Source organism: Luteimonas sp. FCS-9 (genome assembly GCF_001014645.1).
Lineage (GTDB): Bacteria > Pseudomonadota > Gammaproteobacteria > Xanthomonadales > Xanthomonadaceae > Luteimonas.
Map to the genome: position 1 here is coordinate 1 of NZ_LASZ01000021.1, position 51,188 is coordinate 51,188.

Here is a 51,188-nt window from a genome sequence, read left to right on the forward strand (position 1 = left end):
CTCTGCAAGCTTAGTAAGACGTTTAAATAGATGCCCGCTATATCTCGTAGATGCCTTAGCACCAAACTGGTGAACCTCCCAGCCCGCTGGCATCAGCCCTTTAAAAATACTCTCGGCTATTCTTTCAAAATCTTCTGTGAGCTCGTGTCGCCTCGATTTTTCGATCAAACGCAAGCACGCGGACAGTAATAGCTGTACATAAAGACTCTGCGCTCCGCTCCCGGGATTCTTGAATCTAATTTCTTGTGCTCCAGGAGCTAACGCAAATGGGTAAGCGTCTCCGAAGACCTTAGCCCGAACCTCGAGGCGGCCAAAAAGCCCGGCCGCCCAGGCCTCCTTTCGATCCCCGTCCGGCAAGACTTCATCGTCGCCGTCGTCATCTTGTTCCTCTGCGTCTAGCTCAGCTTCTTCGTCGAGAGCTTCAGAATCATCTCCCAGGCTAGCATCTGGTCGAATATCTAACGCAGCAAGTTCATCAACGCACTCAATTAAATTTGATCTTGAGAATTTTCTGTCAGGATGGACTAAACATCTTATCTCGATATAATCGCACCACAAATAAGCGTCACTTGATTTTGGCGGATGGCTCAGTGACTGAAAAATCGGACGCTTCGGAGCTCGATCTTTTCTCTTTCCGGCTGCACTTTTCGCAAGGCGCTTTGAGGCTACGGGACGACTTCTAGTCATCTAACCCTCCATCATCCATGTCTTGGAGCATAGCCTGCAGCTGAGTTCTCACACTCCTTGCCTGCTTAGCAACCGCCAGTGCTACATCAACATGCTGCGGAGTCACTTCGGAGACATTGGGGATTATCCCCCAAACTGTTTCGAGCCTTGATTTAACAGCCAAGAGCGCCTCAGAAAGCGCCGTCGCCGGCCCTTTGCTCAAGGAAAACGCCTGATCGAGATTCCCGGATTTGAGAAGATCTTTAACGGCGGCAGGTGATGCTACAACTGCGGCCAGCTTTTTCAAGTTACGGGAATCTTTAACAATGCTCTTCCGGGACTCATCCTTGACAAAGTTCCACAAAAACATGTGCTTAAGATTGCGAACCTTCAATCCACTCTGAGCTGCATCCATTCTTCCTGAAAGGCCGAGGAATTCAACGATATTCACGTAGCTCAAAGACGTTGATAGGATCGAGAAGTCGACCTCCTCTGCATTTATAGATAGACCAAAAAAATTCTCAGCTTCGGCTCGTTCATACAACGCGAGCGCAGCCAGAACTTGACCTATGTAAGCCCCCTTACTACCTGTTTCCTTTGCAAGCGCGCGAAGACTATTCTCGTAAGAAAGATCTGCATAATACTCAAGGCGCAGCCTTTTAATATATCTAGCCTTCTGAAGTGCACTCCAAGCTTTGATGCCAGTGATGTGTCGAAACCCCAGATAGCGAAGAATCGCGGAACGGTCCGAGAACACAAGACATGGCACTTCTGTAGGGCTATGAGTGGCAGCCTGCACAGCATCTTCGATCGATATTCGCCCAGAGGGGGCGTCAATCTCTCCAGAAAGAAGTTTCAATGCAGCAAGTCGTCTATTTCCCTCCAGCACGACGTACCCATCCGAGCTATCGATAACGAGAAGCGGCTCGCCCTGAAAATAGCCCTGATTCCCAATCGACTCTATTAACTCAAGAAGACGCTCGTCACGCACAAACCGTTCGATCAGCCTATCGGTTTCGCCCGCTGCAATCTCCGGAGGGAATCTAGGATTCTCTGGATCGAACAATAGCTCATCTACGCCAATCCACCTCTGCACCGGCGGCTGGTCGTCAGACACCTTTACTTTCTTAGCACGAGACATCTCAGTCACCAGATTTTGGGAAGTGCACCTGCAACTGCCGCGAAAAGCGGCGGCGGGACAGCGTTGCCAATCACGGTATATCTCATGTCGAGCGTGCCAGGCTTGGTGTCTGGGAATTCGACATCACAAAAGCCTTGCAGCCTTGCCGCCTCCCGATACGAGAATCGCCTAGCCGGGGCATCATCAACAAACTTCCAGACATTATGCTCAAGCTTGATCATCGCCGGGCTTAAGGGATGAAGAGGCATGTGTCTAGGATTAGCAACAATCGTTTTTGAGAGATCGTCCCAGCCTCTCCGCCTGTCACGTGACATGTAATACCAGTGAAAGCTTCGGGCGTAAAATTCACCTTCGGGCCAATGCGGCATGTCGCCGATCGCTTCGCGGATCGTACAAAATGGACGCGGCGCATCAATGCCGTGGGTTGGGGAAGGAAATTTGTAAACGGCATCCAGATCCTTACGAATTCCAACTATAAATATCCGACGGCGCTCTTGCGCCACGCCAAAGTCGGCCGAGTTGAGAACCTCACAACTCACCCTATATCCAGCGCGCCGAAACGCGGCGAGCTGATTTTTAAGTAAATGGCGAAAATTCGCACGGACCATCCCCGCGACATTTTCCACAATGAAAGCTTTTGGCTTCACTGTACGAAGTGCACGAGCGAACTCAAGATAGAGCCTGTTAATTTTTCGACTGGGCTCGCGCACCCCACCCTGACTGAATCCTTGGCACGGATAACACCCAACTAGCAAATCGGCAGAGGGAAAAGATTTTATCTCTGCGACGTCACCCAATCGATAATCCGTATCGGCATGATTGGCTAGATACACATCTCTGGCGTAGGGAAGCACATCATTAGCCATCAGCACAGAAAATCCCGCCTGCGCTAAGCCAGCATCGGAGCCGCCACATCCTGTGAAAAGTGAGATAGCTGTCGGCATTCCGAACACGCTTATGAGTTGATTTCAGCCGACGCCCAGCAAGCCGAGCTTGCTCTAGCTATCAAGTGATAGCGCGGCGCTACTACCATACCTAATCTAGAGCATTGCAAGTCATAAAAGCTTCTGGCAGACATGTCTAGCATGCATACAAAGCCGCCGAGAGGAGGATCGGCGGCTAGAGAACCTTAAACCCCAATCGGATTCGCCTTCTCCGGATCGATCTTATACAGCTTGATCGCCCGCGCCACATCCTTGCCGGTCATCTTGCCGTCCTTCGCCAGCGCGTCGATCGCCGCCTGAGCGATGTAGTAGCGGTCCACCTCGAAGTGGCGGCGCAGGTTGGCGCGGGTGTCGGAGCGGCCGAAGCCGTCGGTGCCGAGCACGGTGTAGGTGTGGGGCACGAAGGCGCGGATCTGGTCGGCGAAGGCGCGCACGTAGTCCGTCGCGGCGACCACCGGGCCCGGGCGGGCCTCGAGCTGCTCGGTCACGTAGGGCTTGCGGCGGGTCTTGGCTTCGGGGTTGAAGCGGTTCCAGCGCTCGGCGTCGAAGCCGTCGCGGCGCAGCTCGGTGAAGCTGGGGCAGGACCAGATGTCGGCGGTGACGCCGAAGTCCTTGTCCAGCAGCTCGGCGGCGGCGATGACTTCGCGCAGGATGGTGCCCGAGCCGAGGAGTTGGACGTGGGGGAGGTTGGTGGACTTCTTTTTGCCACCAGCCGAAGCGCCCCCACCCGAAGCGGCGGGGCCGCTTCGACCTCCCCCGCTGGCGGGGGAGGTGGCTGACGTGTCGGCGGTGCTGGAGAGCAGGTACATGCCCTTGATGACGCCTTCGGCCGCGCCTTCGGGCAGGGCCGGGTGCGGGTAGTTCTCGTTCATCAGGGTGATGTAGAAGTACTCGTCCTGCTGTTCATCGAGCATGCGCTGCATGCCGTACTGCAGGATCACCGCGACCTCGCCGGCGAAGGTGGGGTCGTAGCTGCGGCAGTTCGGGATCGCGCCCGAGAGCAGGTGGCTGTGGCCGTCCTCGTGCTGCAGGCCTTCGCCGTTGAGCGTGGTGCGCCCGGCCGTTGCGCCCAGCAGGAAGCCGCGGGCGCGCATGTCGGCGGCCTGCCAGGCGGCGTCGCCGATGCGCTGGAAGCCGAACATCGAGTAGTAGATGTAGAACGGCAGCATCGGCAGGTCGTTGGTGCTGTAGCTGGTGGCCGCGGCCATCCAGCTGGCGAACGCGCCCGCCTCGGTGATGCCCTCCTCCAGCACCTGGCCGGCCGCGTCCTCGCGGTAGTACATCAGCTGGTCGCGGTCGACCGGCTTGTACTTCTGGCCCTGCGGGGCGTAGATGCCCAGCTGGCGGAACAGGCCTTCCATGCCGAAGGTGCGCGCCTCGTCGGCGACGATCGGCACCACGCGCGGGCCCACCTGCTTGTCGCGGAGGATGACCGAGAGCGACTGCACGAACGCCATCGTGGTGCTGATCTCGCGCTCGCCGGTGGCCTGCATCAGGCGCTCGAACACCTTGAGCTCGGGGGCCTTGAGGCTTTCGGTGCTCTTGCGGCGGCGCTGGGGCACGAAGCCGCCGAGCTTCTCGCGGCGCTCGAGCAGGTACTGCACCTCCTCCGAATCCTTGCCGGGGTGGTAGAACGGAATCTGCCCGTCCTTGAGCGCGGCGTCGGAGACCGGGATCTTGAAGCGGTCGCGGAACGTGCGCACGGCCTCGTCGTCGAGCTTCTTGGTGTTGTGGGTGGGGTTGAGCGCCTCGCCGGCGCTGCCCAGGCCATAGCCCTTGACGGTCTTGGCCAGGATCACCGTGGGCTGGCCCTTGGTGTCCATCGCGTTCTGGTAGGCGGCGAAGACCTTGTGCGGGTCGTGGCCGCCGCGGTTGAGGCGCCAGATGTCGTCGTCGCTGAGGTTGGCGACGAGGTTGGCAGTTTCGGGGTGCTTGCCGAAGAAGTGCTCGCGCGTGTACGCGCCGCCGAAGGCCTTGCAGTTCTGGTACTCGCCGTCGACGGTCTCCATCATCAGCTTCTTGAGCATGCCGTCCTTGTCCTTGGCCAGCAGCGGATCCCAGTAGCTGCCCCAGATCGTCTTGACGACGTTCCAGCCGGCGCCGCGGAACTGGCCTTCCAGCTCCTGGATGATCTTGCCGTTGCCGCGGACCGGGCCGTCGAGGCGCTGCAGGTTGCAGTTGATGACGAAGACCAGGTTGTCCAGGCCTTCGCGGCCGGCCACCGAGATCGCGCCCAGGCTCTCGGGCTCGTCGGTCTCGCCGTCGCCCAGGAAGCACCAGACCTTGCGGTCGGTACGCGGCATCAGGCCGCGGGCCTCGAGGTACTTCCAGTTGCGCGCCTGGTAGATGGCCGCGATCGGGCCCAGGCCCATCGAGACGGTCGGCAGTTGCCAGTAGTCGGGCATCAGCCAGGGGTGCGGGTAGGACGAGATGCCCTTGCCGTCGACTTCCATGCGGAAGTGGTCGATCTGCTCCTCGCTGATGCGGCCTTCGAGGAACGAGCGCGAATAGATGCCCGGCGAGCTGTGGCCCTGGGTGCAGATCAGGTCCCCGGGGTGGTCGGCGGAAGGGGCGCGGAAGAAGTGGTTGAAGCCCACGTCGTAGAGCGTGGCGCTGGAGGCGAAGCTGGCGATGTGGCCGCCCAGGTCGCCGGGCTTGCGGTTGGCGCGCACGACCATCGCCATCGCGTTCCAGCGGATGATCGAGCGGATGCGCCATTCCAGGTCGCTGTTGCCCGGCATCTTCGGCTCGAGGTGGGCCGGGATGGTGTTGACGTACTCGGTGGTCGGCGCGAACGGCAGGTGGGCGCCGGCGCGGCGGGTCAGCTCGACCATGTTCTCGAGCAGGTGGTGCGCGCGCTCCGGGCCGCCGACGTCGATGACTGCCTTGAGCGACTCGATCCACTCGCGGGTCTCGGTCGGATCGGGGTCGTTCTGCAGGACGTCGTTCAGCCAGTTCATCATGTGCTCCAGCGCGGCGCGCGCGGCCGCGTGCAAGGGGTCGTTGTCGAGCCGCCGATTCTAACAGGGGCGCCCCGCCGGGCGGGCTCCGCGGTGCCGGGGGCCGGGACGTGCCCGCGCCGCCGGTACCGGGCGCCGCGTTGCAGGCCGGCCGGCCCTCGGCGATGATCCCGTGTTCAGGGGAGAATGCGGCATCATTGCGCCCCCGCCCGCGCCCGAGCCTCCCGATGCCCCAGTCCGCCGCCCATCGTTCCAGCCGTTGGCAGCTGCCCGCACTCGGGGTGGCCATCGTGCTGATCGTGGTCGGCCCGTTCCTGATCATGCGCGCGGCGATCGGCCAGGCCGAGGACGCGACCACCGAGGTGGTGCACACGCGCGAGGTGCAGACGCTGGTGCAGGCGGTCTCGGCCGACGCGCGCAGCCTGGAGGCGGCGGCGATCACGCTGACCCGCGGGATCGATTCGCCGCTGCTGCGCGAGCGCATCCGCGAGGCGCGCGAGCGGATCATGCCCAACGTCGACGCGGTGCTGGAACTGACCCGCGACAACCCCGAACAGCAGGCCCGGCTGGGCGCGCTGCGCAACACGCTCGAGCAGCGCCTGACGCGGGTCGACCAGGTGATCGCCGCCGAAGAAGCGGCCAGCAACCAGCTGATCGACGAGATGATCGTGCTCTACCCGATCCAGCGGCTGGTGACCGACGTGGTGGCCGAGGAGGAGGCGCTGCTGGTGGAGCGCAAGGCCCGCGCGGCGCGCGCCAGCCGCAACGCCGACCTCGCCAGCTGGGCGGCGATGGTGGTGCAGCTGTTGCTGCTCGCCGCGGCCAGCTACATCGCGGTGCGCCAGCAGATCGGCCGCCTGGCCGCCGAGCGCCAGGCGGTGAGCGCGAGCAGCCGGGCGCTTGCGGTGCTCGACAGCGTGCGCGAGCCGATCGTGCTGGTCGACGGCCAGCAGCAGGTGGTGATGCACAACGCGGCGTTCGCCGAGCTCTACGGCGTCGAGGACGACGCGCGCGGCCGCAAGCTCGCCGAGATCGGCGAAGGCGCCTGGCGCGACCCCGAGACGCTGCGCCGGCTGCACGACGTGCTGGCCCGCAACCGCGAGCTGTGGGACCACCGGCTCAGCCAGCCGACGGCCGACGGCGTGGAGCGCACGATGCTGCTCAACGCCCAGCGCATGCCGCTGCCCGACCGCGACGACGCGGTGGCACTGATCACCGCGTCCGACGTGACCGCGCAGAGCATGAGCGAGCGGCAGATCCGCGAGCTCAACCAGCAGCTGGAAGGCAAGATCGAGCAGGTCTCGGACGTCAACCGCGAGCTGGAGGCCTTCAGCTACTCGGTCTCCCACGACCTGCGCGCGCCGCTGCGGCACATCGCCGGCTTCGCCGACAAGCTCGGCCGCCACCTGGGCGACGGCGTCGACGAGAAGAGCAGCCACTACCCCAACGTCATCGGCAGCTCGGCGCGGCGCATGTCCACGCTGATCGACGATCTGCTGGTCTACTCGCGCCTGGGCCGCAGCGCGATGCGCCTGCAGAGCGTGGACCTGCAGACGATGGTCGCCGACGCGCGGGCGATGCTCGACAGCAACGCCCAGGCCGAGAACCCGGACCATCGCATCGAATGGACGATCGCGCCGCTGCCGATCGTGGTCGGCGACGAGAACATGCTGCGGCAGGTGTGGCTGAACCTGCTGGGCAATGCGGTCAAGTACAGCAGCGGCAGTGAGCCGGCGACCGTCGAGGTCACGTGCCGGCGGATGGACAGCGGTGGCTACCATTTCACGGTCCGCGACAACGGCGCGGGCTTCGACATGCAGTACGCGGGCAAGCTGTTCGGCGTGTTCCAGCGCCTGCACTCGGCCAGCGAGTTCCCCGGCACCGGCGTCGGGCTGGCCAGCGTGCGCCGCGTGATCGGCCGCCACGGCGGCCGCATCTGGGCCGAGGCCGCGCCCGGCCAGGGCGCCACGTTCCACTTCACCCTTCCCGCCTCCTCGCAGGAGCCGGGCCTTCTGTCCTCACCAGGAAAACAGCAATGAGCGAAATCCGCACCATCCTTCTCGCCGAGGACAGCCCGCACGACGCCGAGATGGCGATCGACGCGCTGCGCGAAGCCAATCTCGCCAACCCGATCGTGCACGTCGAGGACGGCGTCGAGGCGGTCGATTACCTGTTCCGCCGCGGCAAGTTCGCCGACCGCCCCGAAGGCGACCCGGCGGTGCTGCTGCTCGACATCAAGATGCCGCGCATGGACGGGCTGGAAGTGCTCAAGCAGCTGCGCGACCACGAGACGCTCAAGCGCATGCCGGTGGTGATCCTGTCCTCGTCGCGCGAGGAAAGCGACCTGGCGCGCAGCTGGGACCTGGGCGTGAACGCGTACGTGGTCAAGCCGGTCGACGTCGACCAGTTCTTCGACGCGGTGCGCACGCTCGGCAAGTTCTGGGCCGTGCTCAACGAAGTGCCCGAGGAAGAGTGAGCGCGCATGGGGGGAGATGAGGGGAACGACGCGCAGGCCGGACGCCTGCGCGTGCTGATCGTCGACGATTCGCGCGACGATGCCGAGCTGGCCGAGCTGGCCCTGCGCGACGCGGGGCTGGCGGTCGAGACGCGGCGGGTCCACGGGGAGACGGGGCTGGCCGAAGCGCTGGAGGCGTTCGCCCCGCGCGTGGTGCTGTCGGACGTCAATCTGCCCGGGTTTTCGGGCGCCGAGGCGCTGGCGCTCACGCGCCGCCTGCGCCCGGACGTGCCGGTGGTGTTCATGACCGGCTCGGTCTACGGCCTGCCCGGCGAGGTGCTGCCCGAGGGCGATGCGCTGGTCTACAAGGACGAGCTGGAGAAGCTGCCGGCGACGTTGCGCGAGGTGCTCGACGCGCGGGCGCGCGGGGTGGGGTGAGGGGAAAGCCCGTGCCCCCACCCGGCGCGCGAGACGCGCCGACCTCCCCCGCGTGCGGGGGAGGTGATCTGGTACGGCCCGCGCTCCCACCCGGCACGCGGGGCGCGCCGACCTCCCCCGCGATGCGGGGGAGGTGATCTGGGACGGCCCATGCCCCCACCCGGCGCGCGAGGCGCGCCGACCTCCCCCGCGATGCGGGGGAGGTGATGCTCCTTCCCCCGCTTGCGCGGGGGAAGGTTGGGATGGGGGCGCTTTTTCAGCCGGCCTGCAGTTGGGCCTTGCGGATCTGGGCGTCGACGGCGGCGATGGCGGTCATGTTGACCACGCGGCGGGGGGTCGCCGAGGGGGTCAGGATGTGCGCAGGCTTGCTGACGCCCATCAGGATCGGGCCCAGGGCGACGCCGCCGGTCATCACGCGGATCATGTTGTAGGTGATGTTGGCCGCGTCGATGTTCGGGAACACGAACAGGTTCGCGCGGCCCGACAGCGTCGTGCCGGGGAAGATGCGCTTGCGCAGGGCTTCGTCCCAGGCACTGTCGGCCATCATCTCGCCGTCGCATTCGAGCTTGGGCGCACGGCGCGCGAGGATCTCGCGGACTTCGCGCATCTTGCGGGCGCTGGGGTCGTCGTGGCTGCCGAAGTTGGAGTGCGACAGCAGCGCGATGCGGGGCTCGATGCCGAACAGCTTGAGCCGGTAGGCGGCCTGGATCGTGCTCTCGGCGATCTGCTCGGCGGTCGGGTCGGGCTGGACGTGGGTGTCGACGAAGAACCACAGGCCCTGGTCGTTGACCACGCCGGTCATCGCCGAGGTGCTCTGCAGGCCGCGCTCGAGCGGGAACACGCTGCGCACGTAGCCCAGCTTCTTGTGGAAGCGGCCGACGATGCCGGTGATCATCGCGTCGGCCTCGCCGCGGTCGACCATGATCGCGGCGATCAGCGTCGGGCGCGAGCGCAGCAGATTCTTGGCCGAGTCCGGCGTGACGCCGCGGCGCGCGGTCATGGCGTGGTAGTGCTGCCAGTACTCGTTGAAGCGCGGGTCGTCGTTGATGTTGGTCAGCTCGAAATCGCGCCCGGCGACCAGGCGCAGGCCCAGGCGCTGGATGCGCATTTCGATGACCTCGGGGCGGCCGATCAGGATCGGGAACGCCAGGCCTTCGTCGACGATCGTCTGCACGCCGCGCAGCACGATCTCCTCCTCGCCCTCGGCGTAGACCACGCGCTGGCGGTCGCCGCGGGCGCGGTCGTAGACCGGCTTCATGACCAGGCCGGTGCGGTGGATGAACTGGCCGAGCTTCTCGCGGTAGGCGCCCATGTCCTCGATCGGGCGCAGCGCCACGCCCGAGGCCATCGCGGCCTGGGCCACGGCCGGGGCGACGATCGTCAGCAGGCGGGGGTCGAACGGGCGCGGGATGATGTACTCGGGGCCGAAGCTGGGGATCTCCTCGCCGTAGGCGGTGCCCAGGTCGCTGGCCTCTTCCTTGGCGAGCTGCGCAATCGCGTGCACGCAGGCGAGCTTCATCGCCTCGTTGATGCCGGTCGCGCCGACGTCGAGCGCGCCGCGGAAGATGTACGGGAAGCACACCGCGTTGTTGACCTGGTTGGGGTAGTCCGACCGGCCGGTGGCGATGATCGCGTCGGGACGGGCGCGCTTGGCGTCCTCGGGCATGATCTCCGGGTACGGGTTGGCCAGCGCCAGGATCACCGGGCGCGGGGCCATCGTGGCGACCATCTCGGGCTTGAGGATGCCGCCGGCCGACAGGCCGAGGAACACGTCGGCGCCGTCGACGATCTCGGCCAGCGTGCGCGCGGGCGTGTCGCGGGCGTAGCGGGCCTTGGCCTCGTCGAGGTTCTCGCGGCCGGTGTGGATCACGCCGTCGCGGTCGAAGGCGAGGATGTTCTCGGGCTTGAGGCCCAGCGCGACCAGCATGTCCAGGCAGGCGATGCCCGCCGCGCCGGCGCCGGTGGTCGCCAGCTTGACGTCCTCGATGCGCTTGCCGGCCACTTCCAGCGCGTTGACGATCGCGGCGCCGACGATGATCGCGGTGCCGTGCTGGTCGTCGTGGAACACCGGGATCTTCAGCCGCTCGCGCAGCTTGCGCTCGACGATGAAGCACTCCGGCGCCTTGATGTCCTCGAGGTTGATGCCGCCGAAGGTCGGCTCGAGGCTGGCGATGATCTCCACCAGCTTGTCGGGGTCGCGCTCGTCGACCTCGATGTCGAACACGTCGACGCCGGCGAACTTCTTGAACAGCACGCCCTTGCCTTCCATGACCGGCTTGCCGGCCAGCGCGCCGATGTCGCCCAGGCCCAGCACCGCGGTGCCGTTGCTGATCACCGCGACCAGGTTGCCGCGCGCGGTCAGCTCGCTGGCGGCGTTGGGATCCTTGACGATCTCCTCGCAGGCATAGGCCACGCCGGGCGAGTACGCCAGGGCGAGATCGCGCTGGGTCAGCATCGGCTTGGTCGCGCTGACGGTGATCTTGCCGGGCGGCGACAGGCGGTGGTAGTCGAGGGCGGCCTGGCGGAAATCGTCGTTGGACATCAGATTGGTCTTGGCGGAAGGAAGCGGGGGGAGGCTCGGGATTCTACCCCCGCGCCCGCATCGGGACCGGACGCGGGCGGATGGTGCGCGGTCAGTCGGCCGCCAGCACCGCGCGATCGCCGGGGCCGGCGGCAGGATCGGGGGCCGCGGCGAGCGGGCGCGGCGCGCCGTCGAGCGCGGCGGCGAGGGCGTCGCGGTCGAGCGCGTTCTCCCAGCGCGCGACGACGACCGTGGCCACGGCGTTGCCGATGAAGTTGGTCAGCGAGCGGCACTCGCTCATGAAGCGGTCGATGCCCAGGATCAGCGCCATGCCGGCCACCGGCACGGTCGGCACCACCGACAGCGTCGCGGCCAGCGTGATGAAGCCCGCGCCGGTCACGCCGGCCGCGCCCTTGGAGCTGAGCATCGCGACCAGCAGCAGCGTGACCTGCTGCCACAGGGTCAGCTCGGTGTTCGTGGCCTGGGCGATGAACAGCGCGGCCAGCGTCATGTACAGGTTGGTGCCGTCGAGGTTGAACGAATAGCCGGTCGGCACGACCAGGCCGACGACCGACTTCTGGCAGCCGGCCTTCTCCATCTTCTCCATCAGCGAGGGCAGCGCCGATTCCGACGACGAGGTGCCCAGCACCAGCAGCAGTTCGGCCTTGAGGTAGCGGATCAGCTTGAGCACCGAGAAGCCGCAGGCCCGCGCCACCGCGCCCAGGATCACCAGCACGAACAGCAGCGAGCTGACGTAGAACGTGCCCACCAGCCAGGCCAGGTTGACCAGCGATTCGAGGCCGTACTTGCCGATGGTGAAGGCGATCGCGCCGAACGCGCCGATCGGCGCGGCCTTCATCAGGATGTGCACCAGCTTGAACACCGGCGTGGTCAGCGCCTCGAGGAAGGCCAGCACCGGGCGGCCCTTCTCGCCGGTCAGCGCCAGCGCGATGCCGAACAGCACGGCGATGAACAGCACCTGCAGGATGTTGCCGTCGACGAACGCGCCGACCAGCGTGCCGGGAATGATGTCGAGCAGAAAGCCGGTCAGCGTGAGCTCGTGCGACTTCTGCACGTAACCCTCGACCGCGGCGGTGTCGAGCGAGGCCGGGTCGATGTTCATGCCCACGCCCGGCTGCACGACGTGCGCCACGACCATGCCGACCACCAGCGCCAGCGTCGAGAAGAACAGGAAGTAGGCCATCGACTTGGCGAACACCCGGCCGACCGTGCGCAGCTGAGTCATGCCGGCGATGCCGGTGACGATGGTCAGGAAGATCACCGGAGCGATGATCATCTTGACCAGCTTGATGAACGCGTCGCCCAGCGGCTTAAGCTGCTCGGCGAACGCGGGCGAGTAGTGCCCCAGCAGCGCGCCCAGCGCGATCGCGAACAGGACCTGGACGTAGAGCTGGCGGTACCAGGGCAGCCGCGGGGCGGCCGGGACGGTGGCGGGGATGGGGTGCATGGGGGCGGTCCGGATTGGCGCGTCCGTCGACATGCGGGCGCTCGGCGGCGTTGTACGCCCGTGCGCGGCGTCCGCCGATAGCGCATTGGTGTTATGCGCGGCAAGCCACCGACCCGCCTAATGCTTAGGCACTAGAATCCGTGCATCCGCGGGCCGCGGTGCCTAGACTGCCCCACCGCGCGACGGGCCCCCGCCCGCCGCGCCGACGTCGAACGAGGAATTCCCATGCGCCCCACCCTGCCGCTCCTGCTGGCGCTCAGCGCCTGCACGTCGTCCGCCTTCGCCCGCGACTTCGACGACTGGCCGACCACCTACACCTTCGCCGACGGCACCACCCTGTCGGCGACGGGCAACTTCGCCTGGGACACGGTGGACTTCAGCGGCGATCCGCGCCTGGTCGACGACGACGGCATGCGCCGCCGCGAGTTCGGCGCGACCGCGAAGAAAGCCGGCGTCTGGGACGCGATGGTCTATTTCGACTTCGAGTCCAAGGCCTGGCTGGACGTGTTCGTGCGCTTCGAGAGCAAGGCGTTCCTCGGCCGCGACCTGGGCAAGCTGCGCGTGGGCTACATCAAGGTGCCGGTCGGCCTGGAGGGCGTGACCAGCTCGCGCGCGGGCACGTTCATGGAACTGGCCGCGCCGATCCAGGCGATCTACCAGGGCCGGCGCACCGGCGTGGAATGGACCTACGAGCAGCCGGCCGCGCTGTTCCAGCTCGGCGGCTACGCCGGCCAGGACCTGCAGGGCGACAACCACGGCCAGACGCTGGCCGGGCGCGCGGTGTGGACGCCGCGCAAGGCGGCCGGCGACGTGCTGCACCTGGGCCTGGCGGCCTCGCGCGAGAACCCCGAGGCCTGGACCGACGGCCGCGGCGACCGCTTCGACCCGACCGCGCGTCTGCGCGCGCGGCCCGGCGCGGGGCTGACGCCGGTGCGCCTGGTGGATTCGGGCGACCTGGCGCCGGTCGACCACATCCGCCGCACCGGGCTGGAGGGCATCTGGATCCGCGGGCCGGTCTCGCTGCAGGGCGAACTGCTGCGCGCCGACATCGCCCGCGACGGCGGCCTGCCCGACTACAGCGCCGATGGCGGCTACCTGGCCGGCAGCTGGCTGCTGACCGGCGAGAGCCGGCCGTACTCGGCCGGCAACGTCGCCAACCCCAAGCCGGCCAACGGCTACGGCGCGGTCGAGCTGGCGGCGCGCTACAGCACGCTCGACCTCGACGACGGCCTGGTCGGCGGCGGCCGCCAGCACGACTGGACCTTCGGCGCCAACTGGTACCTGACCTCGCACTTCAAGCTGCAGGCCAACTACGTGCGCGCCAACGCCACCCGCGGCGGCGTGACGACCTCGCCCGAGGCGGTCGAGTTCCGCGCCCAGGTCCAGTTCTGATCTGAGCCACCGGCCCTCGCCTGCAGGCGGGCGTGGGCGAAACGGGGCGCGCGTCGCATCGGCGCGTCGCCCCCGCCGCTAGACTCGCCCGGATGCGATCTCCCCAACGCGCCCGCCGCCTGCTCTCGACCGCGATCGCGATCGGAGGGCTGGTGGCGATGGCGGTGCTCGGCTACCGGCTCGGCGGCGACGACGCGCTGCGGCACCAGACCGCCCAGGCGACCCAGCAGTTGCAGCTGCATGCGCAGACGCTCGACCAGCGCATCGAGCGCTACCGGGCGCTGCCGCAGGTGCTGGCGCTCGACCCGGACCTGCGCGCGAGCGTGGCCGCACCGGTGGACGCGGCGACCCAGCGCCGGCTCAACCAGCGGCTGGAGGAGGCCAACCGCACCGCGCAGGCCTCGACGCTGACGCTGATCGACACACGCGGCATCGCGATCGCGGCCAGCAACTGGCGCACCTTCGGCACCAACGTCGGCCAGCACTACGGCTTCCGGCCCTACGTGCAGCAGGCCCTGCGCGAGGGCAGCGGGCGCTTCTACGGCATCGGCGTGACCACCGGCGTGCCGGGCTACTACCTGTCGGAGGCGCTGCGCGACGATGCCGGCCGCCCGGTCGGCGTGATCGCGATCAAGCTCGAGCTCTCGCCGCAGGAGGAACGCTGGCCGCGCGACACCGACGTGGTCATGGCCAGCGACCGGCACGGCGTGGTGTTCCTCGCCAGCCGGCCCGAATGGCGCTACCGGCTGCTGGGGCCGCTGAGCGAAACCGCGCGTGCCGAGCTGCAGGCCACGCGGCAGTACGGCGAGCAGCGGCTGCGTCCCTACGCGGGCGAGACCGCGCCCGACGCGCTGGCGCGCATCGGCAACCCCGCGATGCCGGGACGCTGGCTGTGGCTGCGCGCGCCGGTGGCCGACACCGACTGGACGCTGCACCTGCTGCAGGACGCCTCGCCGGTCGAGGCGGCGGCCTGGCAGTGGGCCGGCATCGCCGGCGTGTCGTGGATCGCACTGGTGTTCGTGGTGCTGTTCTCGCAGCAGCGGTTGCGCCTGGGCGCGCTGCGCCGGCGCAGCCGCAGCGAACTCGAGACGCTGGTGCGCCAGCACGCCGAGGAGCTGCGCACCGCCAAGGACGGGCTGGTCGCCGCGGCGCAGGAGGCCGATACCGGGCTGAGCCGACGCCTGGCGCACCTGCCGCAGGGCGTGGTGATCATCGATGCGAACCTGCACATCGTGGCGTGGAACGCGCGCTACATCGAGCTGTTCCGCTTCCCGCCCGACCTGGTGCGCGTGGGCACGCCGATCGAGGACGTGTTCCGCTACAACGCGCGCCGCGGGCTGCTGGGGCCGGGGCCGGTCGAGGACGCGATCCAGCGCCGGCTCGACCACCTGCGCAGCGGCAAGCCGCACGCGCGCGAGAGCGAGAAGAGCGACGGCACGGTGCTGGAGATCCGCGGCAACCCGCTGCCCGACGGCGGTTTCGTGACCAGCTACGCCGACATCACCGCCTACAAGAACACCGCGCGCGAGCTGCGCACGCTGGCCGACGCGCTCGAGCAGCGCATCGCCGAGCGCACCGCCGACCTGGAGCAGGCGCGCCGCGAGGCCGAGGCCGCCAACCGGCACAAGGGCCGCTTCGCCGCGGCCGCGGTGCACGACCTGCTGCAACCGCTCAACGCGGCGCGGATGTTCGTCTCGGCGCTGCGCGCGCGGTTGCCCGGCGAGGAGGCGCGCGGGATCGTCGACAGCATTGAGAGTGCGCTGTCGGCCCAGGACGGCATCCTGACCAGCCTGCTCGACGTCTCGCGGCTCGAGTCGGGCACGCTGCAGGCCGACGTGCGCGACGTGCCGCTGGGGCCGGTGCTCGAGGCGCTGGCGCGCGAGGCCGGGGTGCTGGCGCAGGCGCGCGGGCTGCGCTTCGACGCGGTGCCCACGCGTGCGTGGGTGCGCAGCGACCCGGTGCTGTTGCGCCGCGTGGTGCAGAACTTCCTGTCCAACGCGGTGCGCTACACCGCGCAGGGCCGCATCCTGCTCGGCTGCCGCCGCGACGGCGCGTTGCTGCGCATCGAGGTGCACGACACCGGGCCGGGCATCCCGCCCAACCGCCAGCGCGAGATCTTCGAGGAGTTCCGCCGGCTCGACGACGGCGGCGGCAACGGCGACGACCGCGGCGTCGGGCTGGGACTGTCGATCGTCGAGCGTATCGCGCGGCTGCTCGGCCACCGCATCGGGCTGCGCTCGCGGCCGGGCGTGGGCAGCGTGTTCTCGGTCGCGGTGCCGCTGGCGGTGCCCGGCGACGCGGCGCCGGCGCCCGAGGCCGACGCCGTCGACACCGACGACGCGCCGCTGCGCGGACGCCGGGTGTGGTGCATCGACGACGATCCGCACGTGTGCGCGGCGACGCGCCTGCTGCTGCGGCGCTGGGACTGCGAGGTGGCGCTGGCCGACGGCCCGGAGGCGGCGCTGGCCGCGGCCGCGCCGGGCCAGGCGCCCGAGCTGGTGCTGCTGGACGTGCGCATGGGCGCGCACGACGGCCCGACGCTGTTCGCCACGCTGTGCGAACGCTGGCAGGCGGCGCCGCTGGTGCTCCTGGTCACCGCCGAGGCCGACCCGGACCTGCGTGCCCGCGCCCGCGACGCCGGCTGGGGCTTCCTGGCCAAGCCGGTGCGGCCGCCGGCGCTGCGCGCGGCGATGACCCAGCTGCTGCTGCGCGGCGGCTGAGGACGCGCGGCACATCGACAGGGAGAGGCCGCCGCCCGGGGGCGATGCAGCACTGCGGACACCGTCCGGATACGTCGTGCGTGGAGACGCCCGACGGATCGAAAGCGCTGCCGCTGGCGGGCGGCGACGCGACACCATCCGCCGTGTGGCGCAGGCGCCGCACGACACCGCTCGCTCCACGTGAACGTGGCGCAGGGTCAGTCGCGAACGGCGCGCTCGGTCACCACGCCATTCTCGTAGACCACAAGCGCGTTCGGCGCCGTCCCGCCGCCGGTTTCGAACTCGAAACGCAGATCGCGTTCCTTCGCGAAGAATCGATGGGTCGATTCGGGATAGAGCATCACGACGAACTCGCCCGCAGTCAGCCTGAGGTGATCGCCATCGACCGCGACCACAATCCTGCCGATGCGAGCGGCGTGGTATCGACCGGCGCAGGCAGCGAGTGCCGCGGCGGACAACCGGATCGGCTGCGGCGGCGTATACGGCACCGGACCATGCGCGTAACTCAGGATGCGATGCATCCGCCAGCGACCTTCGTGCAACTGCCAAAGCGTGGTGAATTCCGCTTGCCCGTCCAGCTGCTCCGGTGCGTCGCCGATGCGCACGTGGAAACGATGCCGCGCGGACAGAATCGCGTAGCCGTCGGCCAGCGGATGAAACGCAGTAGTGTGGTCGATGACCTCGCGCCGCAACCGCATGTCGGGCGTCGCGCACGGGCCTTCACGCAGGGAATCGACGACGTCGGCGCGCGAGGTCGTGCGCCCGGTTCTGTCGTGATAGAACTCGACGTCTTCGGTCAGAAGCGCGCTGATCGCCGCCATGTCGCAGGCGTTGTACGCGGTCCAGAACGCGTCGTCCGCGGCCCGCACCGCACGTTCGGCATCCGGTGTCCGTGCGGCTGCCGCGGCACTCGCGATCAGCAGGACACATATAGCGGCGCAACAGGCGAGGTCCATCGGGCAGGCTCGGATCGGGCATGGGCCTGAACGTAATAGCGCCGCGCGCGGAAAGCCTGCGCCGAAAGACACCCTGCCCAATGGCCTGACAGACGCGCGCCGGCTACACCTCGTCTTCGCGCTCCAGCGCCTTGACCAGCACCGCGGCCTGGGTGCGGCTGTGGCATTCGAGCTTCTTGAGGATCGCGGTGACGTGCACCTTGACGGTGTTCTCGGCCAGGCCGAGCTGGTGGGCGATCTGCTTGTTGAGCAGGCCGTCGGCCAGGCACAGCAACACTCGCACCTGCTGCGGCGTGAGCTGGGCCAGGCGGCTGGCCAGGTGCGCATCGGCCTCCGAGCGTTCGGCGGTCAGGGGCGGGAACCAGCTGCCGCCGTCGAGCACGGCCGCGACCGCCTGGGCGATCGACTCGGCCGGCGCCGACTTGGAGATGAAGCCGGCGGCGCCGAACTGCTGCACGCGGCGCACGGTGCGCGGGTGGTCGTTGGACGAGATCACCAGCACCGGCAGCTCGGGCCGCTCGCCGCGCAGCCAGACCAGCGTCGACAGGCCGCGGGCGCCGGGCATCGCGAGGTCGAGCAGCACCAGTTCGATGTCGGGATGGGCCTGCAGCGCGGCCTCCACGGCCGAGGCGCTCGCGGCCTCGACCACGCGCAGCGCGCCCAGGCCGTCGCGCAGCGCGTGCAGGACCGCAGCGCGCAGCAGCGGGTGGTCGTCGGCGACCAGGATCGTCGGGGGGGCCATGTCCATGGCGACAGTCTGGCACGGGGCGGCCATCACCGATTCGCAGGCACAATGGCCGATCGGGAAGACTGGATGCCGGAGTCGCCATCGACGTGCACAACGACGCGCACAATGCCCGGCCGTCCACTGCTGGCCGGCGCCGCGTCCGCACCGGCGCGCGACGACGCTGGGCTCTGGTCGCGCTCGCGGCGCTGCTCGGGCTGCTGGCGCAGGCACCGGCCGGCACGCAGGTGCCCGCCGACGCCGCGGCCGCGTCGAGCCTGGAGGTCTACGGCCTCGACGAGGGCCTGTCGCAGCTGACCGTCACGTCGATGAGCGGCGACGACCAGGGGTTCCTGTGGGTGGGCACGCAGGACGGGCTCAACCGCTTCGATGGCCACCGCTTCCGCACCTATCGCGCCTCGGGCGTGCCCGGCGAGCCGGGCCTGGCGAGCAGCGGCATCGACAGCCTGGCGTTCGAGGCCGCCGAGACGCGGATGTGGCTGGGCACCAACGACGCCGGGCTGGAGGTCGTGCACCTGCCGACCTGGACGCGGCGACGGCTGGGCGTCGACGACGGCCTGTCGCACACGCGGGTCACCGAGATCCTGCTCGACCCTGCCGGCGGCGCGTGGCTGGGCACCGAAGGCGGGCTGGACCATGTCGACGCGGCGGTCGCGCGCGTCCAGCGACTGGGCGCGACCGGCGAGATCGTCGGGCTGGTCTGGGCGGCGGGCCGGGCGCAGCCGGTCGCACTGGATGCCGACTGCGGGCTGTGGGCGATCGGCACCGACGGGCTCGAGGCGCTGCCCGCGCCGCCCGGCGCACGCCGGTGCCTGGCCCTGCAATCGGGTCGCGAGGGGCTGTGGGTCGCCTCGGACGCGGGCCTGCACCGGCTCGACATGCGCGGCACGCCGGTGCGCCACTGGCCGATGGCCGCGCTGGGCGGCGGCACGGCGCGGCCCACGGCGATGATCCGGCTCGACGACGGCCGGTTGCTGGTGGGCTTCGCCGACGGCGGCGTCGTGCAGCTCGCGCCGGGCAGCGACCGGCCGCAACGGCTGCGCTTCGACCAGCCGCCGCGCAGTGCGATCACCCGCTTCCACCAGGGCCAGTCGGGCGCGTGGTGGATCGGCACCTACACCTCGGGCCTGTACCGGGCACGGCCGCTGTCGTCGGTGATCCGCTACGACGGCGCCGGCCTGGGCGAGATGCGCGACTGGTCGAGCCCGAGCATCCGCGCGATCCGGCGCGACGGCGCGCGGATGCTGATCGGTTCCGACGGCGGCCTGCACCTGCGCGACGGACAGGGCCCGTGGCGGGCGGTACCGGCACTGGCGACCGCCTCGGTGCGCGCGCTCGAGCCCGACGGCACCGGCGGCTGGTGGGTCGGCACGCTGTCGGGGCTGCACCGGCTGCATCGCGACGGCGGCCTCGAACCGGTCGAGGGCCTGCGCGACCCGCGCATCGACGCGCTGCTGCGCGCCGGCGACACGCTGTGGGTGGGCACCCGCAGCGGGCTGGTCCGCCTCGAGCGCGGACGCGCGGTGGCCGACCCGCGGCTGGCGGCGATCGACGGCAGCGTGGTCACCAGCCTCTACCGCGACGTCGACGGCAGCCTGCTGGTGGGCACCAACACCCGCGGGCTGTGGCGGCTGCGCGGCGATGCGTTCGCGCAGCTGCAGCCCACCGGCGCCGGCCTGCATCACGCGGTGTGGGCGATCCACGCCGACGCCCACGCGGTGTGGGCGGGGACCTTCGGCGGCGGGCTGTTCCGGATCGACCGCGCGACCGGCGCCTCGACGGTGCTGACCGACCGCGACGGACTGACCAACAACGTCGTCTACCGCATCCTGCCCGACCCGGGCGGGCGCCTGTGGGTGAGCACGAACCTGGGCCTGAGCGTCTACGACCACGACAACGGCATCGTGCAGAACCTCGGCCGCCGCGACGGCCTGCGCAACCAGGAATACAACAGCGGCTCGGCGTTCCAGGACGGCGACGGCCTGCTGTACTTCGGCGGCACGCTGGGGCTGGACGTGATCGCACCGATGCAGCTGCCGCGGCGCAGCGCGCCGGCGCGGCCGGTGCTGACCGGCCTGCAGCTGCTGAGCCGGCGCAACGACGTCGAGGCGCGCCGCGCCGGCGAGACCGACATCGTCTATGCCGAGCGGATCGAGCTCGACGACGAGGACGACGTGTTCACGATCGGCATGACCGCGATCGACTTCCTCGCGCCGGCCGCCGCGCAGCTGCGCTACCGGGTCGAGGGCCTGCACGCGGGCTGGCTGTACCCGCACCAGGCGCGCACCGAGGTCTCGCTCAACCACCTGCCCGCGGGCCGCTACCGGCTGGAGGTGCAGGCGGCCGGCCGCGACGGGACGTTCGGGCCGTCGCGGGTGCTGGAGATGCGCATGCCGCCTCCGCCGTGGCGCCACCCGCTGGCCTACGCCGGCTATGCGCTGCTGGCGGCCTGCGCGCTGGCGCTGTTCGTCTGGCGCGCGCGGCGCGCGGTGCACCACGAGCGCGAGCGCGCCGAACTGCTCGACCGGACCGTCGCCGAGCGCACGGCGCAGCTCGAGCAGGCCAACCGGCAGCTGCAGCTGAGCAACGCCCAGCTCGACGCGGCGACCCGGCTCGACCCGCTGACCCACGTCGCCAACCGGCGCGAGCTACAGGACTGGCTCGCGCGCGAATCCCAGCGCGTCCCGGCGCGGCCAGACCTGGGGGCCACGCACGATGCGCTGTACTTCTTCATGCTCGACATCGATGCGTTCAAGCGCATCAACGACACCCGCGGCCACCAGGCCGGCGACGAGGTGCTGGTGCAGTTTGCGCACCGGCTGCGCGGGCTGTGCCGCGGCGACGACCTGCTGGTGCGCTGGGGCGGCGAGGAGTTCCTGCTGGTCGTGCGCCTGGACCGCACGGAGGCCGCGTCGCGGCTGGCCGAGCGCATCCGCGACGTCGTCGCCGCCGAGCCGGTCGTGCTGGTCCAGGGCCCGCCGCTGCATCTGACGTGCTCGATCGGCTTCGCGCCGTGGCCGTTCTCGCCCGACTGGCCGTCGCTCGGCGACTGGCAGCAGACCAGCGCGCTGGCCGACCGCTGCCTGTACGCCGCCAAGGCCGCCGGGCGCGACGCCTGGGTCGGCCTGGTGCCGACCGCCGCGCCGGACCCCCGCCAACTGCACGCGCTGTTCGCCGGCGCCGACCCCGCGGCACTGGGCGAAAGCGTGCGCTGCCTGCATTCGACGCCCGCGCCGCCGGCATTCGGGCTGTAGCGCCGCGGCGGCCTAGAGCTGGTCGAGCCGGATGCGGTTGGCGAACAGCGAGAACGCCAGCATGCCGGCCAGCCCACCGGCGCGCGCCAGCCACGGCGGCAGCCAGTGCGGCGGCAGCAGCGTGCCGTCGTCGAACAGCGGCGCGAAGCGGTGCGCGTCGTCGAGCGTCATCTTGCCCGCGAACAGCTGCCGGCACAGCGGCAGCCGGCGCTGCGCCAGCGCCTGGCGGAAGAACGTGTGCACGTCGATCAGTCCGCGCAGGTACACCGTGTCCTTGGTGAACGCGTGGCCGCCGCCCAGCGGCACGCCGCGGAACACCCGCTGCGCCGACGCGAAGCTCTCGGCCGGCGCCTGGCCGGCGGCATGGAAGTGGTCGAAGACCTGCAGGAAATCGGCGCCGTCCAGCGCAAGCGCGATCGCCTCGGTGCGCAGGCTGACGCGCTTCATGCGGCCGATGTCGAGGCTGCCGGTGATCTGCTCGGCGAACACCGCCAGTCCCTCCTGCGTGGCGGTGGTGCGCGGGGAGGCCATCGCCAGGCTCGGCAGCACCGGCTGCGCACGGCCGTTGAGCGCGGTGAGCGAATGCACGAACGCCTCGTGCTGCAGCAGTTGGTCGCGGTCGTGCGGCGAATAGCGCGCGTCGGCGCGCAGGCGCAGCCGGTAGGCACCGGCCGCGGCCTTGGCGATCAGTCCGGCATCGAGCTCGACGGCGACCACGCGCGCGCCGAAATACGCGTCCAGGTCGCCCTGCAGTTGCGCCTGCAGCGTGGCCGCGTCGATCGTCGGGTCGTCGGCTTCGCCGAGCAGCGCGGGATCGTAGGCATCGGCGATCTGGAGGAAATGCCGCGCCGCGTCGCACGTGGTCAGCGCCCCGCCCGGCAGCGGCGCGTCCGGGCGGCCGTACAGCGCGATCGCATGCGCGCCGGCCGCGCCGGTGCCCAGCGCCTCGAGCAGGCGCGCGGCGGTGTCCCAGGCCTGCGCCGATTCGACCAGGTAGGCGCCCAGCGGATGCTGCGCATCGGCCGCCGCCGCGACCGCGGCCAGCTCGCGGCGCGCGTCGGTGAAGTCGAGCGCGGGATACGCGACCGCCGGCATCTCCCGGCGCCCGGCCGCGAACGCGGCGAGGAACCGCTGCTGCGTCTTAGGCGCCCAGCTCGCAAGCCCGAGCAACCGGATCCCGCGCGCGGCCGCGACCATGCGCGCATCCAGCGCGGCGTGACGGGTGATCGCATCGGGCATCGGCGGCTCCTGACGGCGGCACGGACCACTGTAGCAACGCGCCGTCCTCGAAGCCCGGGTGCACATACGTTCGCGCGGCGGCGCGCGCCCTCTTCCCAGCCCTCCACCCGTGAATGGCGCAATGTCCGCACGCGGGGGAGAGAGCGCATCGCCGGCGCGTCGGCATCAGGTCGGCATATCCCGCCCCCAGGGGATCAAGACAGTTTCACTTCGCACCTACCATGGCACCCACCTCCCCCGCCTGCGGGGGAGGTCGACGCGCGCAGCGCGTCGGGTGGGGGCACGGGCTTTCCCCATAGCTCCCCTCGCGCCATCGCCCCCACCCCAACCCTCCCCCGCACGCGGGGGAGGGAGCGCGGCACTGCAGCGGTCGGGGGCGTCGCACCGCAGAGCGCGCGCCCTGCACTCAGCGTCGCCCGGGCCGTCGTCCCGCCGAGCGGGCATCGTCCTGGCGGGCAGCCAGGCGGTCGGCGCGGCGGGCCGTGGCGGCGTCGCGCTCGTCGCGCAGCTTGAGGTAGTTGGCCAGCCGCTGCGGGCTCAGCGTACCGGCCTCGACCGCGGCGCGCACGGCGCAGCCGGGCTCGCGTTCGTGCCGGCAGTCGCGGAAGCGGCAGTCGGCGGCCAGTGCCTCGATGTCGGCGAAACCGCCCTCCGACAGGTCCTCCTCGCCGGTCGGCTTGAGTTCGCGCATGCCGGGGGTGTCGATCAGGCAGGCGCCCGCAGGCAGCGGGATCAGTGCGCGGTGGGTGGTGGTGTGGCGGCCGCGGTCGTCGCTGTCGCGGACCGCGCCGGTGCGCATGCGCTCGCGGCCGAGCAATGTGTTGGTCAGCGTCGACTTGCCGGCCCCCGAGCTGCCGACCAGCACCGCGGTCGTGCCCGGTCCGAGCCAGGGATGCAGCGCGGCGACGCTGTCGGGCTCGCGGGCATTCACCGCGAGCACGGCCACGCCCAGCGCGGCGACCTCGGCCAGCGCGGCGCGCGCGGCCTCGGGATCGGCGGTGTCGCGGTCGGCCTTGGTCAGCACGACGACCGGCGTGCCGCCGCCCTGCACCAGCAACAGGTAGCGCTCGATGCGGCGCGGGTTGAAGTCGGCGTCGAGCCCGCAGACCACCAGCACAGTGTCGATGTTGGCGGCGATCAGCTGCTGGCGGTAGTGCTCGCCGGCGGCCGCGCGCTTGATCGCGCTGCGCCGGGGCAGCATCGCGACGATGCGGCGGCCGTCCTCGACCAGTACCCAGTCGCCGACCGCGGCGCGGTGTTCGGGCGCCATCGTGCCCTTGCGGTAGCCGCTGCGGCGCAGCCAATCGGGCAGCGACTCGACCGCCTGTGCCTCGCCCGGCGCGCCGGCGACGAGGTAACCGGAGCGGTGCTGCTCGACCACGCGCATCGGCCGCGCCTGCGGATGGGCGGCCATCGCCTCGGCCCAGGGGCCGGACGGCGCGCCGTCGAACGGCCAGCCGATCGCGCGCAGCGCGGCGTCGGGGGGCGTCAAGCAGGGAGATGCGCGGTCGTCATGGCTGCGATTCTACGGGTGTAGGCGCGCGCTCGTGCGCGATGGCCTGACTGGGAATGCCCCATCGCGCGCGAGCGCGCTCCTACAGGGGATGCGCCACGGGCACGCGGCTTTTCGGCTAGCATCGCGCGACACCCCCAGCGCAGAGCGCCGTCCGATGTCCGCCCCCCTCAAAACCCGCGAACGCCTGTCCGAAGTGCGCTACGAGATCCGCGGCGAACTGGCCCGGCGGGCGCGCGAGCTGGAGGCGCAGGGGCGCACGCTGATCAAGCTCAACATCGGCAACCCCGGCGCATTCGGGTTCCGCGCGCCCGAGCACCTGCAGCGCGCGATCGCCGAGCGCATCCACGACACCGATCCCTACACCCACCAGCAGGGCCTGCCGCTCGCGCGCGAGGCGATCGCCGCGCACCATGTCGCGCGCGGCGGGCACGGCATCTCGCCCGAGCGCGTGTTCGTGGGCAACGGCGTCAGCGAGCTGATCGACATCGCGCTGCGCGCGCTGCTCAACCCCGGCGACGAGGTGCTGGTGCCCTCGCCCGACTACCCGCTGTGGTCGGCCGCGACGATCCTCAACGACGGCCGGCCGGTGTTCTACCAGTGCAAGGCCGAGCACGGCTTCCTGCCCGATCCCGACGCGCCCGAGGCGCTGGTCTCGCCGCGCACGCGCGCGATCGTGCTGATCAACCCGAACAACCCGACCGGCGCGGTGTACCCGCGCGCGCTGCTCGAGCGCATCGTCGCCATCGCGCAGCGCCACGGCCTGCTGCTGCTGTGCGACGAGATCTACGACGGCATCACCTACGACGGCGCGGCGTTCGAGCCGATCGCACCGATCGCGGGCGACGTGCCCTGCGTGTCGTTCGGCGGCCTGTCGAAGGTGCACCGCGCCTGCGGCTGGCGCGTGGGCTGGGCGGTGCTGTCGGGCGACGAGACGCGCAGCCGCGACTTCCGCAACGCGATGGACCTGCTGGGCGCGCTGCGCCTGTGCGCGAACGTGCCGGGCCAGTTCGCGATCGAGGCGGCGCTGACCGGCATCGACACGATCGGCGCGCTGTGCGCGCCCGGCGGCCGGCTGTACGAGGCGCGCCGCGCGGTGGTCGAGGCCTGCACGGCGAGCCGCTACCTGCAGCTGGTCGAGCCGGCCGGGGCGCTGTACGCGTTCCCGGGCATCGCCGCCGAGTACGCGCAGGGCTTCGACGACCACGCGTTCGCGCTGGAGCTGATGGACGCCGAGGGCGTGCTGGTGGTGCCGGGCAACAGCTTCAACGTGCCCTACCGCAACCATTTCCGCGTGACGCTGCTGCCCGAGCCGGCGCAGCTGCGCGAGGTGTTCGCGCGCATCGAGCGCGTGCTCGAACGCCAGATTGCCGACGCGCGCAAGGTCGTGCCGCTGGTGCCGCGCGCGGCCAATGGCTGAGCGGGCGGTGCCGCTGCGCTATCTCGCGCTCGGCGACAGCTACACGATCGGCGAGGGCATCGCGCCCGAGTCGCGCTGGCCGGTCGTGCTGGCCGACGCGCTGCGCGCGGCCGGCGCGGCGATCGATGCCCCGCGCATCGTCGCCACCACGGGCTGGACCACCGACGAGCTCGACGCCGGCATCGATGCCGCGGCGCCCGAGGGGCCGTTCGACCTGGTCAGCCTGCTGATCGGCGTCAACGACCAGTACCGCGGCCGCGCCGTCGACGATTACGTCCCGCGCTTCGAGGCGCTGCTGCGCCGCGCGCTCGGCTTCGCCGGCGACCGTGCCGAACGCGTGTTCGTGCTCGCGATCCCAGACTGGGGCGTCACGCCGTTCGGCGCGCACTCGGGCCGCGACGTCGCCGCGATCGCGCGCACGCTCGACGCGTACAACGCCGCCGCGGCCGCCGTCTGCGCGCGGCACGGCGTGGCGTTCGTCGACATCGCGCCGGTCAGCCGCGCACACGGGCACGCGCCTGCGATGCTTGCCGACGACGGCCTGCATCCCTCGGCCGCGCTGCACGCGCTCTGGGCCCGGCTGGCGCTGCCGGTCGTACGCGGCTTATTGTCGCGGGCATGACCGCGACCGCCTCCGACGCCGCCCCGCTCTCCACCGCCCCGTTCCCGCGCGAGGACGCCCGCGGCATCGCCCGCGCATTCCTGCCGCGGCACCCGCTGGGCAACCGCTACGACTACTACTACACGCTGACCAAGCTGCGCACCGACCCGCTGTACCCAGGCGTGCTGCAGGCGCTGCGGCCGACGGCCGCGCCGGTGCTCGACCTGGGCTGCGGCCTGGGGCTGCTGGCGCACGCGCTGCACGCCGACGGCCAGGCGCTGACCTACGCCGGCGTCGACATCGACGCGGCCAAGATCCGCCGCGGCCGCGAGGTCGCCGCGCGCGCGGGACTGGCCGACGTGCGGCTGGACGTGCTCGACCTCGCCGCCGGCCTGCCCGCCCACCGCGGCAGCGTGGCGATCCTCGACGTGCTGCAGTACCTGACGCACGAACGCCAGCGCGCGCTGCTCGACGAGGCGATCGCGATGCTCGTGCCCGGCGCGCGGCTGGTGATCCGCAGCGGCCTGGCCGACGACTCGACGCGCAGCCGCACCTCGCGCATCACCGACCGGCTCGCCAACCTCGCCGGCTGGATGCAGGAGCGCGCGCGCAGCTACCCGACCGCCGACGGCCTGCGCGCGCAGCTCGAGGGCGCGGGCCTGCAGACGACGCTGCGGCCGCTCTACGGCGACACGCCGTTCAACAACTGGCTGATCGTGGGCAGCCGCGCATGAGCCCGCGCGACGGGTTCGCCGGCGCGCCGATGCTGGCGCTCGACGACCCGGCATGGACGCGCCTGACCTGCGCCCACGGCATCGCCCGCGGCGTGCCGGCGCTGCTCGCGCAGCTCGACGGCGCGACCGAGGAACACGCCCACAGTCCGCCCTGGCAGGGCCTGTGGGCCGCGCTGTGCGACGCGGGGCGCGTGCACCCGGCCTCGTTCGCGGCGGTGCCGCACATCGTCGCCGCGCTGGCCGAGGCGCCCGAGCGCGCGTGCCCCAGCCACTTCGTGCTGCCGGCGAGCGTCGAACTAGCACGCGCGGCGTGCGATGCCGAGATCCCGGAGGCGCTGATCGACGGCTACGTCGCCGCACTCGCGCGACTGCCGCTGCTCGCCGGCCTGGTCGCCGCGCCCGACTGGGACGAGACCCTGTGCGCCGCCGCGCTGGCCGCGACCGCCGCGGCGACCGGCCAGCATGCGCTGGCCGAGCTGCTGCTCGAGGCCGACGACGTGCAGGGCGCGCTGGCCTGGCTGCGCGGCGGCTGAGGCCTTCGGCCGCGGCGGCGGCCCACATCGGCTTCAGCGACCCTTGGCTATAGTCGTCGGCCGTCTCCCGCCGTCCGCCTGCCGATGCCGTCCAGCGCCTCTCGCACCGCCCGCCCGATGCCGCGCACGCTGCGCGGCGCGCTGCTGTCCCTGCTCGCGTTCGCCGCGTCCGGCGTACACGCACAGGCCGACGACGGCTTCCTCGCCGCGATGCAGGCCGCCGAGCGCGGCCAGCCAGTGCCGCCGGCGATGGCCGCGCATCCGGCGGCCGCGTGGCTCGAGCTCGCCGCGCTGCGCCGCAGCCTCGACACGCTGCCGCTGCCCCAGGGCCAGGATTTCCTCGCCCGGCATGCCGGCGAACCGGTGGCCGAGGTGTTCCGCGAAGGCTGGCTGCGCGCGCTGGCCAAGCGCCAGGAATGGGCCGGCGTGCGCGCCGCGTGGTCGACGTCGATCACGAACGTCGCGTTGCGCTGCATCGAGCTCGACGCGCGTGCGCGCACCGACCCGACCGACGCACAGTGGACGCGCGACGTGCAGGCGATCTGGCGCAGCAGCGGCGCATCGCTGCCCGACGAATGCGACGCGCCGCTGCAGACGCTGGCTGCGCGCGGCGGCCTGGACGATGCGCTGCGCTGGGAACGCTTCGACCTCGCGGTCGCCGCGCAGGATGCGACGATGGCGCGCGCGATCGCGCGCGGGCTCTCGGCGGCCGAGCAGGCACTGGCCACCGACTACGCCGCCTACCTGCAGGCGCCGCACGCGCGCGCGACCGGCTGGCCGAAGACCGCGCGCAGCCGCCTGGTCGCCTCGCACGGCCTGGCGCGCCTGGCCAAGGACGACCCGCTCGGCGCCGAGGCCCAGTTGCCGGCGGTCGCGACCGCGCTGGGCTTCACCGAGGACGACAACGGCCGCGTGCTCTACCAGGCCGCGCTGTGGACCGTGGCCTCATATCTGCCGGACTCGGCGCGACTGCTGGCGCGGGTGCCGGCCTCGGCCTACGACGAGCGCCTGCACGAGTGGCGCGCGCGCGAGGCGATGGCGCGCCGCGACTGGCCGGCGGCGCTGGCGGCGATCCGCGCGATGGGCGCGGCGCAGCGCGCGCAGTCGCGCTGGACCTACTTCGAGGCGCGGCTCGCGGCGCTGACCGGCGATGCCGCGACCGCCGAGCGGCTGTACCGCGACGCGGCGACGAAATCCGACTTCCACGGCTTCCTCGCCGCCGACCGCCTCGACCAGCCCTACGCGCTGTGCCCCTGGGAGTTCGCGCCGTCGAACGAGGCCCGGACCCGCGTGGCGACCGACCCGGGCATCGTGCGGGCGATGGCGCTGTACCGGATCGAGCGGCCGGGCTGGGCGACGCGCGAATGGACCGCCGCGCTCGCGCGCTTCGACGACGAGCAGCGGCGCATCGCGGTGCTCGTCGCGCAGGAGAACGGCTGGTACGACCGCGCGGTGTTCGGGCTCGGCCGGCAGCCCGACGAGACGCGGCTCTACGCGCTGCGCTTCCCGCTGACCCAGCAGGCGCTGATCGAACGCGAGGCCAAGCGGCACGGCCTCGACCCGGCCTGGGTCGCGGCCGAGATCCGCGCCGAGAGCACGTTCAATCCGCGCGCGCGCTCGCCCGCCGACGCCCGCGGGCTGATGCAGGTGCTGCCCTCGACCGGCGCGGCGGTCGCGCGCCGGCTGGGCCGCGCCTGGGGCGGCGCCGAGAGCCTCTACGACCCCGAGACCAATGTCGCGCTGGGTACCGCGTACCTGCGCGAGAAGAAGGACATGTACGGCAAGCCGTACGTCGCGATCGCGGCCTACAACGCCGGCCCCACGCCGACCTCGCGCTGGCTGTCGCAGCGTCCGGACATGGACCCGGATTTCTGGATCGAGACGATCAGCTACCGCGAGACGCGCGAGTACGTCGCGCGCGTGCTCGCCTTCAGCGTGCTCTACGACTGGCGCATGTACGGCCGCGCCGCGAAGCTCGACACGCGCCTGCGCGGCGGCGGCGACGCCCGGCGCACGCCGTTCGCCTGCCCGGCGCCGTGAGCGCGATGGAGATCTACCTGGTCGGCGGCGCGGTGCGCGATGCGCTGCTCGGCCAGCCGGCGGGCGACCGCGACTTCGTCGTCGTCGGCCAGACCCAGGCCGCGATGGAGGCCGCGGGCTTCCGCGCGATCGGCCGCGACTTTCCGGTGTTCCTGCATCCGCGCACCGGCGAGGAACACGCGCTGGCGCGCACCGAACGCAAGAGCGGGCGCGGCCATCGCGGCTTCGTCGTCGACGCCGATCCGTCGGTGACGCTCGAGCAGGACCTCGAGCGCCGCGACTTCACGATCAACGCGATCGCGCAGGCGCCCGACGGCACGCTGGTCGATCCCTACGGCGGCGCGCGCGACATCGAGGCGCGCGTGCTGCGCCACGTCGGCCCCGCGTTCGCCGAGGACCCCCTGCGCGTGCTGCGCGCCGCGCGCTTCATGGCCCGCTTCGCGCCGCTGGGCTTCACGGTCGCCGACGAGACGATGGCGCTGATGCGCGCGATGGTCGACGCCGGCGAACTCGCCGCGCTCACCCCCGAGCGCGTGTGGCAGGAACTGCGCCGCGCACTGGCGTCGGCGCGGCCGTCGGCGTTCGTGCGCACGCTGCGCGACTGCGGCGCGCTCGCGGTCGTGCTGCCCGAGGTCGACGCGCTCTACGGCGTGCCGCAGCGCGCCGAGTACCACCCCGAGGTCGACACCGGCGCGCACGTCGAGCTGGTCGTCGACATGGCCGCGCGGCTGGCGCCCGGCGACGACGCGATCGGCTTCGCCGCGCTGACCCACGACCTGGGCAAGGCGCTGACGCCCGCGCACCGGCTGCCGCGCCATATCGGCCACGAGCACGCGGGCATGCGCCCGCTCGAGGCGCTGTGCGCCCGGCTCAAGGTGCCGGCCGCGCATCGCGAGCTGGCGATCGTCGCGTGCCGGGAACACCTCAACGTGCACCGCATCGCCGAGCTGCGCGATGCCACGCTCTACGACCTCATCGCCCGCTGCGACGGTTTCCGCCGGCCCGAGCGCATCGCCCAGCTCTCGCTGGTGTGCGAGGCCGACAAGCGCGGTCGGCTGGGCAGCGCCGACGCCGACTATCCGCAAGGCGCGCAGCTGCGCCGCGCGCACGACGCCGCCTGCGCGATCAACGCCCGCGACCTCGCGGCGGACGGCCTCGCCGGCCCGGCGATCGGCGAGGCCCTGCGCCGCGCCCGGATCGCGGCGATCGCCGCGGCACGCTCGAACCAAGATCGGCCGGAAACGCGACAACCGCGACTGGCTTGAGGTAGCTTCGACCGGCATGGTCCGTCGTGCCGCGGGTGTTGAGCACTTAGGGCATCACGAGGCCTGGAACGCGCCTGCGCGTTCGAACGCGTTTCCCCCGACCACGGCCGGCAGCGCCGGCGAAGGAGAACACGTTTGTCCGCTCCAAGCCCATTGCCGCCGATGCTGCGAGGCCTCCGGCTCTCCTGGCTGTTCGCCGGCGCGGTCGGCGCATCGGAACCGGCGCCGGGCCACGCCTGCGCGGCGGTGGTCGAAGCGGCGGCTCGGCTGGCCTGCTACGACACCGCGTTTCCCGTGACGCCCGCCGTCCGCCAGGCGGCCGCGGCGCGCCCCCTGCGCGAGTTCGGCCTGCGCACGACGGATCGGAACGGGTTCGTCGACGCGACGATCGACCGGGTCGAGGCCACAATCACGGCGATCGAACACGGTAGCCGCCGGGAACGCGTCCTCGTGCTGGACAACGGGCAGGCATGGCGCCGATCCAACGATGCGGACCGGGGACACGTCGCGGTGGGCGACCGGGTCGAGATCCGTCGCGGCCCGCTGGGCAACCACATCCTGCGTACCCCGGCCCGCGTGCCCGTTCCCGTCGCCCGGGTCCGCTGACCCTCGCGCCCGGACCAGACCATGCGATGACGACATCTCCACGATTCGCGGCGCTGACGTACGAACAGGCCGCCCGGTTCCGTGAGGCGCTGCAGGCGCTGTCGGCACGACGTCTCGACGAGGCGCTGGCCATCGCACATCGTCTGGCGCGCGACGCCCCTGACGCGCCCGACGCCCATCAGGTGCTGGCGATGTGCCTGGCCGAATCGCAGCGGCCGTCCGAGGCCGAAGCGGCGTTCGCCCGGGCACTCGCTCTGGCGCCGACCAGCGTCCCGGTCCTGCGCAATGTCGCCACGTATCTACGGCGCAGCGACCGCAGCGCAGAAGCCGTCGCGTATCTGCGCCGCGCCGTCGCTTGCGCGCCCAGCGACTTCCAGGCCTGGCTGCAGCTGGGAACGGCCGAGATGTCGCTGGATCGGCACGAGGCCGCCATCGCCGCCCTGACGCACGCGACGCGGCTGCAGCCTGGCTCCGCACCCGCCTGGCACGCCCTTGGCAATGCATGCCGGGCCCAGTGGCGTCATGACGAGGCAGCGGCCGCATATCGCGCAGCGATCGATGCCCAACCCGACTACGCACCGGCATGGCGCTCGCTCGGTGCGGTCCTGCGGCTTTCCGGACGCGCGGACGAAGCGGTCGCCTGCTTCCAGCACGCAGCGCGCGAACCCGGCACCGGACCGTCCCTAATCGATGCGCTGAGTGGCGCGCTGCTCGACGCCGGGCGAACAGACGATGCACTACGCAACGCGCGCGACCTGGTGCGCACGCACCCGACCTATGTTCCCGGCCAGTCGACCTTCGCCCATCTGCTCTGGGAGTACGGCGCACGACTGGCATCCGTGCCCGACCCGATCGCGGCCTTTTCAGATGCAGCCGGTGCGCGACGCGACGACCGGGACATGCAGATCGCCTACCTGCGGTTCCTCCTCCAGGCCGGCCAAGGCGAGGCCGCGATCGACTGGATCGGGCGCCTGGGCGGACCACTCGCCCACGACCCCGCGATCGACTGGCTGCATGCCGATGCATCGGCGCTGCTCGGGCGACACGACGACGCGCAGGCGCACTACGAGCGCGCGTATGCCGGCATCGGGGACCGCGTCCCCGCCTTCCTCAACGCCTATGCCAGGCACCGGCTGCGCACCGGCCAATGGCGTGGCGCCGTTGACCTGGCGCAGCGCGCGATCGCCGCGGCCCCGTACGACCAGGACGCCTGGAGCAACCTGGGCACCGCCTGGCGCCTGCTGGGCGATGCGCGGGAAGCGTGGCTGTTCGACTATGAGCGGATGGTCGGCTGCCTGGACATCGACCCGCCCGACGGCCATACGGACATCGGCGTATTCCTGGCCGAACTGGCTGCGGAACTCGAGCCACTGCACCAGGCGAGCCACGCACCCGTCAATCAGAGCCTGCGCGAGGGAACGCAGACCCCCGGCAACCTGTTCGGCCGGCGGTTGCCCGCCATCGCGGCGCTGCAGCGTCGGCTGCTGACGGCGATCGAGCAATGGCTTTCGACGTTGCCGGAGGATCCGACGCATCCGTTCCTGTCGCGCAGGCGTCGCAGCATTGCGTTCGAGGGCTCGTGGTCGGTCCGTCTGCGACAAGGCGGGCAACACCGCAACCACATCCATTCGCGCGGCTGGATGAGTTCGGCGTTCTACGTTCAAGTGCCGCCTGCGCCGGAACGCGCGCACGGTGAAGACGGCGAGTCGCCGGGCTGCCTGCGATTGGGCCAGCCACTGGAAACACTCGGGCTCGATCTGCCGCCGCGCAGGGTCGTGCGTCCCGAGCCAGGCCGGCTCGTCGTATTTCCGTCGTGCATGTGGCACGGCACCGCGCCCTTCGATGGCGAGACGCCGCGTATGACGATCGCCTTCGACATGCTGCCTCGGCAGTGAATGTCGAGATCCGGCAAGCGGCGCGGCAAGACCGGCGGGGCGCACGCCCCGCCGGCCTCCCGACCGCACCTGCGATCGATCAGAAGCGGATGTTCACGCTGCCGAAGACGTAGCGCCCGGCCTGGTCGTAGCCACCGAGCGCATTGGCGTTGAGCGCCAGCGAACTGCCGACCAGCGGCGGCTCCTTGTCGGCGATGTTGTTCACGCCCAGATTGAACGTGGTGTAGTCGCCGACCTGAATCGAGCCGGACAGGTCGAGGTAGTTGTAGGACCCGATTCCACCGGTGCGCGCAACGATCGCATCGGCCGTGCCCGTCGCACCATTGGCCAGCACGTAGTCCAGGCCGCCGATGTGCCGCCAGCGCAGGCCGACCGTGTAGCGGTCGAAGACGTAGCGTGCATTGGCGATGTGGCGCCAGTCGGGTGCAGCGGCTGCGTTCCGGCACTGCGGGTTGATCACGCCGGTGCAATCGTAGGTGGCGGCATCATTGACGCCCGGCAGTGGCGAGATCTCGCGATCGAGCGCATAGCTGCCGTTGATCGAGGTCAGCAGGCGCCCGGGACCGAGATCGAAGCTGTAGGCGGCCGACAGGTCGATGCCGCTGAAGCTGCGCTCGCCGAAGTTGTCGGTCAGGTTCTCCACGTAGGCGTCGTCGGTCAGCCACAGCGTGCCCGTGACCGGGTTGCGGTTGACCTTGTCGCAGAGGAACGGGTCGCCAGACAGGCCACACTGCTCCAGGATGGTGACCGCCCCGATCGACGAGATCGTGTCCTCGATCTCGATCTTCCAGTAGTCGAGCGAGACCTCCAGGCCGCGGACGGGGGTCAGCGAGAAGCCCACCGTCCAGGTCTCGGCGGTCTCGGGCTCCAGCGCAAGATTGCCACCGGTGAGCTGGTTGTACTGGTCGGCAGGGTTGGCGCTGATATTGCCGTACAGCGCGTCCGGCACGCCGGTATTGGCACACTGGGCGGCCGAGAAGCGCGGCGAGACGCCCGCACAGGGGTCGCTGCCGCCCCACAGCGCGAGTGCGGATTCCGAGTACAGGTCGAAGATGCCCGGCTCGCGGATCGCACGGTTGAATCCACCGCGGAGATGGAAGCGATTGTCCGCGAAGCTGGAGGTGAAACCGGCCTTCCAGGTGTTCGCGCCGCCGGACTGGTCGTAGTCGGAATAGCGGAAGCCCAGGTCGAGCGACAGGTCGTCGAGCACGCCGACATTGGAGACCAGCGGCACCGCGCCTTCCAGGAACAGTTCGGCGACCTTGATTTCCCCTTCGATCGGCAACGTCGGACCGCCGACACCGGTGAAGTTGCCCAGCGCGGTATTGGTGTCCACGCGACGCTCGTAGGTCTCCCGGCGCCATTCGTAGCCCGCGACCAGACCGATGGTCTGCCCGTTGGCCCAGGGCAGGCCCACGCCCAGGTCGCCGCTGACGAATCCATTGACCACGTGGGAGTCGGTGTTGATATGCCGCACGCCGACGCCGCCGAGTACGCTCGCCGCCTCCACGCTCACCCCGCCCGGCTGCCAGACGTTGTACGGCAGACAGCCTGCGAACGACCCATCCGGACAGCCCAGCAGCGCGTCGGCCACCCAGGTGGTCACGAAGTCGTTGTGCGTCGACACGCTGAGCTGGTTGTGCCCGTAGGTGTACGACAGGTCGTAGGACCAAGCTTCGTTGAGCGCCCCCCGGCTGCCGACCGCGAACCGGTAGGTCGTGGTCTCGCTGAAATTCTGCCGGGGCCCACCCTCAACGTTGCGCTTGTTGACGAGGATCGACATCGGTTCGCTCGATACCGGCAGGCCCAGATCCGAACACAGGCTTCCCACCAATGGGTCGTCGCAACGCAGGTCGACGGCGGTATTGAAGGTCGCCGACTCGGCGATCTGCACCTCGCTTTTCCGGTTGACGAACAACGTCTCGATGTACGGAACGAAGTGCTCGTTGACCTCGTACTTGACCGCGCTGCCGAAGTTGAACCGCTTGTCGGGCCGCTGGTAGTAGTTGACCGGTCCGTGGTTGTAGGCCGGGGCGAAGCCTCGGCCCCAGCTCCCATCCGCATTCAGATGTGCGGACGTCGATCCCGTGACCTCAGGATGGATGATCGTGAAGCTCGGTTCGATCGACGCGGAAGACCCGGCACACGACCGGCCGTCGGCAGACAGCGCACACGACGAGTAGTCGAATGCACCCTGCATGATCGGATCGTTCTCGCGCCACCCCGCCCAGGCGACCGCATGACCGCCGCTGCCGAACGCGCCGCCGACGGCGACATCGATGTTCCTGGACCTGCCCAGCGAGCCGCTACTGCCGCTCGGGTAATCGAATCCCCGGGCGTCATGGAGCTCGCGCATGTAATGGTTTTCGTTGTCGTGCTGGAAGTGGGAGTACCCCAGGTCGACGCTGACGCCCTCGAACTCGTCGTCGAGCACAAAGTTGACGACGCCTGCGACCGCATCGGCGCCGTACACCGCCGATGCACCCCCCGTCAGGATGTCCACACGCTTGATGATCGAGGTCGGCACCAGGCTCACGTCCCGGCTTTCGCTGCCGCCTGGCGGCAGCCGCCTGCCATTGATCAGCGCCAGTGTCCGCTCCGGACCCAGCCCGCGGAGCGACACGGTTGCGTAGCCGGTGGAGCCGTTGTTCTGGAAGTTGTCGAAGCTCATCGACAGCTGCGGATAGCTGTTGACCAGGTCTTCCACCTTGGTCGCGCCCGAGTAGGTGAACGCCTCGGCGCCGATCTCGGTCACCGGGCTGGCCGAGGTGATCGACTGGCTCTGGATTCGGGTGCCGGTGACGCTGATACGGTCAAGCTCCGTGGCGCCGGTCTGCGCCTCGCCGCTCTGCGCCAGTGCGACGCCGGAACAGGTCATGGTCGCCGCACCGCTCAACAACGCAAGGCGGATGGCGTTTCTCAGCTGGGTGGTTCTCGGTGTCATTGGCTCTCTCTCCGGGGAATGGACCTGGGTGGGGGACCCGCGAGGGCTTGCGTCGCGTTTACCTGCGATCCACAAACCTGAACCGATAGTATCCAGATGACAAAATTCGTCAAACCATCTATTGACAACAGTCAAATGTAAAGACTGCATCGCGTCACAAAAATGACATCTGCGACGGTGGCGTCCACTGCAGCCCGCGCGTTGGTACGACGCATGTCCGCATCGACGAATCCGCCACCTGTAGGTGCGCGCTGTCCTGCGGCCTGTTGCTGCCCCCGCATCCCGACGCCAGCGGTCTGCGCTACGGGGCGACGCTCGAGCGGATACGTCCGGTCGACTGCACGGCGTACGTCGATGCCGCCGAAGCGATGCTTGAGGCCCGGCTGGCGGCGGAGCGGAACGGCGGATTGAGCGCTGCGACAGGCGGCAGGCGGTAGCGAGAGCGACGCCGGGGCGAACCAGGGCATCGTGCAGGTCGTGGCGAGCCGTGCCCCCACCCGGCGCACGATGCGCGCCGACCTCCCCCGCGGGCGGGGGAGGTGAGAGCCGACGGGCTATGCGGTGGCTTCGAGCCGCTGTTGCAGCGCCATCGCGGCGGCGGGATTGCGGGCCTTCGCCGCGGAGATGAAGAACACGAACGTCTCGCGCGGCACGACCGGGGCGGCGTCGCGGTCGCCGGCGTAGGGCAGGTCCGACGGCGCGCCGCCTTTCGCCCACTGGCGGGCGCGCTGCGCCCAGGCGTCGAGCTGCAGGCCGGGGTAGCCCTGCGGGTGCTCCTCGCGGCTGGACATCAGCCGGGCGTAGACGAAGTCGCCGGTCAGGTCCGCGAACGACGGGTAATCGGCCGAGTCGGTGAACACCGTGGCGACGTCGTGCGTACGCGCCAGCGCCAGCCACGCCGCGCTCTGGAACGAGGGATGGCGGACTTCGACGGCATGGCGCAGCGGCAGGCCGTCGACCTCGCGCGGCAGCAGCGCGAGGAAGGCCTCGACGTCGTCGGCGTCGAAGCGGCGGTTCGGCGCGAACTGCCACAGCAGCGGGCCGAGCCGGTCGCCGAGCTCGGCGATGCCGCCGCCGACGAAGGCCTCGATCCGCGGGCCGGTGCCGGCCAGCGAACGCGCGCCGACGATGTGCCGCGGCGCCTTGAGCGTGAACACGAAGCCGTCGGGCGTCTCGGCGCGCCAGGCGGCGTAGGTTGCCGGCTTCTGCGCGCCGTAGAACGTGCCGTTGACCTCGATCGCGGTCAGCCGCCGGCTCGCGTATTCCAGCTCGCGCTTCTGCACCAGACCCTTGGGATAGAAGTTGTCGCGCCACGGCGCGAAGGTCCAGCCGCCGATGCCGGTGCGGATGCCGTCCACCGGCTGCGGCGGGGCGTCGAACAGGTCGATCATGGGAACCTCAGTCGGGGTGCTGCGCAAAGCGCAGCCGGTTGTGGTCGGGATCGACCAGCAGCATCTCGCGCGTGCCCCAGTCGGTATCGTGTGGCGGCTGCAGGATCGGCACGCCGGCCGCGGCGAACGCCCGCGCACAAGCATCGACGTCGGCCACCTTGAAGTAGACCGCGCCGCCGACCGCGCAGTCGCCGGCATGCCCGGTCAGGAACAGGGTCTGGCCGTCGCGCGTGAGCTGCGCGAACAGCGGCAGTCCGGCCTCGAAACGGTGCTCCCAGTCGACGATGAAGCCGAGGGCAGCATAGAACGCGAGGCTGCGCGCGGCATCGGTCATGCGCAGCTGCGGGATCACGGTCTGGGTCATCGTGCGTCGTCCAGGGCGGCGACGGCCGCGAGCCGCGGCCGCACGTGGCGGTCGAGGATGGCGGCCAGCGGCGCGAGCGCCGGTTCGCGCGCGAGCACCTGGTCGAGATAGCCGACGAAGCGCGGCGCATCGGCCAGGTACCGGGGCTTGCCGTCGCGGTGGTGCAGCCGCGCGAACAGGCCGAGGATCTTGAGGTGGCGCTGCATGCCGGCCAGGTCGGCATGGCGGGCGAAGACGGCGGGGTCGGGATCGACCGGCACGCCGGCTGCGCGCGCGCGGGCGTGGTAGCGCGCGAGCCAGGTGTCGACGCGCGCGGGCGGCCAGCTGCGGAACGCGTCGCGGAACAGGCTGACCGGGTCGTAGGCCAGCGGCCCGCGCACCGCGCCCTGGAAGTCGATCACCGCGACACCCGCGCCGTCGGGCATCAGGTTGCGCAGCATGTAGTCGCGGTGCACGAAGCCCTGCGGCTGCGCCAGCACGGCCTCGACCAGCGTCCGCTGCACGGCCTGCAGGCCGGCGCGCGCGTCGGCATCGAGCGCGACGCCGAGGTGGCGGCCGAGGAACCAGTCCTCGAACAGGTCGAGTTCGCGCTGCAGCATCGGCGCGTCGTACGCCGGCAGGTCGTCCGGGCAGGCGATCGCCTGCAGCCGCAGCAACTGGTCGAACGCCGCGTCGAACGTCGCGTCCGCGCTCGCGTCGTCGACGACGTCCAGGCAGGTGCGATGGCCGAGGTCCTCCAGCAGCAGGAAGCCGGCGTCGGTGTCCTCGGCCAGCACATCGGGGACGCGAACGCCGGCCTCTCGCAGCAGCGCGCGGATGCGCAGCCACGGCCGCGCCTCCTCGAGATCGGGCGGCGAATCCATGACGATGCGCGCCGGTCCTGCGCCCTGCGTGCGCCAGTAGCTGCGGAAGCCCGCATCCATCGACGCGCGCTCGAGCTGCAAGGCGGTCTCGCCGGTCGCCGCGCGCGCCCAGGCCAGGCGCGCGGCGGCGCGTTCGGCGTCGCCGGCAGCCCGGAGGGCGGAGGAAGATGCGGTCATCGTACGGAATCCAGGAACGGCAGCGCGCAGGGTACAAGCTGCGCGCGGATCGCCAAAGCGGAGGCGCCGGCCCCCATCGATCGCCGCGCACTCCCGTGCTGCGCGCCCGTAGGCGCGCGCTTGCGCGCGATGGGGCCTTCCTGCGAACGCCCTCGCGGCCGAGGCCGCTCCTACAGGTGAGGCGGCCGTCCTCCGGCTTTCTTCCGTAGGCGCGCGCTCGCGCGCGATGGGGCTTTCACGTGAACGTCTTCGCGGCCGAGGCCGCGCCTACGGGTGAGGCGGCCATCCCCCGGCTTTCTTCCGTAGGCGCGCGCTCGCGCGCGATGGGGCTTTCCCGTGAACGTCTTCGCGGCCGAGGCCGCTCCTACGGGCGAGGCGGCCGTCCTCCGGCTTTTTTTCCGTAGGAGCGCGCTCGCGCGCGATGGGGCTTTCCCGTGAACGTCTTCGCGGCCGAGGCCGCTCCTACGGTTCGAGCGACCATCCGCTGGCTTTCACCGGCGAGCTCCATGACACGGCAGCTCACACCGTCAGGCCCCACCCGCATCGGCGACGCCGCCGATCCAGGTCCCGCGCATCGACAGCGCGTCGTCGACCAGCGCGAAGTCCGCGCGCAGGCCGGGCGCGATGCGTCCCAGCCGGTCGTCGAGGCCGAGGAACGCCGCCGGATAGGTCGCCGCCATCCGCGCCGCCTCGTCCAGCGGCACGCCGAGCGTGCGCACCGTGTTGCGCACCGCCGCCATCATGTCGAGCGCGGAGCCGGCGAGCGCGCCGGCGGCGTTGCGCACGACGCCGTCGACCGCGGTGATCGTCTCGCCGTAGAGCTCGTAGTCGGGCCGGTCGGCGCCGACCGGCGGCATCGCGTCGGTGACCAGGAACACCTTGCCGCGCGGCTTGGCGGCCAGCGCGACGCGCAGGCTGGCCGGATGCACGTGCGCGCCGTCGACGATGATCCCGCACCACGCGTCGCGATCCTCGAGCGCGGCGCCCACCGCGCCCGGCTCGCGTCCCTGCAGCGGCGACATCGCGTTGTAGAGGTGGGTGAAGCCGCGGATGCCCGCGTCCAGGCCGGCGCGCGCCTGCGCCCAGGTCGCCGCGGTATGCCCGGCGGCGACGATCGCGCCGGCGGCGACCAGCGCGCGGACGGTATCGGCCGGCACGCGCTCGGGCGCCAGCGTCAACAGCGTGACGCCGCCGCGCAGCGACGTGGCGAGCGCGATCTCGTCGGCGCCGGGCACGCGGAACTTGCCGGCGTCGTGGGTGCCGCGGCGCTCGGGCGCGAGGTACGGGCCCTCGAGGTGGATGCCGATCACGCCGGGCACGTCGGCGGCGATCGCCGCGTCCACGGCCGCGATCGCTGCGCGCATCACCTCGACGTCGTCGCTGATCAGCGTCGGCAGCAGCGCGGTCGTGCCGAAGCGCCGATGCGCGGCGGCGATCCTGGCGATCGCCTCGACCGTCGGCGCATTGTTGAACAGCACGCCGCCGCCGCCGTTGACCTGCGCGTCGACGAAGCCCGGCAGCAGGCAGTGGCCGCCGAGGTCGTGGCGGTCGGCATCGCGCAGGCGCGGGTCGTCGTGCGCGAGCAGCGCGGCGATGCGCGCGCCCTCGACCAGCACCGCGACATCATCGCGGAAGCCGGCGTCGGTCAGCACGCGGCCGTTGACGAGGGCGAGGGCCATCAGACGGTCTCCGTGACCTTGTTGAGGTGCGGCGGCACGTCGGGATCGAAGCCGCGCCGCAGCGAGAGCGCGTTCGCCGCGCGGTAGAAGCTCTGCACCGCGAGCAGCGGCGCGCAGGCCGGATCGGGCGCGGCGGCGACCGGCAGGTCGCCCCCCGGCGCAGCCAGCCACACGTCCGCGCCGCGCAGGCGGAACTCGTCGGCGACCGCGCGCGTGCCGGCATCGGTGCCGTCGGGCTGGGCCAGCAGCAGCACCGGGAAGCGCGGGCCGACGAGCGCCATCGGCCCGTGGCGGACCTCGGCGGCGCTGTAGGCCTCGGCGTGCAGGCCGCAGGTCTCCTTGAACTTCAGTGCCGCCTCCTGCGCCGCGCCCAGGCCGGTCCCGCGTCCGAGCACGAACAGGTTGTGCGCCGCCGCCAGCCCGTCGACCAGCGGCGTCCAGTCGCAGGCCCAGGCCGCGCGCATCGCCTCGGGCAGCGCCGGCAGCGCTGCGGCCAGCGCGGTGTCGCCGCCGGCGGCCCGCTGCCAGTGCGCGGTCAGCTGCAGCAGCGCCGACAGCGAAGCCAGATAGCTCTTGGTCGCCGCGACGCTGCGCTCGGGCCCGGCATGCAGCGGCAGCACCGTGTCGGCGATCTGCGCCAACGGGGCGTCCTCGACGTTGACCAGCGCGACCACGTGCGCGCCGGCCGCGCGCGCGGCCTCGGCGTTGCGCAGCAGGTCGGGGCTGCGGCCCGATTGCGAGATCGCGATGAACAGCGCGCCGTGCATGCGCTGCGGCGTGGCATAGACCGAGCCGACCGACGGCGACGCCGATGCGGTGACGATGCCCAGCCGGGTCTCCAGCAGATACTTGGCGTAGGTCGCCGCGTGGTCGGAGCTGCCGCGCGCGCAGGTCACCACGAACTGCGGCGGGCGGGCGAGCAGCGCGTCGACCAGCGCATCGACCGCGTCGGCGTTGCGCGCCAGCTGCGCGGCGACGACGTCCGCAGCCTGCGCGGCCTCGCGGAACATCCAGGTGGTGGCCGCGTCGCGCGGCGCCTCAGTCACGTGGGGCATCCTCGGGTCCCGTTGGCAGCGTCGGCCGCGGGCGCATCGGCGCGGTCGAACCGCGCACGACCAGCTGCGGCACGAAGCCCTGGTTGTGGGTGGCCTGGGCGGCGACGGCATCGGCGTCCTCGCGCAGGCTGGCGATCAGCATCCGCGCGGCCTGCCGCGCGATGTCCTCGGTGGCCTGCTTGGCCGTGGTCAGCGGCGGCCACGACTGGCGCGAGAACGGGCTGTCCTCGAAGCCGGCGATCGACAGATCGAAGGGCACGTTCATGCCCGCCGACTTGGCCGCGGCCAGCACGCCGGCGGCGATCTCGTCGTTGGAGCCGAAGATCGCGGTGGGCGGGTCGCGCAGCGCCAGCAGGCGGCGCGCGCCGCGGAAACCGTCGTCGAAGGTGTAGTCGCCCGGGATCACCAGGTGCTTGTCGAGGGCGATGCCGTAGTCGCGCAGCGCGGCCTCGTAGCCGGCATGGCGCTCGCCGCTGGAATGGTGCTGCGGCCCGCCCCACAGAAAGCCGATGCGCTGGTGGCCGAGCTGGATCAGGTGCTCGGTGATCTCGTAGGCGGCGTCGCGGTCGTCGACGAACACGCAGGGGTGGCCGTCGCGCGGATCCTCGGTCGCGGCGATGATGCGCACCAGGCGGATGCCGCGCGCGGTCAGCGCGTCGATCAGTTCCCGGCGCTCGGACATCGGCGCGGTCAGCACCAGGCCGGCCAGCCGCGAGCGCCGCACGAACTCCACCAGCTCGTCCACCAGCAGCGGCGAGCTCGCGTCGCAGGGATGGATCTGCAGGCCGAAGCCGGTCTCGCGGCACGCGGCGAGCACGCCGTTCTGCACGCCGATGATGTGGTACGGGTTGGGGTTGTCGTAGATCAGCCCGATCACGAACGAGGTCGCGCTGCGCAGGTTTCGCGCCGACGGATCGGGCTCGTAGTCGAGCTCGGCGATCGCGTGGTGCACGCGCGCGCGGGTGGCCTGCAGCACCGACGGCTCGTTGTTGATCACCCGCGAGACGGTCTTGAGCGAGACCTTCGCCCGCGCGGCGACGTCCTTGATGGTGGGTTTGCGCACGCCCGGCTCCGGAGTTTCGACGGCCGCCATCATCGCCCGGCGCGGCTCATCGCGGCGCGCGGCCGGCGCGGTGGCCGCGCAGCCCGTAGTACAGGATGTACAGGTAGCACGGCAGCGTCAGCGCCAGGAACACCAGCTGGAAGTCGACGTGCTGCTTGAGCACCGCGAACAGCTGCGGCACGATCGCGCCGCCGGCGATGCCCATGATCAGCAGCGCCGAGCCGGTCTCGGTCAGCCGGCCCAGGCCCTTGATCGCCAGCGGGAAGATCGCCGGCCACATCATCGCGTTGGCGAAGCCCAGCGCGGCGACGAAGCCCACCGCGACGTAGCCGTGGCTCAGGAACGCGCCGGCCGAGAACACGATGCCCAGCACCGCCGAGATGCCCAGGTAGCGCTCCTGGCTGACGAAGCGCGGGATCGCCACCAGCCCGACGACGTAGCCGAGCAGCATCGCGCCGAGCGTGAACGAGGTGAAGAACTTGGTGCGGTCCAGCGGCAGGTAGAAGCCGTTGCCGTAGGTACCGATCGCATCGCCGGCCAGCACCTCCACGCCCACGTACAGGAACAGGCACAGCACGCCCAGCCACAGGTGCGGCAGCTGGAACAGCCCGCGTACGCGCGCCCCCTCGCCCGGCTCGGCGGCCGCGTTGGCCTCGGCCGGCCGCAGCTCGGGCAGCGGCGAGAACAGCACGCCGAGCGCGACGAGCATCAGCACGCCGGCCATGACGAGGTACGGCGTGTGGATCTTGGCCGCGAACTCGCCCAGCAGCTGCGCGCGGCCGGCCGCGTCGGCCGCGGCGGCCTGCGCGCTCAGATCGCCCATGCCGTGCAGCACCACCGTGCCCAGCACCACCGGCGCCAGGATGCCGGCGACCTTGTTGCAGATGCCCATCAGCGCGATGCGCCGCGCCGCGCTCTCGATCGGCCCGAGGATGCTCACGTACGGGTTGACCGCCGTCTGCAGCAGCGCCAGTCCGCTGCCCATCACGAACAGGCCCGACAGCGCGCCGGCGTACCAGCGCTGGGTCGAGAATTCGCCGAACAGCATCGCGCCGCCGGCCATCACGAACAGGCTCAGCGCCAGCCCCTTCTTCATGCCGGTGCGGCGCAGCACCCAGGCCGCGGGCAGCGCGAGGAAGAAGTACGACAGGTAGAACACCATCAGCACCAGGAACGCGTTGACCTCGTCGAGCTCGAAGGCCAGTTGCACGAACGCGATCAGTGGGCCGTTGACCCAGGTGAAGAAGCCGATGATGAAGAACAGCAGGCCCATGATCGCGATCGAGGTCGCGTGGGTCGGGCGGACGTGCGGTGTCGCGATTGCGGCCATCGGGAGATCGCTCCGGCGGAACGGGCTGCAGGACCCGGCGCGGCGGTGGCCGCGACCGGACATCGAGTACCAACGTTGTCATCAAACCACACCGGACGCGTGCCGGCGACCGCATCATGCCCCAGATTCCGCGCACGATGCCTGCTGCATTGCGGCATCGTCGGTGCCTGCCGGCGCGGGCCGACAGCCCAAAACCCCTTGATTAATCCCGATTCGAGCGTTCACCCGCTGCGACAGCGGCGATTGTTGCACCGATGTGACGGATGCCGCGCCGCTCAGGACGATTTCGCCCTTAGGCGTTGACATCGTTGTCATTGCGTGTCGACACTCGGCCGCAACTGGCGGTGGCTGTCATCGTATGGCGCCCTTCCCCTCCGGAGCTTCCGTGGCCGCATCCCCCACCCCGCAGTCGACCGCCCACCGCCACGCCGCGCGCGACGCGTTCATCGCCGCCGACGTCGGCGGCACCCACGTGCGCATCGGCCTGGTCGAGCCCACCGGCGATGCCGCGCACCCGGTGCGCGTGCTCGAGTACCGCAAGTACGCCTGCGCCGACCATCCCGGGCTGGCGGAGATCGTCGAGGACTTCCTGGCCGGCCTGCCCGGGCGCCGGGTCGACGCCGGCGCGATCGCCAGCGCCGGCTACGCGCTGGGCGACGGCACCGTGATCACCGCCAACCTGCCCTGGCCGATCTCGCTCGAGCGCATCCGCGCGCGGCTGGGCTTCCGCGATTTCCGGCTGGTCAACGATTTCGAGGCCGTCGCGCACGCCGCCGCGCAGGTCGACGCCAGCGAGGTGCTGCGCCTCACCGGCCCCGACGCCGCCGCGCCCGGCCCGATGCTGATCGTCGGCCCGGGCACGGGCCTGGGCGCCGCGGTGCGCATCCCCACGGCGCACGGCCCGGTCGTGCTGGCGACCGAGGCCGGGCAGGCCGCGCTGACGACCGGCAACGCCTCGGAGATGGCGCTGCTGCGCGAGCTGCAGCGCGACCGCACGCACGTGCCGATCGAGCATGCGCTCTCGGGCCCGGGCCTGCTGCACCTCTACCGCGCGGTCTGCGCGCTGCACGGCCACGCGCCGGTGCACGCCGCGCCGGGCGAGGTCACGGCGGCGGCGATCGCCGGCGGCGACGCGCCGGCGCGCGCGGCGCTCGACGCGTTCTGCGGGCTGCTCGGCAGCACGATCGGCGACATGGCGCTGCTCTACGGCGCGCACGGCGGCATCTACCTGGCGGGCGGGATCCTGCCGCAGATCCGCCACTACCTGATGGGCAGCGACTTCGTCGCGCGGTTCCTCGACAAGGGACCGATGCGCGAGGCGCTCGAACGCATTCCCGTGAACCTGGTCGAGCACGGGCAGCTGGGCGTCGTCGGCGCTGCCAGCTGGTATCTCGACCGGCTCGACTGACGCGTCGCCGGGGGCACGACGGTCGGGGAAGGACCTGCGTGCGGACGCGCCCTGGGAAGGCGCGGCCGCCGCGGTCCGGCAGTGGGGTACGCCGGCACAGGCACGCCCGCGGCGGCACGGATCCGCCGCGGCGCCACTCACATCAGCGATGGGGACCACCATGAACACCCGTAAATCAGTGCTTTCGGCCGCGATCACGCTGGGGCTGTGCGTCGCCGCGCAGGCCCAGGCCCAACAGGCGGCCCCCACGTCCGAGGCGGCCACCGATCTCGACCGGGTCGTGGTGACCGGCATCCGCGGCAGCCTGGAGAAGTCGCTCGACACCAAGCGCGAGGCACAGTCCCACGTCGAGGCGGTGTCGGCCGAGGACATCGGCAAGCTGCCGGCCAAGAACGTCGCCGACGCGCTGCAGCGCCTGCCCGGCGTCAACATCAGTTCCTCGAGCGCCAGCGAGGGCGGCTTCGACGAGGCCGACCGCGTGAGCCTGCGCGGCACCAACCCCAGCCTGACCCAGACGCTGGTCAACGGCCATACCATCGGCACCGGCGACTGGTTCGTGCTCAGCCAGACCGCGAACGTCGGACGCAGCGTCAGCTACTCGCTGCTGCCGGCCGAGATCGTGGACCAGGTCGTGGTCTACAAGACCTCCCAGGCCAAGCTGGTCGAGGGCGGCACCGCCGGCTCGGTGAACATCATTACCCGCAGCCCGCTGCAGTTTCCCCAGCCGTTCACCGCCGAGGTCTCGGTGGGCGCGGTGCACGCCGACCTGCCGGGCGAGACCGACCCGCAGATCAGCGCGCTGTTCAACTGGAAGAACGAGGCCGGCAACGTCGGCGTGATGGTCCAGGGCTTCCACCAGAAGCGGCACCTGCGCCGCGACGGCCAGGAGGTCGTGGGCGGCTACGGGGTCATCGACGCCGATTCGGCGGTCGCCGCGTCCAACCCGGACCTGGCAGGCGTGCTCTACCCCAACCTGCTCGGCGCGGTGCTGTTCGAGCAGGAACGCGAGCGCAAGGGCGGTGTGGTCGACATCGAGGTCAAGGCGTCCGACACTCTTACCCTCGGCCTGAACGCGTTCTATTCCAAGCTCGAGGCCGACAACTTCAACCGCAACTTCATGATGTGGGGCAGTCAGTTCGTCAACGGCCAGGCGCCGGAGCCGGGCTATGTGGTGCGCAACGGCGTGCTGACCGAGGCGACGTACGCGCCCGTGACCGGCGACGCGATCACGCCCTACGGCGTCTACGACATGATCTCGCGCCCCGGTGCGGGCTCCGAATCGAAGTACATCGCCCTCGACGCCGACTGGCAGGCCAGCGATGCGCTCGGCATCAAGGTCCAGGCCGGCACCACCCGCGGCCGCGGCCGGAGCCCGACCCAGGACGTGATCGAGACCGGCGTGGCCGGCAACGCCGGCGCCAGCTGGCGCATGCACGGCCTGGGCGATCCGATCGACTGGTCGCTGGGCGGCGACAACACAAGCGGCACGCACCTGCCGCAGTTCGGCTGGATCTTCGGCGGCCAGGCGATCGACGTGCGCGACGACGAGGACTGGTTCGCCGCCGACGCCGAGCTGTACCTGGGCGGCGTGCTGTCGTCGCTGGACTTCGGCGTGCGCCATGCCGAGCACGAGCGCCGCAACGACCGGCAGATCGGCCAGGGCCCGAACTGGGCCAGCGACTGGCAGGACTTCGACGCCTACCCGGCGCCGGGCGGACGCTTTCCCGGCGACTTCGGCCACGGCATCGGCGGCAGCGTACCCGGTGGCGTCTGGTACTACACGCCCGCGCAGCTGGCCGAGCTCAACGCGCGCTTCGCCAACCGCGACCCGGTGGGCCGCTTCGACTTCTCGGGCGTCTACGGCGTGAAGGAGCAGGTGCAGGCCGCGTACGTGCAGGCCAACTTCCAGGGCGACCGCTGGAGCGGCAACCTGGGCCTGCGCTACGTCCGGACCGACACCGACGTGAACTACAACCAGTCGGTGTCCTCGCCCGACGACGTCCCCGGCGCGATCACCGGTTCCGACTTCGGCGCCTACCTGCCGGTGCGCGACCAGAACGACTACAGCAAGCTGCTGCCGAGCCTGAACCTGAAGCTCGACATCACCGACGATGTGGTCGCGCGCTTCGCGGCCTCGCGCACGATGACCCGTCCGGACTTCTCGGCGCTGTCGGGCACGCTGGCGCTCGACGACCTGACCCACACCGGCAGCGGCGGCAATCCGTACCTGTCGCCGATCGTCTCGACGAACCTCGACCTGTCGCTGGAGTGGTACTTCGCCCCGCGCGCGCTGCTCGCCGCCAGCCTGTTCCGGATGGACCTGGACGACTACGTCAACTTCGGCACCACCACGATCCAGTACAAGGACCAGGCGGCCAGCGTCGAGGCCGGCCGGGACGTGTATGCCGACTACCTGGTCTCGATGCCGATCAACAGCAACGGCAAGGTCAAGGGCGTGGAGCTGACGTACGAGCAGCCGATCGGCGAGCACTTCGGCGTCGCGGCCAACTACACCTATGCCGACGGCTACGCCGAAGGCGGCCGCCCGCTCAACGGCACGTCCGAGAACACCTACAACCTGTCGGGCTACTTCGAGAACGAGCGCTTCAACGCCCGCGTGAGCTACACGTTCCGCGACGCGTTCTACGCCGGCGTCAGCCGCACCGACGCGTTCTACCAGGACGACTTCGGCACGCTGTCGGCATCGCTGGGCTTCAAGGCCAGCGACTGGCTGACCGTCACGCTCGAGGGGCTCAACCTCAACAACCCCGACCACAAGTACTACACGCAGACCGACGCGGGCTACCTGCCTTACGCGTTCTACTCGAACGGCCGACAGTACTACCTCAACTTCCGCTTCAGGTTCTGAGCGCGGCGACGCGCGTGCTGCGCCCGGCCGCCGGGCGCATTGCGCGCGCCGCATCGTCCGCGGGCGCCGCCGCCCGCGTCCCGCGGCAGCGCCGTCCGGCGCCGCCGCCCATCTTGTCCGGACCGGTCCGCATGCGCCATCGCCTCCCGCCCTCCCGCCTTCGCCTGCGCGCGGCGATCCTCTTGCTCGCCGCCGCGACCCTGCTCGCGGCCTGCGCGCCGCGGCCGCAGCGGCCGCACGAGGTCGTCGCAGCCCCGGCACTGATCCCCCTTCCCGCCCGGCTCGTCGCCGGCGACGGCGGTTTCGATCTCGACGCGGCCACGCCGCTGCACGCCGACGGCGAGGCGGCGCAGCAGGCGGCGCGCCGGTTCGCGGCGCTCGCGGCCCGGTCCAACGGCCTGCGCCTGGGCGTGCCCACGGCCGGCGGCCCGGCGCCTGGCACGATCGCGTTCGTGGTCGACCCGGCGGTCTCGCCGGAGGCGCCCGAAGGCTATGCGCTGACGATCGATGCCGACGGCATCGCGGTGCGCGCGTCCAACGCGCGCGGCCTGTTCCACGGCGCGACGACGCTGTGGCAGCTGGTCGCGCAGGCGCAGGGCGAGGCGATGACGCTGCCCGCGCTGCGCATCGACGATGCCCCGCGCTTGCGCTGGCGCGGGCTCATGCTCGATTCGGCGCGGCATTTCCAGAGCGTCGACGAGATCAAGCGCGTGCTCGATGCGATGGCGCTGCACAAGCTCAACGTCTTCCACTGGCACCTGACCGACGACCAGGGCTGGCGCATCGAGATCAAGCGCTATCCGCGCCTGACCGAGATCGGCGGTTGCCGCATTCCGGCTGGCGACGGCGGCATCGACCCGGCGACCGGCGCACCGGTGCCCTACTGCGGCTTCTACACCCAGGACCAGATCCGCGAGGTCGTGGCCTATGCCGCGGCACTGCACATCGATGTGGTGCCCGAGATCAACGGCCCCGGGCACGCGCAGGCCGCGGTCGCGGCCTATCCCGAGCTCGGCGTGCTCGACGCGCCGGTGCCGGTGCTGGCCGAATGGGGCGTCAACCGCACGCTGTTCAACGTCGAGGAATCGACGTTCGCGTTCCTGGAGAACGTGCTGGCCGAGGTCGTCGAGCTGTTCCCCGGCACCTACGTGCACGTCGGTGGCGACGAGGCGGTCAAGGACCAGTGGGAGGCCTCGCCGCGGGTGCAGCAGCGCATGCGCGAGCTGGGCGTGCGCGACGAAGCGCAGTTGCAGAGCCACTTCATCGGCCGCATGGAGCGCTTCCTGTCGACCCACGGCCGGCGCCTGATCGGCTGGGACGAGATCCTCGAGGGCGGCCTGCCGCCCGAGGCGACGGTGATGTCGTGGCGCGGCATCGAGGGCGGCCTCGCCGCGGCGGCGCTCGGCCACGACGTGGTGATGAGCCCGGTCTCGGACCTGTACCTGGACTACCTGCAGACCGACGCGCCCGACGAACCGCCGGGCCGGCCGTCGATGGTCACGCTCGAGCAGGTCTACCGCTTCGAACCGGTGCCCGCCGCGCTGTCGGCGGCGCAGCGCCATCACATTCTCGGCGTGCAGGCGAACATGTGGACCGAGCACACGCGCAGCTTCGCGCGCCTGCAGCACCACCTGTTCCCACGCATGGCCGCGCTGGCCGAGACCGGCTGGTCGCCGGCGCAGGCGCGCGACTACGCCGGCTTCCTGGAACGGCTGCCGGCGCAGCTGCAGCGCTACCGGGCGCTGGACATCGCCTATGCGCAGACGCCGTTCCAGGCGCTGGCGACGATCGACGGCGACCGCCGCGACGGGACGGCGCGGGTGACGCTGCGCAATCCGCTGGGCTACCCGATCCGCTACACCCTCGACGGCAGCGTCCCCGATGCCGGCTCGCCGCGCTACGCCGCGCCGCTGGACCTGCGCCTGCCCGCGCAGGTGCGCGCAGCGGCATTCGCCGCCGACGGCACGCCGCTGGCGCCGGCCACGACCCACACCGTCGACGCGACCTCGCTGCTGACCCGCCGCAACGCCGAGCTGTCGGTCTGTCCCGACATCGGTCGCCTGCTGCTGCGGCTCGAGGACGACGGCCCGCTGGAAGGCGATCGCGCGATCTTCGACGTGACGATCTTCCATCCGTGCTGGCTGTGGCCGGCGGCGGACCTGGGCGACATCGACCGGCTGACGGTCCGTGCCGGGCGCATGCCCTACGCGTTCCAGCTCGCCCACGACGAGCCGCAGCGCACGTTCCTGCCGGCGGCCACCGCGCACGGCGAACTGCAGGTCCAGGGCGGCGGCTGCGACGGCCCGGTGCTGGCGACGCAGCCACTGCCCGCAGCGCCCGACGCGGACGGCTTCGTGACCCTCGACGTTCCGATCGATACCGGCGCGCTGGCCACGCGCCGCGCGACCGACCTGTGCCTGCGCTTCACCGGCGACACCCGACCGACGATGTGGGTCGTCGGCGCGGTCACCCTGCAGCCGCGCTGACGCCGCCAGGCCGCACCGCCACGCGACGCCACGCAACGCTGATCGTAGGAGCG

General features: G+C 70.8%; 35 protein-coding genes. 17 read left to right on the top strand and 18 right to left on the bottom strand.

Annotation, left to right across the window (positions count from 1 at the left end; genetic code table 11):
* The 4 genes from WQ56_RS18780 to aceE form a co-directional block, all read right to left on the bottom strand.
* Positions 1–687: hypothetical protein (locus WQ56_RS18780; RefSeq protein WP_197076506.1), on the bottom strand; the 687-nt coding region annotated here is incomplete at its 3' end.
* On the bottom strand, positions 680–1,783 hold the full coding sequence (locus tag WQ56_RS18785) for a ParB N-terminal domain-containing protein (protein WP_156170568.1): 1,104 nt from the start codon (positions 1,781–1,783) through the stop codon (positions 680–682). The genes WQ56_RS18780 and WQ56_RS18785, both read right to left, overlap by 8 nt.
* A gap of 29 nt (positions 1,784–1,812) precedes the next feature.
* Positions 1,813–2,751, bottom strand: coding sequence for a DNA (cytosine-5-)-methyltransferase (gene dcm / locus WQ56_RS18245; protein WP_082132449.1), 939 nt, complete (start codon positions 2,749–2,751; stop codon positions 1,813–1,815).
* Between the two features lie 185 nt (positions 2,752–2,936).
* Positions 2,937–5,711, bottom strand: a complete 2,775-nt coding sequence (gene aceE, locus WQ56_RS14910; RefSeq protein WP_047137958.1) for a pyruvate dehydrogenase (acetyl-transferring), homodimeric type — start codon at positions 5,709–5,711, stop codon at positions 2,937–2,939.
* 227 nt (positions 5,712–5,938) lie between these two features.
* Between aceE and WQ56_RS14915 the strand changes: the two genes are divergently transcribed.
* Genes WQ56_RS14915 through WQ56_RS14925 form a run of 3 tightly spaced genes read left to right on the top strand, consistent with a single transcriptional unit; the run spans position 5,939 to position 8,604 of the window.
* Positions 5,939–7,750 (top strand): ATP-binding protein, encoded by a 1,812-nt coding sequence (locus WQ56_RS14915; RefSeq protein ID WP_047137935.1) that lies wholly within the window; start codon positions 5,939–5,941, stop codon positions 7,748–7,750.
* Positions 7,747–8,187, top strand: coding sequence for a response regulator (locus WQ56_RS14920; RefSeq protein ID WP_047137936.1), 441 nt, complete (start codon positions 7,747–7,749; stop codon positions 8,185–8,187). Before WQ56_RS14915 ends, WQ56_RS14920 begins: the two co-directional genes overlap by 4 nt.
* A gap of 6 nt (positions 8,188–8,193) precedes the next feature.
* Positions 8,194–8,604, top strand: a complete 411-nt coding sequence (locus WQ56_RS14925; RefSeq protein ID WP_047137937.1) for a response regulator — start codon at positions 8,194–8,196, stop codon at positions 8,602–8,604.
* Positions 8,605–8,860: 256 nt separating this feature from the next.
* Here the strand turns inward: WQ56_RS14925 and WQ56_RS14930 are convergent, their stop codons facing one another.
* Entirely contained in the window at positions 8,861–11,146 is a 2,286-nt protein-coding gene (locus WQ56_RS14930; RefSeq protein ID WP_047137938.1) for an NADP-dependent malic enzyme, read from the bottom strand.
* A 91-nt stretch (positions 11,147–11,237) separates the two neighbouring features.
* Positions 11,238–12,593, bottom strand: a complete 1,356-nt coding sequence (locus WQ56_RS14935) for a dicarboxylate/amino acid:cation symporter (RefSeq protein WP_047137939.1) — start codon at positions 12,591–12,593, stop codon at positions 11,238–11,240.
* Positions 12,594–12,818: 225 nt separating this feature from the next.
* On the opposite strand from WQ56_RS14935, the gene WQ56_RS14940 reads away from it, so the two are divergent.
* The gene (locus tag WQ56_RS14940; RefSeq protein ID WP_047137940.1) at positions 12,819–13,985 is read left to right on the top strand and encodes a porin; all 1,167 of its coding nucleotides are present in this window, start codon (positions 12,819–12,821) and stop codon (positions 13,983–13,985) included.
* 92 nt (positions 13,986–14,077) lie between these two features.
* On the top strand, positions 14,078–16,705 hold the full coding sequence (locus WQ56_RS14945; RefSeq protein WP_047137941.1) for a PAS-domain containing protein: 2,628 nt from the start codon (positions 14,078–14,080) through the stop codon (positions 16,703–16,705).
* 197 nt (positions 16,706–16,902) lie between these two features.
* Here WQ56_RS14945 and WQ56_RS14950 read toward each other — a convergent pair whose 3' ends face one another.
* The gene (locus WQ56_RS14950) at positions 16,903–17,661 is read right to left on the bottom strand and encodes a nuclear transport factor 2 family protein (RefSeq protein WP_047137942.1); all 759 of its coding nucleotides are present in this window, start codon (positions 17,659–17,661) and stop codon (positions 16,903–16,905) included.
* Positions 17,662–17,764: 103 nt separating this feature from the next.
* Positions 17,765–18,403, bottom strand: a complete 639-nt coding sequence (locus WQ56_RS14955; protein ID WP_047137959.1) for a response regulator transcription factor — start codon at positions 18,401–18,403, stop codon at positions 17,765–17,767.
* Positions 18,404–18,495: 92 nt separating this feature from the next.
* On the opposite strand from WQ56_RS14955, the gene WQ56_RS14960 reads away from it, so the two are divergent.
* The gene (locus WQ56_RS14960; protein ID WP_052773039.1) at positions 18,496–21,660 is read left to right on the top strand and encodes a ligand-binding sensor domain-containing diguanylate cyclase; all 3,165 of its coding nucleotides are present in this window, start codon (positions 18,496–18,498) and stop codon (positions 21,658–21,660) included.
* Between the two features lie 12 nt (positions 21,661–21,672).
* On the opposite strand, the gene WQ56_RS14965 is transcribed toward WQ56_RS14960, so the two are convergent.
* Both WQ56_RS14965 and rsgA read right to left on the bottom strand, forming a co-directional pair.
* Positions 21,673–22,899: a flavohemoglobin expression-modulating QEGLA motif protein gene (locus tag WQ56_RS14965; protein WP_047137943.1), complete on the bottom strand. Its 1,227-nt coding sequence runs from the start codon at positions 22,897–22,899 to the stop codon at positions 21,673–21,675.
* Positions 22,900–23,305: 406 nt separating this feature from the next.
* Entirely contained in the window at positions 23,306–24,391 is a 1,086-nt protein-coding gene (gene rsgA, locus WQ56_RS14970) for a ribosome small subunit-dependent GTPase A (protein WP_047137944.1), read from the bottom strand.
* Between the two features lie 178 nt (positions 24,392–24,569).
* Between rsgA and WQ56_RS14975 the strand changes: the two genes are divergently transcribed.
* The 8 genes from WQ56_RS14975 to WQ56_RS17790 all read left to right on the top strand — a co-directional run bounded on the left by WQ56_RS14975 (position 24,570) and on the right by WQ56_RS17790 (position 33,506).
* Positions 24,570–25,832, top strand: coding sequence for an aminotransferase class I/II-fold pyridoxal phosphate-dependent enzyme (locus tag WQ56_RS14975; RefSeq protein ID WP_047137945.1), 1,263 nt, complete (start codon positions 24,570–24,572; stop codon positions 25,830–25,832).
* A complete protein-coding gene (locus WQ56_RS14980; RefSeq protein WP_047137946.1) occupies positions 25,825–26,454 on the top strand; it encodes a GDSL-type esterase/lipase family protein in 630 nt (209 codons plus the stop codon). Before WQ56_RS14975 ends, WQ56_RS14980 begins: the two co-directional genes overlap by 8 nt.
* Positions 26,451–27,167, top strand: coding sequence for a class I SAM-dependent methyltransferase (locus tag WQ56_RS14985; RefSeq protein ID WP_082132450.1), 717 nt, complete (start codon positions 26,451–26,453; stop codon positions 27,165–27,167). The genes WQ56_RS14980 and WQ56_RS14985 overlap by 4 nt, the downstream gene beginning before the upstream one ends.
* Positions 27,164–27,700 (top strand): hypothetical protein, encoded by a 537-nt coding sequence (locus tag WQ56_RS14990; protein WP_052773040.1) that lies wholly within the window; start codon positions 27,164–27,166, stop codon positions 27,698–27,700. The genes WQ56_RS14985 and WQ56_RS14990 overlap by 4 nt, the downstream gene beginning before the upstream one ends.
* Before the next feature lie 117 nt (positions 27,701–27,817).
* Positions 27,818–29,740 (top strand): lytic transglycosylase domain-containing protein, encoded by a 1,923-nt coding sequence (locus WQ56_RS14995; protein ID WP_047137947.1) that lies wholly within the window; start codon positions 27,818–27,820, stop codon positions 29,738–29,740.
* A gap of 5 nt (positions 29,741–29,745) precedes the next feature.
* Positions 29,746–31,005 (top strand): multifunctional CCA addition/repair protein, encoded by a 1,260-nt coding sequence (locus tag WQ56_RS15000; protein ID WP_047137948.1) that lies wholly within the window; start codon positions 29,746–29,748, stop codon positions 31,003–31,005.
* A gap of 153 nt (positions 31,006–31,158) precedes the next feature.
* Entirely contained in the window at positions 31,159–31,611 is a 453-nt protein-coding gene (locus tag WQ56_RS19120; RefSeq protein WP_197076507.1) for a hypothetical protein, read from the top strand.
* 26 nt (positions 31,612–31,637) lie between these two features.
* The gene (locus WQ56_RS17790; protein WP_052773041.1) at positions 31,638–33,506 is read left to right on the top strand and encodes a tetratricopeptide repeat protein; all 1,869 of its coding nucleotides are present in this window, start codon (positions 31,638–31,640) and stop codon (positions 33,504–33,506) included.
* A 79-nt stretch (positions 33,507–33,585) separates the two neighbouring features.
* Here the strand turns inward: WQ56_RS17790 and WQ56_RS15015 are convergent, their stop codons facing one another.
* The 8 genes from WQ56_RS15015 to WQ56_RS15050 form a co-directional block, all read right to left on the bottom strand.
* A complete protein-coding gene (locus tag WQ56_RS15015) occupies positions 33,586–36,450 on the bottom strand; it encodes a TonB-dependent receptor (protein ID WP_047137950.1) in 2,865 nt (954 codons plus the stop codon).
* Positions 36,451–37,004: 554 nt separating this feature from the next.
* Positions 37,005–37,841, bottom strand: coding sequence for a DUF72 domain-containing protein (locus tag WQ56_RS15020; RefSeq protein WP_047137951.1), 837 nt, complete (start codon positions 37,839–37,841; stop codon positions 37,005–37,007).
* 7 nt (positions 37,842–37,848) lie between these two features.
* Positions 37,849–38,205, bottom strand: a complete 357-nt coding sequence (locus WQ56_RS15025; protein WP_047137952.1) for a VOC family protein — start codon at positions 38,203–38,205, stop codon at positions 37,849–37,851.
* A complete protein-coding gene (locus tag WQ56_RS15030; protein WP_047137953.1) occupies positions 38,202–39,245 on the bottom strand; it encodes a phosphotransferase in 1,044 nt (347 codons plus the stop codon). Before WQ56_RS15030 ends, WQ56_RS15025 begins: the two co-directional genes overlap by 4 nt.
* 527 nt (positions 39,246–39,772) lie before the next feature.
* The gene (gene nagA / locus WQ56_RS15035) at positions 39,773–40,924 is read right to left on the bottom strand and encodes an N-acetylglucosamine-6-phosphate deacetylase (protein WP_047137954.1); all 1,152 of its coding nucleotides are present in this window, start codon (positions 40,922–40,924) and stop codon (positions 39,773–39,775) included.
* Positions 40,924–41,979: an SIS domain-containing protein gene (locus WQ56_RS15040; RefSeq protein WP_047137955.1), complete on the bottom strand. Its 1,056-nt coding sequence runs from the start codon at positions 41,977–41,979 to the stop codon at positions 40,924–40,926. The genes nagA and WQ56_RS15040 overlap by 1 nt, the downstream gene beginning before the upstream one ends.
* Positions 41,963–43,042 carry a LacI family DNA-binding transcriptional regulator gene (locus WQ56_RS15045; RefSeq protein WP_047137964.1) on the bottom strand — a complete coding sequence of 360 codons (1,080 nt, stop codon included), beginning with the start codon at positions 43,040–43,042 and terminating at the stop codon, positions 41,963–41,965. Before WQ56_RS15045 ends, WQ56_RS15040 begins: the two co-directional genes overlap by 17 nt.
* Before the next feature lie 46 nt (positions 43,043–43,088).
* On the bottom strand, positions 43,089–44,372 hold the full coding sequence (locus WQ56_RS15050; protein WP_047137956.1) for a sugar MFS transporter: 1,284 nt from the start codon (positions 44,370–44,372) through the stop codon (positions 43,089–43,091).
* Between the two features lie 385 nt (positions 44,373–44,757).
* Here WQ56_RS15050 and WQ56_RS15055 point away from each other — a divergent pair, with 385 nt between their 5' ends.
* The 3 genes from WQ56_RS15055 to WQ56_RS15065 all read left to right on the top strand — a co-directional run bounded on the left by WQ56_RS15055 (position 44,758) and on the right by WQ56_RS15065 (position 51,135).
* Positions 44,758–45,780: a glucokinase family protein gene (locus WQ56_RS15055; RefSeq protein WP_047137957.1), complete on the top strand. Its 1,023-nt coding sequence runs from the start codon at positions 44,758–44,760 to the stop codon at positions 45,778–45,780.
* 160 nt (positions 45,781–45,940) lie between these two features.
* Complete coding sequence (locus tag WQ56_RS15060; protein WP_047137965.1) at positions 45,941–48,649, top strand: TonB-dependent receptor; 2,709 nt, start codon at positions 45,941–45,943, stop codon at positions 48,647–48,649.
* 131 nt (positions 48,650–48,780) lie between these two features.
* Positions 48,781–51,135, top strand: a complete 2,355-nt coding sequence (locus tag WQ56_RS15065; protein WP_047137966.1) for a family 20 glycosylhydrolase — start codon at positions 48,781–48,783, stop codon at positions 51,133–51,135.
* The last annotated feature ends 53 nt before the right edge of the window (positions 51,136–51,188 follow it).

Excerpts from the sequence above, each read along its gene's own strand:
- WQ56_RS15030 (WP_047137953.1), bottom strand. The coding sequence starts at position 39,245 with ATGACCGCATCTTCCTCCGCCCTCCGGGCTGCCGGCGACGCCGAACGC.
- WQ56_RS15040 (WP_047137955.1), bottom strand. The coding sequence starts at position 41,979 with ATGCCCCACGTGACTGAGGCGCCGCGCGACGCGGCCACCACCTGGATG.
- WQ56_RS14990 (WP_052773040.1), top strand. The coding sequence starts at position 27,164 with ATGAGCCCGCGCGACGGGTTCGCCGGCGCGCCGATGCTGGCGCTCGAC.
- WQ56_RS15050 (WP_047137956.1), bottom strand. The coding sequence starts at position 44,372 with ATGGCCGCAATCGCGACACCGCACGTCCGCCCGACCCACGCGACCTCG.
- nagA (WP_047137954.1), bottom strand. The coding sequence starts at position 40,924 with ATGGCCCTCGCCCTCGTCAACGGCCGCGTGCTGACCGACGCCGGCTTC.
- WQ56_RS17790 (WP_052773041.1), top strand. The coding sequence starts at position 31,638 with ATGACGACATCTCCACGATTCGCGGCGCTGACGTACGAACAGGCCGCC.
- WQ56_RS14965 (WP_047137943.1), bottom strand. The coding sequence starts at position 22,899 with ATGCCCGATGCGATCACCCGTCACGCCGCGCTGGATGCGCGCATGGTC.
- WQ56_RS15000 (WP_047137948.1), top strand. The coding sequence starts at position 29,746 with ATGGAGATCTACCTGGTCGGCGGCGCGGTGCGCGATGCGCTGCTCGGC.
- WQ56_RS14985 (WP_082132450.1), top strand. The coding sequence starts at position 26,451 with ATGACCGCGACCGCCTCCGACGCCGCCCCGCTCTCCACCGCCCCGTTC.
- WQ56_RS15020 (WP_047137951.1), bottom strand. The coding sequence starts at position 37,841 with ATGATCGACCTGTTCGACGCCCCGCCGCAGCCGGTGGACGGCATCCGC.
- WQ56_RS15060 (WP_047137965.1), top strand. The coding sequence starts at position 45,941 with ATGAACACCCGTAAATCAGTGCTTTCGGCCGCGATCACGCTGGGGCTG.
- WQ56_RS14980 (WP_047137946.1), top strand. The coding sequence starts at position 25,825 with ATGGCTGAGCGGGCGGTGCCGCTGCGCTATCTCGCGCTCGGCGACAGC.
- WQ56_RS14955 (WP_047137959.1), bottom strand. The coding sequence starts at position 18,403 with ATGGCCCCCCCGACGATCCTGGTCGCCGACGACCACCCGCTGCTGCGC.
- WQ56_RS15065 (WP_047137966.1), top strand. The coding sequence starts at position 48,781 with ATGCGCCATCGCCTCCCGCCCTCCCGCCTTCGCCTGCGCGCGGCGATC.
- aceE (WP_047137958.1), bottom strand. The coding sequence starts at position 5,711 with ATGAACTGGCTGAACGACGTCCTGCAGAACGACCCCGATCCGACCGAG.
- WQ56_RS14920 (WP_047137936.1), top strand. The coding sequence starts at position 7,747 with ATGAGCGAAATCCGCACCATCCTTCTCGCCGAGGACAGCCCGCACGAC.
- dcm (WP_082132449.1), bottom strand. The coding sequence starts at position 2,751 with ATGCCGACAGCTATCTCACTTTTCACAGGATGTGGCGGCTCCGATGCT.
- WQ56_RS14950 (WP_047137942.1), bottom strand. The coding sequence starts at position 17,661 with ATGGACCTCGCCTGTTGCGCCGCTATATGTGTCCTGCTGATCGCGAGT.
- WQ56_RS14975 (WP_047137945.1), top strand. The coding sequence starts at position 24,570 with ATGTCCGCCCCCCTCAAAACCCGCGAACGCCTGTCCGAAGTGCGCTAC.
- WQ56_RS14930 (WP_047137938.1), bottom strand. The coding sequence starts at position 11,146 with ATGTCCAACGACGATTTCCGCCAGGCCGCCCTCGACTACCACCGCCTG.
- WQ56_RS14940 (WP_047137940.1), top strand. The coding sequence starts at position 12,819 with ATGCGCCCCACCCTGCCGCTCCTGCTGGCGCTCAGCGCCTGCACGTCG.
- WQ56_RS15015 (WP_047137950.1), bottom strand. The coding sequence starts at position 36,450 with ATGACACCGAGAACCACCCAGCTGAGAAACGCCATCCGCCTTGCGTTG.
- WQ56_RS14935 (WP_047137939.1), bottom strand. The coding sequence starts at position 12,593 with ATGCACCCCATCCCCGCCACCGTCCCGGCCGCCCCGCGGCTGCCCTGG.
- WQ56_RS14945 (WP_047137941.1), top strand. The coding sequence starts at position 14,078 with ATGCGATCTCCCCAACGCGCCCGCCGCCTGCTCTCGACCGCGATCGCG.
- WQ56_RS14995 (WP_047137947.1), top strand. The coding sequence starts at position 27,818 with ATGCCGCGCACGCTGCGCGGCGCGCTGCTGTCCCTGCTCGCGTTCGCC.
- WQ56_RS14915 (WP_047137935.1), top strand. The coding sequence starts at position 5,939 with ATGCCCCAGTCCGCCGCCCATCGTTCCAGCCGTTGGCAGCTGCCCGCA.
- WQ56_RS14925 (WP_047137937.1), top strand. The coding sequence starts at position 8,194 with ATGGGGGGAGATGAGGGGAACGACGCGCAGGCCGGACGCCTGCGCGTG.
- WQ56_RS15025 (WP_047137952.1), bottom strand. The coding sequence starts at position 38,205 with ATGACCCAGACCGTGATCCCGCAGCTGCGCATGACCGATGCCGCGCGC.